Origin of the sequence: Budvicia aquatica DSM 5075 = ATCC 35567, assembly GCF_000427805.1 — a bacterium.
Classification (GTDB): Bacteria; Pseudomonadota; Gammaproteobacteria; order Enterobacterales; family Enterobacteriaceae; genus Budvicia; species Budvicia aquatica.
This window is the reverse complement of sequence record NZ_ATYS01000017.1, coordinates 57672-115342: the sequence shown is the minus strand read 5'-3', so window position 1 is coordinate 115342 and position 57671 is coordinate 57672. Positions and strand designations below refer to the sequence as shown.

The window sequence follows — 57671 nt, the reverse complement described above, 5'->3', positions numbered from 1 at the left end:
TTGCTTACTATATGTTAGAAATCGATGAAAATGAGCGAATGGACTGATTATTGACTTAATAACAGTTAGTTTTGTTTTTCTAAATGAGCTTCGCCAGAGTTCTTGGGCAGCCAAAAGCTGCTCTTTCAATAATTCTAAGATGTTTTCTTAACATCAATATCCCGGACTAACGTTTTAATCCTCGGGATTCACTTCTCTTTATAAGGCGGAGATTATAGCCGCCAGCCCTCGTATTTAAGGCGTTTCCTGTATAGATAATTGGTGGAACCGATAGATATGTCAGCCAGAGTAAAGGTTTGTCGTAGCTATTGATTCACTCACTTGCGTTGGTTAATTTATAAAAAATTCGCAACCTCCAATAACAATGAATATGAATAAGGGAATGTATATGAGCTTTGGTTATCCGGTAGCGTATGAAGTGGGTGATGTCGTTTTTACCAGTATCGGTAATTTACTATTTCGTCAGGTTTCGGCTGCATCTGCGTGTTGGAGTAATCATGTTGGAATAATTATTGGTCATGACGGTGAAGATTACATCGTGGCTGAAAGCAAAGTGCCACTATCTCAGACTACGACGTTAAAGAAATTTATTGAGCGTTCCGTTGATGGTCGTTATGGCATTCGTCGCCTCAGCGGCGGGCTAACTGACGAGCAAAAGCAGGCTATCGTTGAACAGGTGCCTGGGCGGTTAAAAGTGCTATACCACACCGGTTTTAAGTATGAATCGCCTCGTCAGTTCTGTTCTAAATTTGTGTTTGATATCTATCGTGACGCGTTATCAATACCTGTCGGTAAGGTTGAAACCTTTGACACCTTATTAAGCAACAATCCTCAAGCCCGATTACAGTTCTGGCATTTGTGGTTCCTGGGCTCGATTCCGTGGGAACGTAAAACGGTGACCCCGGCTAGCATGTGGTTTTATCCTGAGTTGATCTCGGTATTTAATAGTCATCCTGATGCTACGGAGACTAAGCCAGACTGGTATAACCATTAATATTGATGAGAAAACGATGGAAAGTTTAAGAAGTTATCATGAAGAGTCCGCTGCAAACATTTTGTCTTTTGTTCGGCAGCGGGTTGATGAATTCACGCGAGAGCACCAGAATGAAGTTTTTTCTGGTTTTGCCTTTGACTGCAATGTTTATGAAGGCGTTGAACTGAATTTATGTTTTACCACTAACGGGCACTTAACTGATATTTTGCATTATTATCAAACGGGTGAGTATCAGAAATATTACCTGTCTGAAGAAGGCATTTTAGGCTTAAAATATAATACCGGCGACTGGATGTATCAGTGTTTTAGCTGCATGAACTGCATTGAAGATCATACCTATTCTTATTTTCGTACCGATGAGCAAGGTAAGCATACTTACTGGATGGAGTTGCTATCTCAGGTTATGGTGGATTTTCTGGCGACGCCTGAATATGCAGCAATTAATAAATCAGATGATTTTAGCGTACTGGTTTATGATCATGATGAAGATGCTGAAGTCAGTGAGAAACGGTTGATGAAGATTAGCCCCAATCCGGTTTTTATTCTTAATTAAGCTCATCAGATAAGGGAATAACGAAAATCGCTTTGCACTGTGATTAACGCTATAGTTTGTTTAGTTATCACAATGAGAGCTCAGGGATGAAAATGATTAACCGAGTATTGAAGGTGTTGCTTAAGCCTTGGTGTGTAAGCCTCTTACTGATTGTATGGTTTATTCTATTTTCCTCTGATGTGACTCTGTCCGGCTATTTCAATGAGACTTTTTTCTATTACCTCTCTAAAACGATAAGATTATTAGTTCCGGTTATTTTTGTGGCGTATATGTTTTGTGACGTTTACAGAAATATCAAATATCGATGGGTTCTGTATCTCACGATTTTCACTTCATTAGCGGTGTCCTATTGGGTGGTTGATCTACAGCTGACTTATAACATCAATGGGGAATTTTGCCTCAATAAGCAAACCTCGCCCTGCCAGTGGGATAATTATAAACTGGCCCAGCAGGCCGGTTTGATATTTATGCTGGCGATAGTGATGCAGCTTGTGATGCTTAAGGTTATTCAGCTGTTGTGCTCGGTGTATACCAAAATAGTAAAATAGTATTTCTCTTCCCGTTCTGTGTTGTATTTACTTATAAATCAACGTGTTTATCAACGCGTTTCTATAGCTTCTCTATATGCCTCTTTCGATTTATTGTCGACGCCCGTCGGTTGGTGTACCATAGTACTTAATAACTGATTCTATTTTTCAGTAAAATCAATCAATTAAGTTTGTCTTCGGTGGGTTCACCATGTCAATTAGTGTGTTTAACCGCCGCTGGGCGGCCGTGTTATTAGAAACATTAACCCGCCACGGGGTTCAGCATATCTGTATTGCACCGGGTTCCCGGTCTACGTCTCTGACATTAGAAGCTGCGGCTAACGCTAAAATCACCTGTCATACTCATTTTGATGAGCGCGGCCTTGGCCATTTGGCTTTAGGCTTAGCTAAAGTTACCGGTCAACCGGTAGCGGTCATTGTGACTTCAGGTACCGCCGTTGCTAACCTCTATCCGGCACTTATCGAAGCCAGTCTGACGGGGGAACGTTTGGTATTACTGACCGCCGATCGGCCACCCGAGCTGATTGACTGCGGCGCTAATCAGGCTATTCGTCAGGACGGAATATTTTCCCACCACCCGACAGTGACGCTCTCCCTACCTCGCCCGACGCCTGATATCTCGGCGTCATGGCTGGCCTCAACGCTTGACCATGCTATGTCCCGCCTTGAGCAGGGCGCTCTACATGTGAATTGCCCGTTTGCTGAACCTCTGTATGGCGGCGATGCTGCCGCTTATGCCGCATGGTCTGATGAACTGGGGGACTGGTGGCAAGGGGGTAACCACTGGCTAAGCGCTGGCAGTGAAAAGCGCGCTTTGCCGCAGCGCGATTGGCCTCAATGGCAGCGTCGTCGTGGCGTGGTCATTGCCGCCAGAATGAGCGCTGAACAGGGTAAACAAGTTGCTCAGTGGGCTGAAACCCTAGGCTGGCCTTTATTAGGGGATGTACTGTCGAGTTCCGGTCAGCCTTTGCCCTGTGCCGATCTTTGGCTAAATAACCCTCAGGCTCAGCGGTTACTCGCACAGGCTGAAATTGTGATTCAATTTGGCGGGAGTTTGACCGGTAAGCGTATGCTTCAGTGGCAGGCTAAGTGTAAACCGCTGGAATACTGGCTGATTGACCATATTGAAGGCCGAGGGGATCCGGCTAATCATCGTGGCCGGCGTTTAGTCTCTGATATCAGCCACTGGTTAGCACTTCATCCGGCAGAAAAACGTCAACCATGGGCAGCCCAATTAACGGAATTATCCCGCAAGGCACAGCAGCACGCGATCGACGCCTTGAGCTCAATCTTCGGTGAAGCTCAATTAGCCAGCCGCCTGGCTCAGCTGTTACCGGAAAATGGCCTATTTTTTGCCGGCAATAGCCTGATTGTACGGTTGATTGATGCGCTGGGGCAGTTGCCGGCCGGCTATCCGGTGTATAGCAATCGCGGAGCCAGCGGTATTGATGGGTTGCTCTCTACCGCAGCCGGCGTTCAGCGCGGGGCTAAGCGACCCATGCTGGCAGTGGTGGGGGATATCTCTGCGCTGTACGATTTAAATGGGCTGACTTTGATCGGTCAATGTACTGCTCCAACGGTGCTTATCGTGGTTAATAATAATGGTGGATCGATCTTTTCGTTACTGCCCACGCCGGAAGCAGAGAGAGAACGTTTTTATCGTATGCCTCACCAGCTCAATTTTGAGCATGCCGCAGCGATGTTTGGTTTAGACTATGCCAGCCCGCACGACTGGGATAGCCTGCTGGATATTGTTCAGCAGCGCTGGCATCAACAGGGGGTTTTATTGCTGGAACTGAAGGTTGCTCCTCATGACGGTGCCGAAACCCTGCGTCGTTTAGTTAATGATGCGGCGGCATTCTGATGTTAGCGGCAAAATGTTATCCTGCGTCAGACGATAATCAACGGCACAAACCCTGGTTGGTCTTTATCCATGGCCTATTGGGCAGCGGGGACGATTGGGCTGGCATATTGCCTTATTTCAGCCAATGGTCTTGTATTACGTTAGATTTACCCGGGCACGGTGAGTCGCAGTCTATTGCCGGTAAAGATGCGTTTAATATTCTGAGCCAGCAGATTAGTGAAACGCTATTAGCCTATAATATTAGCCACTACATCTTAGTTGGCTACTCGCTGGGCGGGCGCAGTGCGATGTATCATGCCTGCTTAGGGGACAGTTCCGGTCTCAAGGGATTAGTGATTGAAGGGGGCAACCCGGGGCTTGTCTCTTCGCAAGCGCGTCAGGCTCGTTTAGAGCACGATCGCCACTGGGCCGATAAGTTTCGCAGCCAGCCGTTAGCTGAAGTATTGGAACAATGGTATCACCAGCCGGTTTTCGCCGGGCTTAGCGATAAGGCTCGTCAACGGCTGATTGAGCGCCGTTGCCAAAATAGCGGCAGTGCCATTGCCCATATGCTGGAAGCTACGTCTCTGGGCCATCAGCCTTGGCTGGTTGAACAAATTCAACAATTAGTGAAACGCAGAAATCTGCCTTTTTGTTATCTATGTGGTGAGCAGGATGCTAAATTTCAGCAAATTGCTCATGAGAATTTTTTACCGCTGCACACCATCAGTGCTGCGGGCCATAATGCACACTCAGAAAATCCGGCGGGATTCTCTGAACGGTTGCTTTCATTTTTAAAGGAATGTTAATCATGCTTTATCCAAGTGAACAAGAACTGTACGCTCCGATTGAATGGCTGGATTGCTCTGAAGGTTATCAGGATATTCGTTATCACAAGTCAGCTGACGGCATCGCTAAAATCACCATCAACCGTCCGGAAGTGCGTAACGCATTTCGTCCGGTAACGGTTAAAGAGATGATTCAGGCGCTGGCCGATGCTCGCTATGATGACAATATCGGTACTATTATTCTGACCGGTGAAGGTGAAAAAGCGTTCTGTTCAGGCGGCGACCAAAAAGTGCGCGGTGACTACGGCGGCTATCAGGATGACAGCGGCGTGCATCACCTTAACGTATTAGATTTCCAGCGCCAGATCCGTACCTGTCCTAAGCCTATTGTTGCGATGGTTGCCGGTTATTCTATTGGTGGCGGTCACGTATTACATATGATGTGTGACCTGACCGTGGCAGCAGAAAACGCTATTTTTGGCCAGACCGGACCTAAAGTCGGTTCGTTTGACGGCGGCTGGGGTGCTTCTTATATGGCTCGGATCGTTGGTCAAAAGAAAGCGCGCGAAATCTGGTTCCTGTGCCGTCAGTACAATGCTAAAGAGGCCTTAGATATGGGGCTGGTTAACACCGTGGTACCCGTTGCTGATTTAGAAAAAGAGACCGTGCGCTGGTGTCGTGAAATGCTGCAAAACAGCCCGATGGCGCTGCGTTGCCTCAAAGCTTCACTGAATGCTGATTGCGACGGTCAGGCCGGTCTGCAAGAGCTGGCGGGTAATGCCACCATGCTGTTCTATATGACTGACGAAGGTCAGGAAGGACGCAATGCATTTAATGAAAAACGTCAGCCGGACTTCAGCAAATTTAAGCGTAATCCATAATGCGTAAAGTCGAACTTTATCGCTTTAGCCTGCCGATGGAGGCAGGCGTTATTCTGCGTAACCAGCGACTGAAAACCCGTGACGGGCTATTGGTGTGTCTGACTCAGGATGGCAAACAGGGATGGGGTGAGATTTCACCTCTGCCGGAGTTTTCTCATGAAACTTTGGACGAGGCTGAAGAGGCGACGTTAGGCTGGTTGCACAGTTGGGTTACCGGGGATCAGGCTTTTGAAAGCGCGCTGCCTTCGGTCGCTTTTGGTACCAGTTGTGCTCTGGCTGAGCTGGACGGACGCTTGCCTGAAACAGCAGACTACCGCAAGGCACCGCTGTGTAATGGCGATCCTGATGAGCTGTTTGCCGTACTGGGTGCGATGCCGGGTGAGAAAGTTGCCAAGGTTAAAGTCGGCATGTATGAAGCGGTCAGGGACGGCATGATCGTTAATCTGCTGCTTGAAGCTATTCCTGACCTGAAGCTACGACTGGATGCTAATCGTAGCTGGACCAGAGCGAAAGCTGACGGATTTGCTAAATACGTGATGCCCGAGTTCCGCTCACGCATTGAGTTTCTGGAAGAGCCGTGTAAAACCCGTGATGAATCCCGTGAGTTTGCCCGTGAAACCGGTATTGCTATTGCGTGGGATGAAAGCGTGCGCGAAGCGGACTTTATTGTTCAGGCGGAGCCGGGCGTTTCAGCCATTGTGATTAAGCCGACGCTGGTGGGTAGCATTCAGCGCTGCCATTCACTGATCCAGCAGGCGCACAATGCAGGGTTGAAGGCTGTGATCAGTTCATCTATCGAGACCAGCTTAGGGTTGACGCAGTTGGCTAGAATGGCCGCGTGGCTAACGCCGGATGCTATTCCGGGACTGGATACCTTATCGCTAATGCAGTCTCAGTTAGTCCGTCAATGGCCAGACAGTGATTTACCGCTGACTGAGGTCGATTCACTGGACGTGGTATGGCGCCGTTAGGTTCTCAGGCCTTTAGTGACTGGCCGTGGCAATACTGGGCAACAGAGCGCCCGGATGCTACGGCTATTATCCGAGGGCAACAAGCGGTTAGCTGGCGTCAACTGATTGGTGAAGTTAATTCAGTCAGCGCCGGTTTTTATCGTAGCGGTGTGCGCTGCGGTGATGGTGTGGCGCTGCGCGGTAAGAATAGTCCGGAATTTTTAGTGGCTTACCTTGCGGTACTTCAGCTTGGCGCTCGGGTTTTACCGCTTAACCCTCAGTTACCTGTTTCGCTACAGGCTCAGCTTTTTCCTCTGCTAAATATTGATTTTGTCTGGTGTACTCAGAATACAGAATGGCCGGCGGATATTGTGTCGTTATCTTATCAGACGACTTTCAATGATGCAGTTATAGCCAATGCTATCGCATCATGGCCGTCTGAGCAGGGCGTAACCATGACGCTGACTTCCGGGTCAAGCGGATTGCCTAAAGCCGTTGTCCATCGCGTTGAGGCTCATTTGGCTAATGCCTGCGGGCTACTGCAGATGATGCAGTTTGATGCACAAGACCGCTGGCTACTCTCGCTGCCACTATTTCATGTCTCTGGTCAGGGGGTACTGTGGCGCTGGTTGCTCAAAGGTGCCACGCTGGTTCAGCGGGATATGCATCCGTTGGCCGACGCCCTGTCTGGCTGTACCCATGCGTCTTTAGTTCCTACTCAACTATGGCGATTGCTGGAACACTCTTCTGATGGTTTAGCGCTGAAGCAGGTGCTACTCGGCGGCGCAGCTATTCCGGTTGAGTTGACTGACCGGGCTGCCCGACAGGGTATTTCTTGTTGGTGCGGCTATGGTATGACAGAGATGGCTTCAACGGTATGTGCTAAACGGGCCAATCAAACCTCAGGCGTTGGTATTCCTCTGCCGGGCCGGGAAATGCGTATTGTCGATCAAGAGATCTGGTTGCGCGGCAGTGGCCAGGCATCCGGCTACTGGCGTAACGGAAAGATTCAGCCGTTTACCGATGTTGATAGCTGGTTCCATACTCGAGACCGCGGGGAGTGGCGAGACGGGGAACTGCATATATTCGGCCGAATGGATAACCTGTTTTTTAGCGGTGGCGAAGGCATTCAGCCGGAAGATATTGAGCGAGTGTTAGTTAATCATCCTCAGGTTGATCAGGTATTTGTTGTGCCGGTTGATGATATTGAATTCGGGCAACGCCCGGTGGCGGTGATTGATACCGGCGTTGAACTGGATCTGGCCCAGCTGTCCGGCTGGCTGCAGGGCCGAATTGCTAAGTTCCAAATTCCGGATGCTTTCTATCTGCTGCCGGCGGAGCTAAAAAATGGCGGTATTAAAATTTCGCGGCTGGCCGTAAGGGAATGGGTAAGGAAGAATCATCAATAGATTTAGGTGAATGGGGCAATAATATCGTCCTTGTCCTTGTCCTTGTCCTTGTCCTTGTCCTTGTCCTTGTCCTTGTCCTTGCCGTAGGGTCGTTATCCCGTTGAAAAACGGGATCCAGCAGTTGACCTTAAATCCCTGACCTGACCTTACGAGACCAAGGCTAAAGGCCAAATTCAAAGTCTGATTCTCGTTTTTCAACTACGCCTCAATCGCTTTACTTCTCCCCATCCCACTCCACATCTCGCCAGCCTCTGACGCTATTAATAAAGCCAATTTTCTCGGCTCTGCTTAGCATATCTCGTCTCAGTACAGCCTCTGCAATTTTTCCTGTGGCCAACAAGGCTTCACGTTCTGTTCCAGCCAGTAATCCGCAGGATAGGGCGGGCGTTAACCATTGACCGTCGATCAGTAATACTACGTTTCCATTGACGAATTCGGTGATTTCATCCCGCTGGTTATACATTAGGCATTCATGGTGTAAGGTGACTTTAGGATAGTGATCCCGTAGCGTTGTTTTATGATACAGCAAGCGGTTATGGCTATTGACCGGGGCTTCAGCCCATGAAGCGGTAAGGGATTGATCCAACGGCGTAATGATTTCACCGTTCAGGGTGATATCCCCGGTCTGACTTAGCAACAGGCGAACTTTCCATAATTGGTCAGGATGCGCTTTTGCAAATTCCTCCAGCCGTTTCATCACATGATTAAGCTGAAATGAAAAGTTAAAGTATCGGGCAGAAGCCGCAAGCCGATTGAGATGGAGTTCAGCCAGATGATAACTTCCTTCGCGTAACAACAGACTTTCCAGCAGCTGTGAAGGGAGGTCTATCTTGCGCAGAATCGCTGCTTTATCCAGCACTTCCTGATATTCATCTTCGGCAGTTGAGTCCCAGGTAATTCCACCACCGACGCCATAGCGGGCTCTATTTTTAACGCTATCAACCATCAAAGTACGAATGGGTACGTTAAACAGAGCCTCTTTGTCCGGTGTAAAATAGCCAATAGCGCCGCAGTATACCTCTCTGGCCTGAGGTTCTAATTCAGCAATTAGCTTCATTGTGCTGGCTTTTGGGGCCCCGGTAATCGAACCGCAGGGGAATAGTGCTCGGAAAATATCCGTTAGCCGGGTTTCTGGTCGGGTTTGCGCCGTAATGGTCGACGTGAGTTGCCAGACGGTGGGGTATTGCTCAGCGCTGAATAACTTTTCAACGTTTACCGTTCCGGCTTGTGCCACCTGACTGATGTCATTACGCAGCAGGTCAACGATCATCACGTTTTCTGCCCGATCTTTCTCTGACGCCAGTAGCCGGTCTCTGCGGACTAAATCATCCTGTGAACTGGTCCCTCTTTCGGCGGTTCCCTTCATTGGCTTAGCGGTAAGCGTCCCCTGATGCCAATGAAAGAACAGCTCGGGGGAGGCTGATAAAATTTTGAATCTGTCGGTATCCAGATAAGCCGCATAGTGAGCTTGCTGAACATTAAGCAGATAGCGATAGACATCATAGCAATGAGCCGATGAGCTCTGGTTGAAATCTGTTTCCAGCCGGATGGTGTAATTTGTCTGGTAGGTATTACCGGCCTCAATTTCAGCTTTAATTCGCTGAATTGCCTGCTGGTACTGGTCGATCGTTGTTTGAGGTTGCCATTCCTCCAGTGCAATAGGCTGAGGTGCCGGTTCGTTTGCCGCGTCAATCCGCTTAATAGAATGATAAATACCGAACCACAGCAGCGGCATCTCTCCCTGTGCAGGCGTTTGGTAGTAAGGTTGGAAAGCGCCGGCGGCTTCATAAGATAGATAACCGGCCGCGTAGAAACCTTGTTCTACGGCTTGTTCAACTTCAGCCAATTTAGCGATGACTTGTGTAAGCTGAGAGGTCTGAATAATCTTTACCGGATGTTCAAACAACCGAGTTTCATTATTGAAATCAAAACGCAAAGTCATATCAGATTGGCTCATCGGTATAGGTCACTAAGAATTGTTTTAGCATCTGTAATCCGCCTTCGGTAAGAATGGCTTCCGGATGGAACTGAACCCCTTCAATAGCCAATGTTTTATGGCGAATGGCCATGATGACGCCATCATCAGAAGTTGCAGAGATATCAAACATGGTCGGCAGCGTTTTAGCATCGATCATCAGGGAATGATAGCGGGTAACCCGTAGCGGCTGAGCTAAACCGTTGAACAGCGTTTTCCCATCGTGGTGTATAAACGCCGTTTTACCGTGAACCGGCGCCGGGCCTTTAATAATGTTAGCGCCAAAAGCCTGAGCAATCGATTGATGACCAAGACAGACGCCAAGTAAGGGGATCTTTCCGGCGAACTGCTTGATAACCTCTAAGGTTATACCTGCGTCGTCCGGTGTACCGGGCCCCGGTGATAACACCATGGCCGATGGCGCAATGTCACTAATCTGTTGAACGCTTAGCTCATCGTTTTTTATGATATTTACATCTGCCCCGGACTGTCGAAGATAGTCGAGCAAGATGTAGCTAAATGAGTCGTAATTATCAATCAATAGAATCATGGAAAAGGCTTTTACCGGCTTGCTTAAAGGCTAACAAATCTGAGGTCAGCATTTTAGCTGATTAATTCTGTTTTGGCGTCGCTTTCGTCCGTCACAGCGGTGTTGGCATTGTATAACTATATAGCAGTGATTGATGGCATTAGGTGAAAGTAAATAAAAATGCCCGCATCGGTTAAGAGTACAGGCATGGTATTGATACCCTTAATACTTCAAATTGCACCTAACTCACCTGCAATTTGAATTGCTTCGGATATTGACCGGTCAATTAAGCAGATTAGCCGTTTTGAACCTTTTCCAGCGCTTTAGCAACGCCGGTACCGTAGTCAGGGTGAACTTTAGTAAACAGGCCAATTTGGCGCTGCTGAATTTCAGCAGGAACCTGCGATAACTCACCGGCGATACGGTCGAACATACGCTGATGTTCTTCAGCACTCAGTAAGTTAAACAGTGCGCGAGGCTGGCTGTAGTAATCGTCGTCTTCACGATGATTCCAGTGGTCGGCTGCGCCTTCGATAGTTAGCGGTGGCTCACTGAAGTTAGGCTGCTCTTTAAATACACCAAAGCTGTTTGGCTCATAGGTAGCACCGTTGCCGCTGTTGCTGTCAACGCGCATTGCGCCATCACGATGGTAGTTATGGAACGGGCAGCGTGGAGCATTTACCGGAATTTGGTGGTGGTTCACACCTAAGCGATAGCGCTGAGCATCACCGTAGGAGAACAGACGACCTTGTAACATTTTATCCGGAGAGAAACTGACGCCGGGCACTACGTTAGCAGGGTTAAACGCCGCTTGTTCAACTTCAGAGAAGTAGTTATCAGGGTTACGGTTCAGTTCAAACTCACCGACTTCAATCAGCGGATAATCTTTATGTAACCAAACCTTAGTTAAGTCGAACGGGTGGTAAGGCAGTTTTGCGGCATCACTTTCCGGCATAACCTGAATGTACATTTTCCATTTAGGGAAATTGCCCTCTTTAATCGCATCAAAAAGATCGCGCTGTGAGCTTTCACGATCTTGGCCGATCAGGGTTTCTGCTTCGTCATCCATCAGGTTTTCAATACCCTGTTGAGTGCGGAAGTGGAATTTAACCCAGTAACGTTGGTTATTGGCGCTGATCAGGCTGAATGTATGGCTACCGAATCCGTGCATATGGCGATAGGATTTTGGCAGACCACGGTCACTGAAGTCGATGGTTAACTGGTGGAGTGATTCCGGCAGTTGGGAGAAAAAGTCCCATTTATAAATCGGATTGCGTAAGTTGGTATGTGGGTCGCGCTTAACAACGTGGTTCAGGTCAGGGAATTTCAATGGATCGCGCAGGTAAAATACAGGGGTATCGTTGCCGACTAAGTCCCAGTTACCTTCTTCGGTATAGAACTTCATGGCAAAACCGCGAATATCACGTTCGGCATCTGCGGCACCGCGTTCACCGGCTACGGTAGAGAAGCGGACAAACATTTCGGTTTTTTTGCCAATATCAGAAAATATTTTAGCGCGGGTATATTGAGTAATATCGTGAGTAACAGTGAATGTGCCGTAAGCACCGGAGCCCTTGGCGTGCATGCGACGCTCAGGAATAACTTCGCGGTCAAAGTGGGCTAACTTCTCTAAAAACCAGATATCTTGTAGTAGCATCGGTCCTCTAGGACCCGCCGTTATTACGTTATTATTATCGACGACCGGAGCACCAGCTACCGTCGTTAACTTCTTATCGCTCATCATCTTCTCCTGTTGAACATCAAATAAATGTAGGTTCATTGACCTATTTAGTGAAGCCGGAACGGTATCTTCCTTAAAAACTATCACTATTAGTAAGGTTATTGGCAGGGAATAGCTAATCGTTACAGCCTATTATCACCATCAGCGTTATCAATATATACCCGTCATACTTCAAGTTGCTTGGGTGTTGACTGCGCCCACTCGCACCAGTCACATAGTCAGCTATGCTCCTGGCGACTCCTAGGCTTGTCGCCTACAAGCAACTCGAATCATTTTGGGTATAATTTCATATTGAATCAATGCTCTGCACATCCTCATGAAATAGTTGAACTTGTCATAATCCCGCAGGGTACTTTTAAGCATACGCCAAACGGGTCTGACAAAATTGTCTCTTGGTCAAAAAAGGCGATACAACAGATTATTATTTTAAGTATGAATGACAAAAAATTCGGGCTGCTTATTTATTGTAGCTATTTATACGTGGGTATGGATTGCACAGTTAAGCCAACTGGATCACAAATTAGGTTTTTTTCGGCAATATAATGCGAAAAATTGCTTTTATGGTCTGATAAATAAAGAAAAACGGAGCAGTGAGCTGCTCCGTTTATATTCATACGCGGGGATAAGTTAGTGCTGCGGCAACAGGCCGAAAACGATACCCAGTTGGATAGCGATAATGCCTAACCCAAAGCAGAATGCAACGATCAAACCTAAAGCGCCACCGGGAACACGGTATCCTTCACTATGATGTTTACGGGTTTGCCTCACCAGCATTGCCGGGATTAAAAGGGCTAAAACAGATAAGGCAATGGCGGCATAGCCCAGAGCCATAATGAAGCCTTTTTGGTAGAACAGGGCAAACATCAACGGTGGCAGGAAAGTGATCAAACCGGTTTGCAGTCGGCCTGAAACGTTATTACTGCGCTTAAACAGGTCTGCAAGATAGTCAAACAGGCCGAGTGCCACGCCGAGGAAAGAAGTTGCCAGCGCCAGTGCAGAGAACAGGCGAACGGATACTTCAACCATTGGGGTATCAACCACTTCTTTAACGGCCTGTAACAGGCCATTGAGACCTGATTCAGAAGCAATAATACCGACAAAGGTGGTCGAGCTAATCGCCCCCAGTGTAGCTAACTGCCATAGAATATAGGCAACTAAAGGAATAGCACTACCGATGATGAATATTTTCTTTAGCTTAGCAACATCGCCGTTCATGTATTTAACAATGCTAGGAATACTGCCGTGAAAGCCGAAAGAAGTAAAAATTACCGGAATAGCAGAAAGTGCCAGCCCTTGCTCCAGAGGTAGCGTAAGTAAATTAGCGCTTTTAACATGTGGCATCATAACTGCCAGCATGATGACCAGAAAGATAATTTTTGCGGTAAACAGGCCTCGATTGATGATATCAACCGAGTGAGTCCCCACGCACACCACGCCGCCGCCAATAATAGCAAAGGCTAACGGACCACTAGCGGAAGGTAAGCTTATGTTCAGGGCTTCATTGATGCTGACCAGCAGAAGCTCACCGCCACCGCTAATATAAGCGGCAACTAATGCGTACATTAAAAATAACATTGCCAGGCCGGTAAGCAGATTACCTTTGGCTCCGAGATAGCGCTTAGCTAAAGTGCCTAGTCCGTCATCTGAATCACTATACTGATAGGCTTCTACCAGTAGCAGTGCGGTGTAGCACATCATCCCCCAAAGGACGACTAACATGGTAAAAGTAACGCCAAAACCTACACCGGCCGCAGCCAGTGGCATTGCTAACATACCTGCACCGATAGTAGTGCCGGCGACAATAAAGATACTGCCTAGAGTGCGATTCCTCACACGAACCTCGGATTATTTTAATGATGTTATTAAGCCAGAACGTTAATTAACCGGCAGTCTTTTTATCATTTTTAAACAACGGAATAGTGCGGTTGTTTAAAGCTGCGGCTAGGGTAAGTGAGTTAAATTGACCTGTCAAACTATAGGTCCGGAGTGTAATTTTTAGTTTACAATTAATGAGGTGTAAATTGAGATATTCGTATAATGGTAAGCGGGCGGTTAACTTTATATTGATTCTGATATGTATGCTTTTAACTTAGTGGTATATCTATCGGCAATTGCACCATAAGTTAGGCATGGAGGTCTATCCGACATGTATCGTGGGCTGTTATCTAAAAGAATCCAGAAAAAGAATAAAAGACGGGAGCGAGCAGATGTTAATGGTTGAAATGTTAAGTACGGGTGATGAAGTTCTGCATGGACAAATTATCGATACCAACGCGGCATGGCTTGCCGATTGTTTTTTTCAACAGGGAATACCATTAAGCAGCCGTTCAACGGTGGGCGACGATCTGGACAGCTTAGTTCAGAAATTACTGGAACGCAGCCATTGCGCTGACGTACTGATTGTTAACGGCGGCCTAGGACCAACCAGTGACGACCTGAGTGCTCTGGCAGCGGCAACGGCTGCGGGCGAACAACTGATTGAACATCCAGAGTGGATTGCCTATATGGAAAGCTATTTTGCTGCCCGTGGGCGACAAATGTCTGTGACCAATCGCAAGCAGGCAATGATTCCTGAAAGTGCTGAACTGATAGATAATCCGGTGGGCACTGCCTGTGGTTTCTCGGTGGTAATTAACGATTGCCTGATGTTTTTCACCCCCGGCGTTCCCTCTGAATTTAAAGTGATGGTTAACGATCAGATATTACCGCGCCTCCGCCAGCGCTATACGCTACCTGAATCACCACTTTGCTTACGCTTAACCAGTTTTGGTCGTACTGAAAGCAGTCTTGCACAACAGTTTGACGTGCTGGCACTGCCGGAAGGGTGTGTTATGGGCTACCGCTCATCGATGCCGATTATTGAGCTCAAGCTAACCGGCCCCGCGTCACAGCGTGAAGAAATGCTCAAGAACTGGCAAATCATTAAGCAAGGAGTGGGCGGAAATATGCTGTATGAAGGGACGGAAGGACTGCCAGCCATTGTGAGTCAGGCTTTAAATGAAAAGGGCTTAACGTTGTCTTTGAGTGAGCAATTCAGCGCAGGTTTACTAAGTTGGAATCTATTATCGGCGAACGCACCGGTGAGTGAATCGGTTGTTCGTTCGGATAATTCACTTCAGACACTGAATCAGTTAATTGCTGATATGCAACAGCGGGTAGCCGAGCAGGGTACATCGCTGGGTATTGCTATTGGTGATTATAATCAAAGTTGTTTATCGCTGGCATTAGTCACGCCCGAAGGTAGCTATGCCCATCGGGTTCGCTATATGCCCCGTCATCATGATACCAAGATTCAACAAGACGTTAGCGTGATGTTAGCTTTAGATATGCTATCGCGCTGGTTGAATCATCGGGATGTATTCGGTAGCTATGAATGGCTGGAGACCGTTGAAACTTCGGGGCCACAGTCATAGATTAGCAGGATAGACGATCTCTGAATGTCATTATCCCGCGAAGAGCAGGGTGATGACATTCAGGTGATAAGCATCGAATTTAGACTTTTCCAACCGGCAAAACCTCATTTTTTAGAATATTCCAAAAGTGCTCCGCCGTTTTATTTAACCGGGTGTCCATTCGATAGATATAGGCCTGAATGGGAATGGTAAGTTCCGGGGTATCAAGGCAAACCAGCTTTTTTTCTTTCAGTTCATCCACCACCGAATAGATTGGCAGCCAGGCAATACCGTGGCCATTAAGCGCCATATTTTTGAGTAACTCACTCATTGAAGACATAAATAGAGTGCGGGGGGCTATGGCGCCAACTTCGCCTAAACGGCGGTTAACTAAACGGCCCATATATGAGGTACCGGTGTAGTTGAGTAACGGAACTTCCGGCTGATAAATATCAAACAGCGGCTTTCCTTCTGAGTCGGTAGCGCATACCGGATATAGCTCAGATTCAAAAACCTTTAGGTAACTGAACGGCGTTTGAAGTAAATCTTCGTCATAAAATGACAGAATAAAATCACTTTTTCCTTCCCTGAGGGTATTGACCACCTGTACCACATCAATAGCTTCAACGTGATAGACAAAATCATTGGCGTAATCAGCAAAGGAATGTACCAGCTCTGGTAATAAAGTCAGGGAGAGTGAATGGGCTGCGGCAATTTTTATATTAGGAATGCTCAGTAAATTCTGACCGCTCAATTCGCTGAGGTTACATTCAAGCTGCTGGAGCAGGCTGCGTGTTTGGGAGTGGAACAGCTTACCTTCTTCCGTTAATTGCAATGGAGAGGTTGTTCGATCAAATAGCTCAACGCCCAATGCAGATTCTAATGCTTTAATTCTGCGACTGAATGCGGGTTGAGAAATATTACGCTGCTCAGCCGCATGAGAAAAATGACGGCAGGCCTCAAGAGTTAAAAAATCATATAACCATTTAGTTTCTATATTTTTCATCTGACGTCTCAATTTAGGTATCTGCTATTTGAATTTTGCATAGGTAGCCGGCAAACAACATTCAACAGGTTATTGAATAGCCTGTTAGCTGATTTGTGCTATTTCGAGCTATACCCTGATAACTAGGCCCTGTTGCCACAATATACTGACATCAATCCTGTTGTCATTCCAACCTTAATCGTCAATGTGTGAGTTTGGTTAATGCAGATTTTGCATCACTCCATACATACTTGCATTTCTCTTCTCAAATGACTCCTGATAAATATTGATCAAGGAATTAACGACAGAACAAACGTTAATAAATATCGAGAAAGTAAATAGAAACGTTAAATTTTATGAAATTGGTGTAATAAGAATGGCCATTTAAATATAGCCAAACACCTCGTTCATAATAAACGGAATAAGAGGATGTCATTGTGAAAGGTTTAATTGGTGTATTAGGTGGAATGGGTCCTGCCGCAACGGTTGATATATTTAATAAGTTTGTCAGCTTTACCGCGGCAGGCAGCGATCAGGAACATATTCCGTTAATTATATCGTCTATTCCTGATATTCCTGACCGGACACAGGCATTGTTACATAATGGCAATTCTCCACTGCCGGTAATGGAAGATTACCTTCACCGCTTAGAGGTTGCCGGGGCCGAATGCATTGTTATTCCTTGTAACACCGCTCATTATTGGTATCCGGAACTTAAAAAAGCCTGCCACGTTGAAATGCTCAGTATCATTGAAACCACCATGGGCGAGGCCAAGGCTTCAGGCAAGACCAATATCGGGCTTTTGGCAACCAATGCCACTCTGGCCATGGGGCTATATCAGAAGAATATAGAAGGGCTGGGCTTTAAATGTATTAATCCTGACCAGTCGGGTCAGGAAAAAGTAATGGAAAGTATTTATAGCTTAAAAGCGGGTAATATTGCACAGGCTGAATCATTAATGGCCGAGCAGGTGGCAACATTATTTCAACGCGGGGCTGAAGTCATTGTTTTAGGTTGTACCGAGGTGCCGGTTATTTTAGCTAAAGAGATAAAACAACATCCGGAAAAATTTATTGATTCTACAGCTTCATTAGTTCGGGCCGGCATTCGCTGGTATGAAAAACGGGTTGGAAAAACTGATTTATTATTTTAATAAAAAATAAAAAGAAGTAATGATATACGCGGCTCTTCATGACGCCGTGCAGGTTAATCATTTTTGATATTAACAATAAGTGACAAATTATTGTCTATTGGAGCCGTTATGGTTTGGTTAGAGATTATTGTTGTTTTGGGTGCAATATTTTTCGGTATACGGATGGGGGGGATCGGAATCGGCCTGTGTGGCGGGCTGGGTCTGGCTATTCTTACCCTTGGATTTGGCTTGCCGATCGGCTCTCCGCCGGTTGACGTTATTCTGATTATCATGACCGTAGTTGTTGCCGCCTCAGCCCTTCAGGCCGCAGGCGGTATGGACTATCTGGTTCGGGTCGCCGGGGCTTTTATGCGCCGGAATCCTAAATATATTAATATCATTGCGCCAATCATTACCTGGACGATGACGATTATGGCGGGAACCGGTTTTATTGTGTTCTCGACTTTGCCTGTTATTGCTGAAGTGGCTAAAGAGTCGGGTATTCGTCCATCCCGGACGCTAGCCGGTTCGGTTGTGGCATCACAAATTGCAATTTCAGGTTCTCCTATCAGTGCCGCCATGGCGGCGATGTTAAGCATCATGGAGAAAGAGAGCGTAACCTTCTTGCAGGTCATGGCCGTCTGTTTACCAGCCTCTTTTGTTGCTGCTATGGTCGCGGCTTTTATTGCTTCCCGTCAGGGCTGTGAGTTGGAAGACGATGAAGTTTATCTGGAGCGTCTGCAAAAGGGCTTAGTTCAAAAACATGTGGAGAAACTCACGCCTGATACACCACAGGCAAAACTCTCTGTTGTTCTGTTTTTATTGGCAACCGTCGGTATTGTTATTCTGGCTGCATTCCCGTCCCTTCGTCCCGGCTTTGACATCGGTAAGACCATGGGAACCCGGGATATTATTATTATCTGTATGATGAGCGCTGCCTGTTTAATGGTGGTTTTCTGCAAAACCTCTACCGATTCTATTGTGCTGGCACCGACTTTTCGGGCCGGTATGAGTTCGGTTGCGGTAATTTTAGGTATTGTAACCTTGGGCACCACCTTAGTTGATGCTCATATGCTTGAGATTAAAGAGATTGCCGGTAGCGTGCTGAAAAGCTATCCGATGTTATTAGCATTGGTACTGTTTGGCACCTGTGCATTACTTTACTCTCAAGGGGCGACGACGCCGCTGATTATTCCGCTGGCTATTGCCTTAGACGTGCCTCACTGGGCAATTCTGGCTTCTTACGTCGCCGTAACGGGGGTATTTGTTTTACCCACTTATCCGACGTCATTGGCGGCAATGGAGTTCGATACGACCGGAACGACACGGGTCGGGAAGTATGTACTTAACCATCCGTTTATGTTGCCGGGCTTAGGCGGGATTATTGCCGGTGTTGCCTTCGGATTTATGATTGCGCCAATGGTGATGGGATAGGCTTAAACCTGCTACGTTTTGGCGTTATGCTCTGAATAGAGGCATCACACTGATTTTGTGTGATGCCTTTTTTAATTGTGGAATGTTGGTTCCGGATAACATTTTGCTATGGCTAAAAAGGGCATATTGACCCCGATATAAAAATAAATACTCATGTATCACTGGAAATTTTTGTTTGGCTTAATTATGGTGTCGGAAATTTTATTTGCGGTTGAACAATTCACATGGAGAGGCTGATGGAAAAGCGCTGTATATATAGCCTGATTTTAGGCCCGTTACTGTTTTTAACGGCCTGTACAACCTCTGGGCCTAAATTACCGACCGTTTCAGAAGCCGACTCAGCAATAAAAACAACGCTGCTGAAAGATGCTCAGGCCCACGACAGCTCTTTTGCCATTGATATGGTCAAAATTGATATTGGCTGCATTAAAGTTAAACAGCTTGAGAATTGTCAGGTTCAGAGCGATCGCTCAGTAACCTGTGATGTCTATTCCGATTTTAGAATTCCTGAATCAGGCATCGTTGAAACCAATTTAGATAAGATTGGTTTTTCCCGGGTCGATGACCACTGGGTGGCGAATTTGTTTAAGTAATTCGAAGTTAGGTCATTAACTGCCAGCGTTATAAATCAAAAGAGCCTGCTAATAGTTAGCAGGCTCTTTTTGTATTAAAGAAATTTAGTGCTGATTTAGAGTTCGAAATCACTCAGGTCATCGGCATGCATTTCTGAGTCAATCTGACCGACCAGATAAGAGCTGACTTCAACTTCCTGCGGGGCCACCTGAACGTTATCAGAAACCAACCATGCATTAATCCATGGGATAGGGTTTGAACGGGTTTCAAACGGTAACGGTAACCCTACGGCCTGCATCCGAATGTTGGTGATGTAATCAACATACTGACACAGAATATCTTTATTCAGACCAATCATAGAACCGTCGCGGAACAGGTATTCTGCCCACTCTTTCTCTTGTTCAGCTGCCAGAACAAACAGATCGTAGCACTGTTGCTGACATTCAATGGCTATCTCTGCCATCTCAGGGTCATCGTGGCCGTTGCGCATTAAATTAATAATGTGCTGAGTTCCCGTCAGGTGCAGGGCTTCATCGCGGGCGATCATCTTGATGATTTTGGCGTTACCTTCCATCAGTTCACGTTCGGCGAAGGCAAAAGAGCAGGCAAAGCTAACGTAGAAGCGTATCGCTTCCAGTGCATTCACGCTCATCACGCACAGATAAAGCTGTTTCTTCAGTTCATGCAGGTTGACCGTAATGGTTTCACCATTGATCTGATGAGTTCCTTCACCAAACAGGTGGTAATAGTTACTCATTCTGATCAGATCGTCGTAGTAACCTGAAATATCTTTAGCGCGCTTCAGAATCTCTTCATTGGTCACGATATCATCAAACACGATTGACGGATCGTTGACGATATTACGGATAATATGGGTATAAGAGCGCGAATGGATGGTTTCTGAGAATGACCATGTCTCCACCCAGGTTTCTAATTCAGGGATAGAGATCAGCGGCAGAAAGGCCACGTTAGGGCTTCTGCCCTGAATTGAATCCAGCAGCGTTTGGTATTTCAGGTTACTGATAAAAATATGTTTCTCATGATCGGGTAACGCTTGATAGTCAATCCGATCGCGGGAAACGTCAACTTCTTCAGGACGCCAGAAGAAGGACAGCTGTTTTTCAATCAGTTTTTCAAACAGCTCATGCTTCTGCTGGTCATAGCGGGCTACGTTAACCGGCTGACCAAAAAACATGGGTTCTTTTAACTGATCGTTTTTGTTTTGGGAAAATGTAGTGTAGGTATGAGCCATGATAAGTCCCTGAAAATTGGGGGCAGAGTCGCCCCCCAAAATAGATTAAATCTTACATGCGCCGCTTTCGCAGTCATCGTCTTGTTTTGCAGGTAATAGGTCACCTTGTACATCATCAGCACCGTCGCGGGTGTTTTGATAGTACAGCGTTTTAACACCATATTTATACGCAGTGAGCAGGTCTTTAAGTAACTGCTTCATCGGCACTTTCCCGCCAGGGAAACGATTTGGATCGTAGTTGGTGTTGGCTGAAATCGACTGGTCGATAAACTTCTGCATCAGGCCGACTAAGTGCAGATAGCCATCGTTACTAGGCAGATCCCAAAGTAACTCATAGGCATCGGTCAGATTCTCATAGTCAGGAACCACCTGACGTAAAATACCGTCTTTAGAGGCTTTAACGCTGATATGTCCGCGAGGCGGTTCAATACCGTTGGTGGCATTAGATATTTGTGATGATGTCTCTGACGGCATTAATGCTGACAGGGTTGAGTTACGCAGACCATGGGTTTTAATGTCCTGACGCAAAGCTTCCCAGTCATAATGAAGGGGTTCATTGCATAGGCTATCCAGATCTTTCTTATAGTTATCAATCGGCAGAATGCCTTGAGAATAACGGGTTTCGTTAAACCACGGGCAAGGGCCTTGTTCACGTGCCAGCTCATTAGACGCTTTCAACAGATAATATTGAATCGCCTCAAAGGCTCTGTGGGTCAGGCCGTTGGCGCTGCCATCAGAATAACGGACGCCGTTTTTAGCCAGATAATAGGCATAGTTAATCACACCAATACCTAATGTACGGCGACCCATAGAACCACGCTTAGCAGCTAGAATAGGGTAATCCTGATAGTCCAACAGGGCATCAAGGGAACGTACCGCCAACGTGGCTAACTCTTCCAGCTCATCTAAGCTATCTATGGCACCCAGATTGAAAGCGGAAAGGGTACAGAGTGCAATTTCACCGCTCTCATCATTGATATCGTTCAATGGCTTAGTCGGCAGGGCGATTTCCAGACACAGGTTAGACTGGCGAACCGGAGCCACGACCGGATCGAACGGGCTATGGGTATTACAATGGTCAACGTTTTGAATATAGATACGACCGGTAGAAGCACGTTCTTGCATCATTAAAGAGAACAGTTCGACCGCTTTAACCTGACGCTGGCGAATAGAAGAATCGGCTTCATATTTAACATATAAACGCTCAAACTCTTCCTGATCGGCGAAGAAGGCGTCATATAGCCCCGGAACGTCTGACGGGCTGAATAGGGTAATATTCTCGTTTTTAACCAGGCGCTGATACATCAGTTTATTTAACTGAACGCCATAGTCCATATGACGAACCCGGTTCTCTTCAACACCCCGGTTATTTTTCAGCACCAGCAGGTTTTCAACTTCCAGATGCCAAATCGGATAGAACACCGTTGCAGCTCCGCCACGAACGCCACCCTGAGAGCATGATTTTACCGCGGTCTGGAAGTGCTTGTAGAACGGAATACAGCCGGTATGGAAGGCCTCACCGTTACGGATTGGGCTGCCCTGAGCACGGATTCTACCGGCGTTAATACCGATACCGGCGCGTTGGGAAACGTATTTAACAATGGCACTAGAGGTTGCATTGATTGAATCAAGGCTATCACCGCACTCGATCAGTACGCATGAACTGAACTGGCGGGTTGGTGTGCGAACGCCGGCCATAATCGGCGTTGGCAGTGAAATCTTAAAGGTTGAAATAGCATCGTAGAAACGCTTTACATAGCTAAGGCGAGTTTCGCGCGGGTAGCGTGAGAACAGGCAAGCAGCGACTAAGATATACAGGAACTGGGCGCTCTCATACACTTCACCGGTGACGCGGTTCTGAACCAGATACTTACCTTCCAACTGCTTAACGGCAGCATAAGAAAAGTTCATATCACGCCAGTGCTCAATGTAGGTTCCCATCTCCTCGAACTCTTCGACCGAGTAGTCTTCTAACAGATGGCTATCGTATTTACCCATCTCGACCATGTTTTTTACATGGGCATATAAAGCCGGTGGCTCAAACTGACCGTAGGCTTTTTTACGCAGATGGAAGATCGCAAGACGTGCAGCCAAGTACTGATAGTCAGGCGTATCACGTGAAATTAAGTCTGCGGCAGCGCGGATAATGGTTTCATGAATATCAGAGGTTCTGATGCCATCATAAAACTGAATATGTGAGCGAAGCTCAACCTGAGAAACTGAAACATTATTCAGGCCTTCTGCTGCCCAATCGATGACCCGATGAATTTTATCAAGGTTGATGCGTTCTTTGGTGCCATCGCGTTTAGTGACTAATAGACTTTGATTCATAGCGTAATACGTACCTTTCCGTGAGATTTGTGCTTTACACATTAAGATGCCATGTGGCGCTTAGTGTGGCTACATGATCAAAACACAATATATAGGGGTCTTGAAGCTCATGGGGTACAAGATAGTGTTCTATGACGCGTTTTGCAAGTGAACAAAATGGCCTATTCTTGTGGATAACTTTTGGGATAACGGCGCTAAGTTCCCGTGTTCATTAGAGGTTATAGCTTACATATCTGAAATAAATATTTAACCATTTTAAACAAAATATTTTTAACTGCTGAATTATTCGACGGTTAATGGTTTAAATATTAGCAAACCTTTAAAAGGAGTTTGTGGTTGTCTAAAAATGTTGCACTTAATAAAAATTAATAACGGCAGCTTATTATCTGGCCTCTGATTTGCTGGCTCGATGAAAACATTTTTCGCCGCTTCCTGTGCCGTTGAATTTGCATCACTTTAGGCTGCGGCGCTAACACATGTAGACCAGCGTTCTGTCAATCTTTAGTGCAATGGACCATATAATTGACGTCTACGTTGTCTGCCAACTTAAACGTTTTTAGTAACGGATTGTAGTGAAGGCCGGTCATATGGCGATCGCGCAGCGCGGTTTGATCTACCCAGCTAATCAGTTCAGAAGGGCGGATGAATTTTTTCGCATCATGCGTCCCTTTAGGCACCATGTTCAGCACATACTCCGCCCCGACAACCAGCATCAACCAGGCTTTAGTATTGCGATTAATGGTGGAGAAGAATACGTGGCCTCCGGGCTTAACCAACTGAGCGCAGGCGCGAACAACCGAGGAGGGATCCGGAACGTGTTCCAGCATTTCCATGCAGGTAACAATATCGTACAGGCCCGCATTTTCTTTGGCATGAGCCTCAACGGTTTGTTGAACATATTCGACCGGGACGCCGCTTTCTACCGCATGCAGGCGGGCAACCAACAAGGGCTCACTTCCCATATCCAGCCCGGTGACTTTAGCCCCCTCATGAGCCATACTTTCAGACAAAATTCCGCCACCGCAGCCAACGTCTAAAATTTTCTTACCGAACACACCGTTTGCCCGCAGTTGGATATAGCCAAGGCGCAGCGGATTAATCTGATGCAATGGCTTAAATTCGCCTTCTAAATCCCACCAGCGGGAAGCTACGGCTTCAAATTTAGCAATTTCGTTGTGATCGACATTTTCTGGTGAATTCATAAAAGTTACCTAACTGCCTGATGTGATGGTCGGAATTATACATCAATTCATCACAAAGTGGTGGTATCCAACAGGGACAAGAAANTTTTCCTGCCAAATAAAGATGTTAGCTTTAATGCTCAGAGTGAGGCTGGCAATGATAGCTGGTCTGACTTTAATGGAAAATTGGTAAGATGACTTGGTGAATATTAGAAACAATCGGTTAGATGTGATATAATTTTGCACCTTTTCCGGGCTGATAATAATAGAGGGATAGCGGCTCCATGAGCGATCTTGCCAGAGAAATTACACCGGTCAATATCGAGGATGAGCTTAAAAACTCTTATCTTGATTATGCCATGTCCGTTATTGTCGGACGAGCTCTTCCAGATGTTCGAGACGGACTGAAGCCTGTGCACCGTCGCGTATTATTCGCGATGAACGTACTAGGTAATGATTGGAATAAAGCATATAAAAAATCGGCGCGCGTAGTCGGTGACGTTATCGGTAAGTACCACCCACACGGTGATACTGCGGTTTATGACACCATTGTACGTATGGCTCAGCCTTTCTCCCTGCGTTACATGCTAGTAGATGGTCAGGGTAACTTCGGTTCTGTCGACGGTGACTCAGCCGCAGCAATGCGTTATACCGAAATTAGAATGTCAAAGATTGCTCACGATTTGTTGATGGATCTTGATAAAGAGACCGTTGACTTCGCGCCAAACTATGACGGAACAGAACAAATTCCAACGGTGCTGCCGACTCGAATCCCTAACCTTTTGGTGAATGGTTCTTCCGGTATTGCCGTTGGTATGGCAACCAATATTCCTCCGCATAACCTTGCTGAAGTGATTAACGGTTGTCTTGCCTTTATTGAAGATGAAGATATTAGCCTTGAAGGGCTGATGGAACACATCCCGGGGCCTGACTTCCCGACCGCCGCCATCATTAATGGTCGTCGCGGTATTGAAGAGGCTTACCGGACCGGTCGCGGTAAAATTTATATCCGTGCTCGTGCCGAGGTTGAAGCCGACGAGAAAACCGGCCGTGAAACAATTATTGTTCATGAGATCCCTTATCAGGTGAACAAGGCCCGGCTGATTGAAAAAATCGCCGAGCTGGTAAAAGATAAAAAGCTTGAAGGTATCAGTGCACTGCGCGATGAGTCGGATAAAGACGGCATGCGTATCGTGGTTGAAATCAAACGTGATTCTGTTGGTGAAGTAGTACTGAATAATCTGTACTCACAGACCCAAATGCAGGTGACTTTTGGTATCAACATGGTTGCTCTTCATCAGGGGCAGCCGAAGCTGCTGGGCCTGAAAGCAATGTTGGAGGCGTTTGTTCGCCACCGTCGTGAAGTGGTTACTCGCCGTACTATTTTTGAACTGCGTAAAGCCCGCGATCGTGCTCATATCCTTGAAGGTTTGGCGATTGCCTTGGCAAATATCGATCCGATTATTGAGCTGATTCGTGCGGCATCTACGCCGGCAGAAGCTAAGATTGGTTTGATTGCACAGTCATGGGAGCTGGGTAACGTTTCTGCGATGCTTGAGCGTGCCGGTGATGATGCTGCACGACCTGAATGGCTGGAGCCAGAGTATGGCATCCGTGACGGGCGCTACTACTTAACTGAGCAACAGGCTCAGGCAATTCTGGAACTTCGCTTACATCGCCTGACCGGCCTTGAGCATGAAAAACTGCTTGATGAATATAAAGAGCTGCTGACGCAAATTGCTGCGCTGCTCTATATTCTTGAAAGTCCGGAACGTTTGATGGAAGTGATCCGCGAAGAGCTTGAGGCGGTTCGCGATCAGTATAATGACAAGCGTCGTACTGAAATCACTGAAAATACTGCCGATATCAATATCGAAGATTTGATAACCCAGGAAGACGTGGTTGTCACATTGTCTCATCAGGGGTATGTGAAATATCAGCCGCTGTCTGACTATGAAGCTCAACGTCGCGGTGGTAAAGGTAAGTCAGCGGCCAGAATTAAAGAAGAAGACTTTATCGAACGTCTGTTGGTTGCCAATACCCACGACACGATTCTTTGCTTCTCAAGCCGCGGTCGTCTGTACTGGATGAAGGTTTATCAATTACCAGAAGCCAGCCGCGGAGCCCGTGGTCGTCCAATCATCAATTTACTGCCTCTGGAACAGAACGAGCGTATCACCGCTATTCTGCCGGTGCGTGAATATGAAGAAGGGCGCAATATCTTTATGGCAACCGCTAACGGTACCGTGAAGAAAACGCGTCTGACTGACTTTAGCCGTCCGCGCAGTGCCGGTATTATTGCCGTTAATCTGAACGAGGGTGATGAACTGATTGGCGTTGACCTGACTGACGGAACCAACGAAATTATGTTGTTCTCGGCTGAAGGTAAAGTGGTTCGCTTCCTGGAAGAAGAAAAGCTGGAAGACGGCTCTATTCGTGGTGTTCGTCCAATGGGTCGTACCGCAGCAGGCGTTCGTGGTATCAAACTAAGCGAAGCCGATCGCGTGGTTTCCCTGATTGTTCCTCGCGGTGACGGTGAAATTCTGACCGTGACGCAGAATGGTTATGGTAAGCGTACGGCACTGGCTGATTATCCGACTAAGTCCCGCGCAACTCAGGGCGTGATCTCAATTAAAGTGAGTGAGCGTAATGGTCGCGTTGTGGGTGCGGTTCAGGTTGACCAGTGTGACCAGATTATGATGATTACTGATGCCGGTACCTTAGTGCGTACTCGCGTATCTGAAGTCAGCGTTGTTGGTCGTAACACTCACGGTGTTACTCTGATTCGTACTGCTGAAGACGAAAACGTAGTTGGGCTCCAGCGCGTTGTTGAGCCGGAAGAAGACGATGAAGTGACTAGCATTGATCCCGCGTTAGTTGCCGCAAGCCTCGAAGAAGATCTCGACGTTATCGATTCTGAAGAGCTCGATGAAGATGATTCAGAAGAGCCGGAAGAAGAGTAATCTCTCTTGGTGATTAAGAAAAAAGCCAGCATTATGCTGGCTTTTTTGTCTGTAGATAACGGCGGGATAAACATCTATAAACCGACACGGTATCAATTATGAAAATCAATAATATGCTCCTTAGCCGAACGCCTGTAATTATTATTCGGTATGTCCTTTCTTTCTTCTTGTTACTGAATTCAGGGGTAGCAAACGCAGAGCCTGACGAACAGCTAAGTGCCATTATCAACCCGCTAAAAATTGAGGCTGATAAAGGCGACGTTGATGCATTAAATCGGCTTTCTGAGCTCTACTTTTCTATTTTTTGTTGTACTGCCGGTGAGGAGTATCAAGGGGATGGAAAGTATGCAAAAGAAGCGTTGGATTACCTTTTAGCCATGCATAAAGAGGGGAATGCCGATCTTGAGTTTGTTATTGGAAAGTTTTACAACTTTGGCCTTGGCGCACCAACGAGTGATGCGACTGCCTTTGAATGGTGGTTGAAATCGGCTAAAAATGGCAATGCTGACGCGCAAAATAACGTTGGCTACATGTACCAAAAAGGTAGGGAGATAGATCAGAATTTTGATAAAGCCTTAGCGTGGTACAAAAAAGCGGCCGATCAGGGCGATAAAAATGCGCTTAAAAATATTGGTGACATGTACTACGAAGGGCTTGGCGTAAAAACAGACTGTGGTGAAGCTTTAAAGTGGTTTGAACAAGCTGAGGAGTATAACGATAGTCGTGCTAGTGAACGTATTGATGAGATGAGAAAGGATCCTAAATGTGCGGCTACTTTAGCGTTAGATACTCTGCCGTCATCATTAGCAACACATGGTTCCAGTAAAGCATCAGATGATAGCGAAACTGCTGATGATGCTTTTGAACAGTATCAATTAGCTGCATCCCATGATGATGGTGGAAACAAGCGGATTGATTATGTCAAAGCGAAATATTGGTATGAGAAGTCAGCCGCTCAGGGGAATTTGGATGCAATGCGGGCTCTTGGCTTTATGTATGAAAAAGGCAAGGGAATGGAGATTGACTATAAAAAGGCCATTGAAATTTATACCGAGGCGGCTAACAGAGGCGATATCGGCTCCCATAGTAATCTATGGTGGATGTACTCGCAGGGCATTGGCGTGGAAAAAAATGAGAAAATTGCCGCAGAATGGAGTCAAAAATCCGAAAAATTACAGCAGGCGAGAGAGGCTAAATAAAATTAATCGCGCTTTGATAAATTTAAATAAAGCCAGCATCAAGCTGGCTTTATTTGTGTCTGTCATAGGGCAGGTAATTTTTGTTGGTAGATTTTTTCATTAATCTACATCGAACCAGTCATCGGCACTTTCCCAAGTTTGTTGCAATATTTCGGTCACCAACTCTTTATCACTTTTTAATCCACCCAATACGGTAATATCGTTACCGCTACCACGCCTGACTCTTACACGTACATCAGCAAAATGGCAGTGTAAGCGCTTTTCCAGTTCTTCTTTTAATGCGGCTTCAGCACCGTTCGGCAGCTTATCGTCTTTACGAATTGAAATTTCAACTTGCATGGTGAACCTCATAATGTTCATTTGTACTGTATATATATATAGTATATTGAAGTGAATTTGCAATAGCAATATCGGATTGCATGATATGCATCGCGACTCTCAGTGATGGCTGACAGAAAGAATAGTGACGTAAGGGAGAGAGGGATTAGTGCGGGCTTATTTAATCTTACTGCTAGAATCAATAAAAAAAGCCGTACCATCTGAATCGTGGCACGGCCTTGAGTAAGTTCAGTACAAATCAGCTTGTGTGATTAGAAACTAAAGCGATAGCCACCGTTAACCTGGCGTTGATCGAATTTATTTCCGGTTGAACTGTCAATATCCAGATATAGCGTATGTTGTTGATTAATCTGGGCACTCACACCTATACCGTTATTCCACCAGTTTCCTTTAAAGCTATGCTGTTCCGGAGAGCCGTTTAGTTGGTAACCGACGTCACCTTCAAACTCACGTACTAAGCCGGTCTTCAGGTAAACATTCACTTTATTGTTGCCCTGATTGAGTTCATATCCAAACAGTGCGCTGGCCCGGCCGAGCATCGATTCATAGCTGCCTAAGCTGACTTTTAACCCGTTAGATGCGTTGATATCCGTGGCATTTTGGTGGCTATAGTTAAACTGAGCCTGAGGCTCAATATAGAAGCCGCTGTCAGCCTGGCTTAGTTTGAACTTCTGGCCGGCTTCCAGAGAAACGCTCACTCCACCGGAGTTACCGTTGCCCCGAACCTGGTTATTTTGGGTATCACGAACGTTAAAGTTATTTTTAATATGGGAGTATTTGGCAATAGCATCCAGATAGAAGCCACCGTCAGCCATATAGGTAGTGTACAGACCAATATTACTTGATTTAGCCGTACCGTCTCCGGAGGCATAATCAGGGTCGCCTTTAGTTGTACCGATATAACCACCAATAAATAGCGGCATCTCGGCAGAGATACGCTTATCTGCACCGATCTGCATACCTTCATAATTCATATCAAAACGGCTTAATTTACCGCCGGAGAATGAATTGAATTTACCGGCGAAGCCTCTGAACCACATATTTCCATGTTGGTTATCCTGGCGCAGATCGCCCATGCGTTGCATCAGGGTCTGGGTATCTGCATAGTTCATGAGATAACCAATATTCAGGAAATTAGCACCGGCATCAGCCGTGGTAGTAATGTTTCCGCCACCACCATTTTCACCCGGATCGGGATTAGGACCTGGGCCTTCAGGATTATCCGTTAGTGCATATAATTCCCATTCATTGCCATTTTTTCTCAGGCCGTATTGGTAACCACCCTGTTCGACAGTATTAGCCAACGTAAATTGCCCGGCATCAGTGGCTCCGTTTTCTACGTTAACCATAGACAAGACATCGGTATCTTTCGCTTTAGCGGCACCGTTATTGGCGATAAATAATTTATTCTCGCTTGACCCAGCCAACTGATTGACCTGCAAATAGTCACCGATTCCGGCACCGATATCGGCATGCATAGCAAAAGTGCCGTTACCACTAAGATTATCGACATTCAGCGTCACAGGATTAAAGCTATTAATTTCTTGAGTCGAACCGGCAATAACATCACTAAACTGTGTGATGCCATTGTTAATAAGATGACCAACAGTAACTTGATTATTCGTGGTATCAGCGGTATAGAGAATTAACCGACTGTCGCTATCATTTAAAGTTACATTTTCGGCAATCAGTGCATTATCGGCCGATGCTTCCAGCATAACGCTGCCTGAACCGGATATATTCATAACGCCAGTTGCTTTACCGCCTTTTGCAATAATAGAAAATCCGGTTTCAACCGTTGTATTATTGGTGATAGCGCCGTTATAAACATATTGTAATGGTGTGCCGCCACCCGTCGCGTTTAGTTTTAGCGAGGTATTCTCTGCCAAGTAATAGACATTTTGCCGAGAATTATCATATAGCTCAGTATTAATCGCGGTTCCGGTACTTTTACCCGGCGTGACCGGTGGTGGTGGAACAATCTCTATATCGCCACCCGAGCTGACGCTTGATCGCGTTGTTTCTGTTGGCCAGTTATAGCCGACATCTTGTACTGATTCACCATAGAGTTTTGTGCCGGTAGCCGTCCCTTTATTACTGATAATCTCACGGGATTGATCGTGTAATACCGTGTTAAAGCTCTTAGGACTATCCTGTGGGAACATACCGGTAAATTTAGGCCCCTGGCCCACTAACATCAGGCTTTTACCCGTCATGGTGGTGTTGGTTGCTGTTGTTCTACTATTAAGGAAAATTACGCCGTTATTGACTTTAGTGTCTTCGATACGTCCGATGCCCAGCGTTGTATTTCCTGCTTCAGTTTCTGTTACGTATATCGCTCCGCCATCAACAACCGTATGTTTTAGCGTTCCTTGACCGACGCTGAGCGTATTGATATCAGTTCCCCAGGCATCAGGGTTTAAATTGCCATTACCATAAACAGTAAAGTGGTCGTCCTCGGTACCTTTGGTTTCACCTTCTTGTAAATAAGTATCAGTACTTACGTCTTTATTTACGATGTCATAGCCACCGACAACGCAAGTCTCAGTGGGATAATTCCCGGAACAGGCGCTTGTTCCTGCATGAACTGACTGTATTGAAGAGAGTGCAAGTATCGAGGCAATAGATAGAGTAAGGCGTGGTATTTTAGTCTTCATGAATATCCTCATCCTGATTATTCATTCCTTTGGAATACAGAATTACTTAACAGCCCTGAAAACAGGGTGTTATATGAGTTAGTAATTCAGTTCATAAGATTTGATAAATTAGCTTTTAAGCTAATATGTAGGCCATTATTCCACTATTTAACAGTGATGCAAACTATTGGATCGAGTTTATGTGTTTATTTGATATTTAAATCTTAATTATAAGTAAAATCAACATTATCGATTGTTTATGTTTGAAATTTATATCATTGAAGTTGTAAGAGTTGCTTTTTAATGGTTATATAATTTTAAATGAGTTTTAATTGTATTTTTATTTATGGTGATTAGGGTTATCTATATTTAAAAGAGCAAGTGATAAATTATGTAAACTATAACCATGCGTAATTTATTATTTTTGTTTATTGATGATTCTTGTTAAAAACTGCGGATGCAGGGGGGTTATTGATATAGTTACAATGTGAAATTAAATTTTTAGGTAAACGGTTGATATCGAGGTACATACCTCGAATTTTATATTTTATGTCGAAAGAAAAGTGAACGATGGGCTAAACATCATTTCCGGCAATGCATTTTTGAGGGCGATAAGATAAGTAAACTGAGTTTATTCCATATCTATTTTTAAAGAGTTAAGGCTCATTAAGCCAGTACTCCATCATGTTATTTTCTTCAACCCAGCGAATATACTCCTTATGGCTACGATAAGGGCGAGTTTCATATTCCTCTATGGCTTTAACCAGTTCCGGTTCACTTTGGGCAAAATAGCGCTTAGTCTCATCTTTATTCTTGCCAAAAATCGGCTCAATATCCGCTTCAATACGCACATCAAAATTAGTATTAAATTTAGCAAGATAAAAGAGATGACTATCCTCTATTTCCGCCATCGTATAGAGCATGAAGCAAAGTGCTTTAAGAAGGGATGAACCTCCATCGTAATCACGACAGCAGATAATTTCCTGTTCAATTAAAAAACGCAGTAATGGCTTATGGTTAGGAGCGATTAGCGGAAAGAGTATCTGTGCCAGTCGTTGACGGTTTTCCCAGTTGTCATCAAAACGTTGACCATAGCCGGTTTTACCGTTATCCAGAACGGTGAAGGCTGATAAATCGGCGTTAGGGTATTGCTCAAGTATCTTGTGGTACATGCTGAGTCCTTAGCATATAAAATAGGAGAATAGCAGTTATATCTCATAGGGTAATATATATTTTAGCGATTGCGAAATAAGGTTCAATACGCGGCTACAGCGTTTAGCGTCGATCGCGGATGTGCTGATAATGTATAAGTTGGAATGCTTATAAGGTTATTAAAAAGCAGCGCGGAGGTTTCATTAAAACGCCCAATAGTTTTATCATCGCAATCATCTGAAAAAATTAGCCATAAAGGCTGGCTCTTCAGGGTTATTTGGTCGGCACGAGATGATTTGAACCTACGATCCCATGACGTTTAGAGAAAATACTTAAGTTTAAATTTCAATTAGATAGTTCATGGTATATACAAAAAATATATATATGGTTACTGATTTGATTACTGTTTCAAGGTCCTGACGAAAAATATCTATGTTTCTTGAGAGACCGAAGGTGAGGGCATGAAATTAGTAACGTATTCAACGGATGTTTTTTGGCTGAAATGACTCAGAACTTTTAACACTTGCGGGTTGCCACTCTTTTATCTCTCATTGTACCCTGAACTGTTCACCTCGGGGGACAAACGGTAAACTCCGCCCCTCAGGTAGTAGCCAGGCATGCTCCATCGGGATATTCACCTGATTCTCACAAAAGCCATCAGTAATAATCAGTACCGGCCCGACAAGCGGGAACTCCCCTCGCTTTGAGAGTCCGGCAAGCAGGTCGATGCCGGGCTGTAATATTGTGCCACCCCGGCCTTGAAGCGTGAAGCGATAGAGCAATTGTTCCGGTTCAACCCAGCCGCGATCGTAAGCCTGAGCATCGCAACACACTAAGCGCACCATCGAAACATCGTGTGCCAACGCATAGCTGGCGATTGCCCCTAACGCTTTTCCCAGTAACTGAGGATCCATCGATCCGGAAGTATCTAACACCACACCAAAGACACGGGACATACGCAGATCTTCAGAAGGTTTAGTCAGAGAAGGGCGCGGAATTTTTGGCGTAGCAGACTGACGCCGGGAAGGGTGTGCGTAGCTGCGATGACGTTCCGGCGGTGGGAAGTGTTCATTAAACCACTCTGCAAGACGAACATCCCATGGAATAGGCGGCTGAGAAAGGCTGCGAATCTCTTCAATTAATCCGGCAGGCATGGTGCCGCGCAATGAGCCATATAAACAGCGCTCTAATCCTTGATTCAGCGCTCGACGGCACCAGGTTTCCGCATTGGTGAAAATCGACCCTTCACCATCTCCCAGAATATCGCCTTCGCCAACGTTTCCGCGCAGGGTTATCAACTTTCTGGCACGGCGTACGTCCTGAGCTAGGCTGTCATAAATTTCCTCGCTGGAGGCGTTGGCAAACTGTGGGTCGTGCAAAAGTCCTAGTGAAGGAGGGGTACCAACCTGCATTTCAATGAGCCAACCGTTAATAGAAAAATCACAGGCAACGTTCCATAAAAACGGATCGCGACCGCGCCTGCGGGAGGCGTGGTTCAAACCGGCATGGAGCAATTCATGAGCGAATACAAACAGGCACTCGGCCTGATTAAGTCCGGCTGCGGGGTTCATCCAGATCTTTTGCGCACCAACGTCAATGGCGGCTACGCGAATATCGTACTGGCTACACAGTGAGATATTTTCTTCAATATCAAAGCTGGCCGCCAACGCACCAAGTAGCGGGAAATAGTCCATCAGCTGACGACGGGCTTTTTGCGCAATAGTGAGAACTTTAGGGCGTGCATTTGTGGCCACATGACCACCGGCAATTTCCAATGCCAACTGGACGCTTTGCGTAATTCCTTCAACAAATAGGGCCTTCCAGTCTGTAGGCTGTCCCCAGCCTCGATGCGGCTGGTTTAGCTGATAAAACCATGAATCTGAGCCACCACACCAAATACGATGCCACCGATTGAGCTCTTCCGGGCAGCCGTCTGCTACCCATTCACGAAATACCACTTCGGCATCGTTGCTGAGCTGCTCTGGAAACGGCCAGTTCTGCAACTCATCCGGTAAAGGGCCGATTTTGAGTTCATCGCAAAATTGATTAACCACACTGAGTGCGGCGAGTTCCCACAGCATTTGTGGTGAACGCTGTTGTATCAAACCGAACCCTAATGTAACCAGCGCTTGGGCTATCATTCTGGCCCATTGTGGTGCGGTGGCACGGCGCCGGGGATTAATCCAAAGATCGCCATTTGGCGAAATTATCAACCAGGCCTTAGAAGAGACATATCGTCCGTCATGGTCAAAGCGATCGCTCACTCTTCCCCATATTGGGCTGAATAGCCGATGGTTTTTAATGTATTCGATGCCTTCCTGACAGGCTTCCAGTGCCGGATTCTTATGCGACTTTGCTTTACTCATTAGCGAACCGCCAGCCTTGGAAGATCGCGGGCAACCTCTAGCAAAAACCAAGCGGGGAGTTTACGGCCTTGGTCATCTTCTCCCATCACAGACTGTGCAATCTCTACGCTAATACGCGCCAGTGATTTCAACCGGTCTTTAGCCTGAATGGCAAGCTGCCGGTGTTCTGCTTTCAGGCTATTTTCTTCTGCGGGTAGCTCTTTATAGAGATGAGCCCGGAAAGAGTGGGCAAGAAAATAGAGAATGTCACGATCGCTCGGTTCTTCCGGCCAATTCAAATCACCTTTAATAATTGAAACGACGGTAAACTTCTGGCGAATTTGCTTGATAAAGCCTTTAAACCCTCCTGCGTGAGCGGGAGAAAGAAGCCCATAAATCAGTGCCTCAAGCATTTCGTCACCGATATTCTCACCAACGGAGTACAGTGCGTCAGACAGCATATGCCAGCTACGCGGAGTAGAGAAAGGCTCTTCATGCTTAGGGGGTTCATTCCAGAGTTGGTCGGGACGTAACTGAATATATTCAACCACCCATGGATGAATGCCGGATTCATTAATTGCCCAGTCCAGCCACTGCCGATGATCTGCCCGCAGATGAATATGTACCATACGGTTAATCAGCGCTGAAGGCATTGGTTTAACAATCGCAGCGTCTTTAGCCCTGTTTCCGGCACCAATAACAATAGTCCCTTTGGGTAAGTGATATTCACCAACGCGCTGTTCAAGAATGAGGGAGTAGAATGCTTTTTGGATTTCATGAGATGAAGCGTTAAGTTCATCAAGGAACAAAACAAAGGGTTCACTGCGAACAATATTGGCCGGAGGAAAGAACCGCGAGCACTGGCCATCGATTTGTGGGATACCCATCAAATCTTCAGGAGCAAGCTGGCTACCAAGTAGTGATACACACTCCATACCCACTTCACTGGAAAAACGCCGAATCAACGCACTTTTACCGATCCCCGGCGCCCCCCATAAGAATACTGGTCTGGTTGTGGCGACATTGAGTAGAAAATCAAATGCCTGTGCGGGTGAGAGCTGGATTGCTGAAAGCATGTGGTTCCATCCTTGAAGAATAGCTGATCTTTGTGCTGCCCCATAATAGAACACTAATCTGGTGTGATTTCTATGCAAATGTGATTTTTAGAAAACTGATCAGGACGTCAAACAACAACTCCAGCGGCTGTGCGAAAGAGCCGCTCAAATCAAAGTAGTGATGGAACAGATCCAGCAAGTGTACTCAAGAGGTCAATCAGTTACAGTCGTGATTAATGGTCGGATCATACAATATGAACCCAATTTACCAGGTTCTGGAATGACAATGTTTGATAAAGCTAGCGATGAGTTGAAAGTGTTCTACGGCAGGAATTAGGCCATTTGTGCGGGGATGGACGCTAACAAAACCATGTCACTTCACCATTGGGGTATTTACCTAAAGAAAAAACCAACCGTAACAGGTTGGTTTATCTAGAGTTATTTGGTCGGCACGAGAGGATTTGAACCTCCGACCCCCGACACCCCATGACGGTGCGCTACCAGGCTGCGCTACGTGCCGAAACGCAGGATTTATACTACCTTGTCTTATGATAATTTCAAGTAGCTAACTGGCGATCGCTTTAATTTTAATCAGTTAGCGATAAATCGTTTAACATCAGTCAACACCTGCAGCAGTAATGCAAGGCTAGGTTTTTCATTTTCCTGACGCTGGAAATTAACATCGTAAGTTTTATAGCGGCCGTCTGTACCGATTAAAATAGTCTGCTCAGGCGTAATGACGACTAGCTGACGAGCATCACCGGCAGTAACCCACTGATAGCGGCGTTGCTCAGCAAATAAGTCTTCACCGCGAGAGTAACTGCTAGTCGGGTTTTTCACATGTAAGAGACGCTGCATCAGCGTTCTCATAACGTCTTCATGACCGGTTAGCTTGTCAATTCTTTGAGGCGGTGTACCCGGCCAATGAACGACTAACGGAACCTGTAGCTGGAAACGACTATAGTTCTGGCCACTTCCCCAATCTCCGCGTTTAGCATCGTTAAATTCAACGCCATGAGAAGCGGTGACGATCACCACGGTGTTGTCTAATAAATTACGCTGCTTGAGGGTTTCCATCACGTCAGCGATTTGTTGGTCAATATCTTTGGCTGATGTCTGATAGCGATTAATAAAATCAGCCGGGGCTTTGCTACCGTTAATCTTTTTAATATCGCTGTTACTGTACTGGATGTATGAGAACCAAGGTGCTTTCTCTGTCCGGGTTTCCAACCAGTTCTGCCACTGCTCGGTGGTTGCACTGTTACTCTGAGCTATTGGCTGTGGCAGCGAGAAGTCTGAAAGTAACGCCTGACGATAGAGCGGGGTGTTGAATCCCGATGCTGAAAACAGGCCAAACTGATAGTTTTGTTGGCTTAGTGCGGTAATTAATGCCGATGACTTTTTACCGGCTAAAATGCCGTCAATATAGGTAGGTGAAATACCATAAAACAGCCCGAATAAACCAGTGTCATGTTGATTGCCCGTACTGTAGTGATTGATGAACTCAACGTTATCAGCACCCATTTTGGCTAGGTTTGGCATATCGTCATGCATGCTTTGATCACGTATACCATCGACAACAATCAGCAGCAGATTATAACCGGTCTTATCATCCTGATAGGTGAGCTTAGCCAACGGATATTCAACTTCGACAGCTTCAGGGCTACCCTGTTGGATCACCTTATCTTGATAAGCTTGGGCATCCAATAGACCATGTTTCTCCAGAAAACGACGAGCGGTCATCGGGTAAGATAGCGGTAAATTAGCCCGTTGCATGGTAATCGGGCGATAGAAGTTGGCGTCAGCCCAAATATAGGTAAAGTGGGTGGCAATAAACGCGGTAATAAATAAACCCGCTAACGGTTTACCAAATTTTTGCCGGTTAAGGCTACGCAGCTTTTGCCAGCTCCATGTGGCAAACAGCATCTCAATTAAGAAGATAACCGGGATACTGATAAACAATAACTGCCAGTCGCGAGCAAGTTCACTTTCTTCAGGATTAATCAGCAGCCCCCAGACTGTGGGATTTAGATGCAGTCTGAAGCGGAAGAATACTTCGGTATCAATAACCAGTAAGGTTAGGCCAGCCGTGGCTAAAATGGCCGAAATCACCCTCATTAGTCGCTGGGACATAATGATAAAGGTGAGAGGGAACAAGATGAGCAAATAGACGGCAAAAGTGAGAAAGCTAAAGTGACCAATCCAACTGACTAAAGCATAGATACGGCCCGCCAGCGTTGAAGGCCAGTCGGCTATAAATAAATAGCGACTGCTCAGTACCAGGCTGAATATGATATTAAAGAGAGCAAACCAATGCCCCCAGCTAATCATCTGGGAGACTTTCTCTTTATACAGCTGACGGTTGGTTACCATATATGCTTTCAGATAAACAAAATTAATGGGCTTTATCATCTTTTATCGAGGCCTGCAGAGCTTCGATAAAAGAGCGAACAATGACGGGCCGTTTGGCAGGCGCAATGCTGGTATTGATTAAATTTGTTATCATATTTCCTAATAGCATCAGCGATAGGTCTGTTGGCGTCTTGTTTTTTTCCAAAACATTGACCAGCTCAGTCAATAATTTTTCTACTTGTTCATCACTGTAACGGGAAGCTTGTGGCATAGGTATGTGCTTATTGTGCGTATTAGTCAATTTAAGGGTATCTATCTTACCGTAACAATCGGTTATTTTCTGTAGTTTATACATAAAATCTTCCAGTTGTGCGCATACCGTAGCATACCGTGGCTTGAAGGGCTGTTAAGCAGTCAATAAAATGGGGCACTAGAGAATATATAGCTCATCAGCTTATCGGATGCGAAACTGGAAGGTCAATTGGCTAATATTTTAATAGAGCTAACGGGTCTGACATACTATGATGCAATCCGTTAAAAGTCAGATGGTTCAATGCGGCGTAGATTTAGTGCGCGAAGAGGAGTTTCTATGAGTCTGGATCTTGACCAGATCGTTTTACACCAGTTAATTAAGCGCGGTGAGCAGACGCTTGATGTGATATTGCGTGATTCGCCATTAAGTAATAATCAGGCTACCGAAGATATGGTGGCTGAATTACATCGTGTTTACAGCGGAAAAAGTAAAGCTTACGGTTTATTTAACGCAGAGAGCCCGTTGGCTGAAGCGCTAAAAAACTGCCGTAAAGGCGAACAAAGCTTTTTGGATTTTACCCGTGACAGCACCGGTCGCTTGAGGGACGAATTAGCTAAATATCCTTTTGCCGAAGGCGGTATCGTTGTTTTTTGTCAATATCGTTATTTAGCCGTTGAATACCTGCTGATTGCCGTTTTAAACAGCTGCAATAGCATGTTGGTTAACGATCAATTAGATATCACTTCAACCCATTATCTGGATATCGACCGGGCTGATATTGTCGCGCGGATTGATTTAACTGAATGGGAAACTAATCCTGAATCTTCCCGTTACTTAACATTTCTTCGTGGGCGGGTTGGCAGAAAGGTCTCTGATTTCTTTATGGATTTCTTGGCCGCCAGCGAAGGTCTGGATACCAAAGCTCAAAACCGTGGCCTGCTTCAGGCCGTTGACGATTATTGCGCAGAAGGGCAGTTAAATAAAAATGAGCGCCAGTCTTATCGTCAGCAGGTGTATACCTACTGTAACGGCCAGTTGCAGTCTGGTGAAGAGATTGCGATTGAAGATTTAGCCCGTGAATTACCGCCGGTGGGGGAGAAAGATTTCCAGCAGTTTACCAATGATAACGGCTATGAGCTGGAAGACCATTTTCCTGCGGATCGCGGAACCTTACGCCAGTTGACCAAATTTTCAGGCAGCGGTGGCGGCATTACGCTGAGCTTTGATGCTCTGTTGTTCGGCGAACGGGTATTTTGGGATCCGTCAACCGACTCATTGACCATAAAAGGTCTACCGCCAAATTTACGCGACCAGCTACAGCGCCGCCTGAGCGGTGGTGATAAGTAAGCACTGGATCAGAGCAATAAAAAAACGCCGTATAAACGGCGTTTTTTTCGTTCACTGCTGAGATAAATCAGCAGAACTCACTCATCGTGCAATTAAGCGCGAATGAAGTCTAAATGAGTTAATTTTGGTTTGAACGGGTGACGCTGTGCAGCCTTAGCTTTCACTTTGACTTCTTTGCCTTCAATAACAAGAGTCAGAACTTCTTCGTAAAAACCAGGTTTAGCTTGCAGATTCATAATAGAATCTTGATCCAGAGCGATAGCTACTGGCTTCTCAGTTCCGCCATAAACGATAGCCGGGAACTTATTAGCATGACGCAGGCGGCGGCTCGCACTCTTTCCCTGCTCGGTACGTACTTCAGCATTAATAGTAAACATTTTCTTTTCTCTTAAAGAATGTTAAATCCCGCAACAGGCGACCCAGCTGCGAGTTGAGTAAATCTGCTTTACTTGCGGATTAACAAAAGTCAAAGCGGGCGGGATTCTAACGGAATTAGCGACCCACGGCAAATAAAACCGTCATCCGCGCAGTTCATTAGCCCGACGATAGCGGCCCTGATAGTCGAACATCTTTTCACGGACGCGCCAAAACTCACCGCGCAGGTAGGCGATAACGAAATCCGGATGGCGTAATAGCGCTTGCTGACGTATCACGTCTGAGGCGGTGTTCCAGTTAAACGCTACGCCCGGCGCAGTTAGGTGGGGGCGAATAAATAACTGCAAAAATGCAGTACGCTGAGCGGGGGTTTTTAACCGGAATCTTTCGCTAACATCGGCGCCGTCTTCGTCATAGTATGTGATGCTGAGCCATTCCCCTTTGTCATCCTGACCTTTTTTAAGCTGCATACCGCTACAGCGTAAGACTCTGGCGTTCTTGAGCTTTAACGCATCTTTTAGCATATCATCAGGATCGACTAAAACCTCATGACACTGGTGGCAGCGTCGGGCTGCAATATCATTTTCAGCGCCGCAGTGCGGGCAAATCTTAAAGCGAAAACGGTAGTCACACTGCTCGCGGTTTCCTTCATCGTCATCCAAAATGCCTTGGCAGCGGCGGCCAAAATGTTCAATCACCTGTCCTGACTCATTGGTTTTTCCCCAGAACATATTCGCAAAGCCGCAGGCCGGGCAAAAGACCTGAACCGGCTGATTATCACCTTTAGGCTTGGTTGAACCGATTTCCGGCGTAAACAGATCGTGGGGGTTACCCGCATAGTCAAGAATCAGGCAGTCTTCTTTACCCGGCGATAGGCGTAATCCGCGACCGACAATTTGTTGATACAGGCTAACGGACTCGGTAGGGCGGAGTATGGCAATCAAATCCACGTGAGGTGCATCAAAACCGGTAGTTAATACCGCGACGTTAACCAAGTACTGCAACTGCTGTTGTTTGAATTCTTCAATTAGCCTGTCTCGTTCATCCCCCGGTGTTTCAGCGCTGATAAATGCGGCTTTACCTTCAGGAAGCAGGCCATAGACTTCTTTGGCGTGTTCCACCGTGGCCGCAAAGATCATGACTCCTTTACGGCTTTGGGCATATTCAATAATCTGGCTGACAATGTGTGGTGTAATTCGCTGCTGCTGTTTAATTTCACGATTAAGATCTACTTCCCTGAATAGCCCGTTACTACCGGCTTCAATACGACTGAAATCATATTGAACGATAGGCATATCCAGCCGTTCAGGAGGGACCAGAAAATGGTGTTTTATCATATACCGCAGCGGTAGTTCATAAATACAATCGCGGAACAGGCAGTCGCTATCACCGCGAATCATGCCGTGATAGTGATATTGGTATATCCAGCCTTTGCCTAAGCGATAGGGCGTTGCTGTCAGACCGAGCAGGCAAAGTTTAGGGTTTTGATTACGCAGGTGCTGAATAATCTGTTGGTACTGGCTTTCGCTGTCATCGCTGATACGATGGCATTCATCGATGATCAGCAGCGAAAATTTATCATTGAAGGCATCAAGATTACGGGCAACCGACTGAATGCTGCCGAACACCACTTTAGCGGAGCTCTGTTTTTTCTGGAGGCCGGCAGAAAAAATATCGGCTGCTAAATCATAGGCGCGATATTTAGCATGGTTTTGCGCCACCAGCTCTTTAACGTGGGCTAATACTAAGACTTTGCCACGCGCTACTCTGGCCAACTCGGCAATTACCAGACTTTTTCCCGCACCGGTAGGCAACACAATCACTGCCGGTTCCTGATGGTGACGGAAATAGTTTAGCGTGGCCTCAACGGCTTCTTGCTGATAGGGGCGAAGCGTAAATGCCATTAATGCTGGCAGATTTTACTGGTGCTGGTAGTAAAGCCGTCGTCCGTTGGAATAAATTTTCCTTTAGCAGCGAGGAAATCAACCAGCGCGGCGGCGGTTAAATCCTGGGCGGAACAGGTGTGGAAGCGGGCATCTGGACCAAAACGCTGGGTGATAGCGTCAATCAGACTGGCCGTTGAGTAAGGCTGGTCTGAGGTAATCATCATTTCTAAAACTTGGTGACCGTGGATTGATGACATTTTGAGAACCTCGGTGAATAGGTGCGAATGACAGACGCTTATTATGCCTTTACTGACGAATCAGAGCGAGTCTTTATAGGCTGGCAATCCCGCATAGGGTATACTGCGCCATCAATTTTTGTTCATTAGATTATTTAATTTTCGGGTAATAGCGTAATGCGTTTGGATAAGTTTTTATCACAGCAGTTGGGAATTAGCCGGGCGCTGATTCTTCGTGAGTTAAGGGCAAACAGAGTGACCATCGGTGGCGAGGTGGTGAAAAGTGGATCTTATAAGCTTCAGCCTGATGATGAAGTTGCCTATGAAGGTAATCCGCTCAAACAGATTTTTGGCCCTCGCTATTACATGTTAAATAAGCCGGAAGGCTATGTTTGTTCTACTGATGATCCGATTAACCCGACCATCCTCTATTTTATGGATGAGCCGATGGCTGAAAAACTTCACGCCGCCGGTCGTTTAGATATGGACACTACCGGGCTGGTATTACTGACTGATGACGGGCAATGGTCTCATCGTGTGACTTCTCCGCGCCATCATTGTGAGAAAACGTATTTAGTCACTCTGGATCAGCCTTTAGCCGATGATACGGCAGCACAGTTCACCGCCGGCGTTCAACTGCATGGTGAAAAAGAGCTGACTAAGCCGGCGGTATTGGAAAAAATTGAAGAGTCTTTAGTCCGATTAACCATAACGGAAGGTCGTTATCACCAGGTTAAACGCATGTTTGCCGCCGTTGGAAATCACGTTGTTGCTCTGCACCGTGAGCGTATTGGCAAAATTGAATTAGACTTAGATCTGGAACCGGGTGAATACCGGGCACTAACTCAGCAAGAGATTGATAGCATAGGTTTAACAAAGTAAACGCCTAATATCCGCCATGCTTTAAGCTGTATCTTTGTTGGCTGTCGAATCTGTTACCTCAGTAAGCCAAACAGAGTATCTGACAATAAATTATTGCCACCTAATAATCGATGCCTTCGGGTGTCAGGAGATCTTTTTTGATATCGAAACCAGTTGAGAGCATAACCAGTATGCCTCCGGGTGTGTCCCGCAAATGGCTAGTCTTTATTTTAGGCTTGCTGTCTATGCTGATGCCGTTATCTATCGATATGTATTTACCGGCCATGCCGGCCATCGCACTTGATTTTAATGTCAGTGATGGAATGGTTCAGCTAACGCTCAGCGCTTATATTATTGGTTTTGCTATTGGCCAGCTCTTTTATGGCCCCATGGCTGACAGCATTGGCCGTAAGCCAGTTATTGTCGGCGGCGTATTGCTTTTTGCCATAGCGGCGGCCGGTTGCGCTTTAGTTAAAGATATCGATCAGCTTATTTTATTGCGCTTTCTGCACGGCCTGGCGGCAGCATCAGCCAGCGTGGTGATCAGTGCACTTATGCGGGATATGTTTAGCAAAGAAGAGTTCTCCCGTATGATGTCCTTCGTCACGTTAGTGATGACGATTGCACCGCTAATGGCCCCGATTATCGGCGGCATTTTACTTAAGTGGTTTAGCTGGCACTCTATTTTCTGGGTATTAAGCGCCACGGCATTGTTGGCAGTGATTTTAGTGAAGTTTTGTATTCCGGAAACTTTGCACAAAGAGAATCGTCAAAAATTCAATTTAATGACCACCCTGCACAACTTTGTGTCACTGTTCCGTCATCGCCGGGTTATCAGCTATATGCTGTCCAGCGCATTTTCATTTGCCGGAATGTTCTCCTTTTTAAGTGCCGGTCCGTTTGTCTATATCGGCCTTAATGGCGTATCACCACAGGATTTTGGTTATTATTTTGCACTGAATATTGTTTGCCTATTTGTGATGACGACCATCAATAGTCGTTATGTTCGCCGCAAAGGGGCGGTTAAAATGCTGCGATTAGGCTTAACGGTTCAGTTTCTGATGGGAATATGGTTGGTTGTTTCTCAGGTGATGGGGCTGGGCTTTTGGTCTTTGGTTGTGGGTGTTGCAGGCTATATGGGCTGCATCTCGATGATCTCGTCTAATGCTATGGCGGTTATTCTGGAAGACTTTCCTCATATGGCCGGTACCGCTGCCTCATTGGCTGGAACGCTGCGTTTCGGCGTCGGGGCAATCGTTGGTGGTTTATTAGCTTTAGTGACATCTCAGACGGCATGGCCAATGATTTCATCAATGGCTTTTTGTGTTATCGCCGCGGTTTATTTCTATTGGTGCTCAACCAAAAAAAGTACACATTAATTTAACTAAATCTTAAAAAATGCCCTATTTAAGCCCTGACAGAGCGGTGACTCTGTGGGGTTTTATTACTTTAATCTGTTTTATCATCTCCAATCACCAAATTTTCTATCACGGCAAAAACTATTAATAACTTAAAAGCTATAGATAAGTTATATCATTAAGTTATCTCCCATTTTAATCCATCGGTTATTCCTTCTTATTGACCTAAAAATTGAGCGTATTTTGTTATTTAAGCCACAATTATGGCTCTTTTACATTAAAAATAGGTAATAAGTCCTGATATGCTTTACGATGTGATTAATTTGTGAAAAAATTGTTTTCATATCCTTTATTATATTGAGTGATTAACTATGAAGTTGTCGGTTCTCCAGCGATTGCCTCAGTTTTACCATTGGTATGCCGGTTCGACAGGCACCAAGGTCGAGCCGGCAGCCCTGCCAGAAATTATTAATGAAGAAAGTGAGAGAGATAATCTCATTGGCTTAAAGCTATTGGGCTATTCCGGGCCACATTCGCGCCAGGTTATGCATAAAATTAGCCAATATTTAAAGGGGTTCGATATTGAAAACAGCGTAATTGACGTTGACGGAGAGCCTTGTCTGTTTGTTAACTCTCAAAATGAAGCGATTGCGATATGTTGCCTAAAGAATTTGGGCATCGCTATTGCTGAGTATATACCGGCTAAACCTTCCTCTCAGGCCTGACGTACTTCTGTATCATTTCTTCCGTTTTTCCGTATGTTTTAATCCAGCCATCCACTGGCAACATGCAATAAGTTGAACTGCTTTAATGAGAGTTTGCCAATAGGTTTTGTGTATAAGTGTGTTGAGGGGCGTTGAAGACGGTTTCACAGTCTCCTTGCTCAACAATTTCACCGTTACGCATGACCACTATTTTATGGCACAGAGAACGGATAACCTGAAGGTCATGGCTGATAAACAGATAGGTTAACTGGTGCTGTTGCTGTAGTTTTTTAAGCAATGCCAGAATTTGCGCCTGTACTGTGCGATCCAGTGATGATGTTGGCTCATCCAGTATCAATAATTCAGGATGTAGAATTAGTGCTCTGGCGATGGAAATTCGTTGTCGCTGGCCTCCGGAAAATTCTGTCGGGTAGCGATGTCGGGTATCCGGGTCTAGTCCGACCTCAATCATGGTATTAATAACCTGCGTTTCCCGTTGTTCCTTGGTCAAGGACTGATGAACCTCCAGACCTTCGGCAATAATTTGGCTCACGGTCAGCCTCGGATTCAAGGCGGAGAAGGGATCCTGAAAGACGATCTGTATCCGGCTACGATAAGGCAGCATTTGCCGCATATTCAGGGTTTGCAGCGGTTGTCCGTCAAACACTATTTCTCCCTGAGATTTAAGTAAACGCAACAAGGCTAATCCGGTCGTGCTTTTTCCCGAGCCTGATTCACCGACCAGTCCCAGGCTTTCGCCCTTACGGATGCTAAAGCTAATCTTATTAACGGCCTGCCGTACGGATTTAGGTTTAAGAAACCCACCAGATATCGGAAAACCAATGCTCAGATTTTTAATCTCCAGCAAATTCCCACTGCTTTCAGCTAATGGAATTGCCCGTCCGGAGGGTTCTGAGTCGAGTAGTTTTTGTGTGTACGGATGCTGAGGCTGGTTAAAGAGTCTGTCGCGTTGATTTTGTTCAACGCATTTTCCTTGGCACATTACCGCAACGTTATCCGCCAATTTGCGAACAATATTCAGATTATGAGTAATAAACAGCAGACTCATATTCATCTCTTGCTTGAGTTCTTTTAGTAAGGTGAGGATCTGGGCCTGTACTGATACGTCCAGGGCCGTTGTTGGCTCATCGGCAATCAACAGGCTAGGTTTAGTCAGAATAGCCATAGCAATCATTACACGCTGGCGTTCGCCGCCAGAGAGTTGATGCGGATAAGCATTGAGTCGCTTTTGGGCATCCCGTAAGCCGACGCGATCTAATACGTCGAGGATTTCACCTCTGGCGGCCTCTTTTCGCATTCCCCGATGAATAATTAAAACTTCTGACAGCTGTTTTTCAATTTGATGCAGAGGATTAAGAGAAACCATCGGTTCCTGAAATATCATCGAAATACTGTTTCCCCGATGCTGGCGCAGGATCTTCTCGTCAGCGTTAAGCAGTGACTCACCGTTAAACAAAATATCACCGGAGGTATAGACGACCGGAGGAGAAGGTAGTAATCGTAAAACAGACAATGCAGTCACGCTTTTACCTGAGCCGGATTCCCCGACCAGCGCCAGCGTTTCACCTTTAGCGATGCTTAATGACAAATTTTCGACCACTACGCGCTGTTGCCCGTTTTGTTGAAAGGCAATGGTTAAATTTTGAATATCCAATATGGGCATGGTGGTCATATCAATAAGCCTTAGAAGGATCAAACGCGTCACGGACAGCTTCACCGATAAAAATCAGCAATGACAGCAGAAACGCAACGATGAAGAATCCACTGATACCAAGCCATGGAGCCTGAAGATTATTCTTTCCTTGCAGTAACAGGCCACCTAACGAAGGGGAACCTAAAGGCAGGCCAAAGCCAAGAAAGTCCAGCGAGGTAAGCAGGGTGATGGAACCACATAGAATAAACGGCAAATTGGTAAGGGTCGCAACCATGGCATTAGGCAGGATATGGCGCAGCATAATTTTGCTGTCTCTTACGCCCATGACTCTGGCGGCCCTGACGTAATCAAAGTTACGCGTGCGTAAAAATTCTGCCCGCACCAAGCCGACCAGCGCCATCCAACCAAATAGGGCAGTAATGCCCAGCAGCCACCAGAAATTAGGCTGAATAACGCTTGATAGTAAAATAATTAAGAACAGCGTAGGCATACCGGACCAGACTTCTAACAGACGCTGGCCAATCAGGTCAACTTTACCACCGTAGTAGCCTTGAGTTGCCCCGACGGCAATACCAATAACGCTGGAAATTGTGGTTAGCATCAGGCCAAACAAAATAGAGATACGAAACCCGTAGAGAATATTTGCTACCACGTCCTGGCCGCGATCGTCTGTACCTAATAAATTCGATGCTGATGGCGGCGCCGGGAACGGAGAAGGGCTATTGTAATTGATGGTGTTATAGCTGAAACGGATAGGAGCCCATAATGCCCAGCCGTTCTTATCAATCAGATTAATAACGTAAGGGTCTTGATAATCAGCTTCAGATTTAAATTCACCGCCAAAAGTTGTTTCACTGTAATTAACCAGAAAAGGGGTGTAGAGCTCCCCCTTATAGCTGACCAATAGCGGTTTATTGTTGGCGATCAGCTCTGCGCACATACTGATAACAAACAGCATGGCAAAGATCCATAGTGACCAGTAACCGCGGCGGTTATGCTTGAATTTAAGCCATCTGGCCTGATTTATCGGGCTCAATTTGCTCATCCGCGGGCCTCAAAATCAATTCTTGGATCAACTAACGTATAGACAATATCGCCCAGAATGTTTAGCACCAAACCGACCAGCGTAAACATATATAACGTCCCAAACATTACCGGGTAATCGCGTTGTAATGTCGCATCGTAACCCAGTAAGCCGAGTCCATTGAGGGAAAATATCACCTCTATTAATAATGCACCGGTAAAAAATGAGCCTATAAAGGCGGCAGGAAAACCGGCAATGACTAGCAGCATGGCATTACGGAACACATGCCCATAGAGAATGCGCTTTTCCGTCAGGCCCTTTGCCCGAGCGGTAATAACATACTGTTTGTGGATTTCATCCAGAAAAGAGTTTTTGGTCAGCATGGTTAAACCGGCAAATCCGCCGATAACCATCGCGACCACCGGCAGAGTAATATGCCACAGATAGTCACCAATTTTGCCGTACCAGGTCAGGTCTTCAAAGTTATTGGATATTAGCCCCCGTAACGGGAACCAGTCCAGATAACCGCCACCGGCAAAAATTACGATCAATAATACCGCAAATAGGAAAGGGGGAATGGCATAGCCAATAATGATTACGCTGCTGCTCCAGATATCAAATGGTGAGCCATTACGCACCGCTTTTTTAATACCCAGCGGGATAGATATTAAATAGGTAATTAGCATGCTCCAAAGCCCGAGGCTAATTGAGACCGGGAGCGATTGTTTAATCAACGTCATGACCGAGGCACCACGAAACAAACTATCGCCAAAATCAAAGCGGATATAGCTCCATAGCATATCGAAATAGCGTTGGTGTAGTGGTTTATCAAAACCGAAGCGCTTTTTAATCGCTTCAATCACCTCAGGGTCTAAGCCCCGTCCGCCCTGATACTTTTGTTCGCTCTTTGCGGTCAGCGTTAGGTTTCCGCCGGTCATATCAGCAGTACCGCTGCCAAATCCGCTTTTTTCCCCTAGCTCAATAGTGGCGATAGCCTGTTCTACCGGGCCACCGGGAGCAATTTGAACAATAAAAAAGTTCAGGGTAATAATGGCCCATAAGGTCGGGATTAACAGTAAAAAACGCCGGGCGATATAAGAAGTCATGCAGGATCCTTAACGACGCTGTTCGGGGAGCTGTTCGGCTTTATTGACGTCATACCACCAGGTATCAAAGCCCAGCGAGCTATTTGGCCGAACTTCCGGCATAGAGAACTTATTCCAGTAAGCGAACCTGTCGTGGTTGGAATACCACATCGGTATCATTAAGTAGTGGGAGGTTAATACCCTATCCAGCGCCTTACCCAAGGACAATAAAGGCTTTGTCTGGCCTTGATGCGCGCTAATTTTTTGAGTTAATTCATCTACTGCAGGATCCTGAATACCCGGGCCGTTATAGCTGGAGTCAATATAAGCGGAGTTCCAATAAAACATCAGGTCAGAAGACGGATATTCCATCGCAGGATAAGGGCGAGGCAGCATATCAAAATCACGGCTGCGCAGGCGGCTGATAAACTGAGAGCTGTCGACCTCACGCACGTTCAGCTTTATCCCTAAACGCGCCAGGCTTTGTTGGAATGGCAAAACATACAGTGAGTTACCGCCGCTAAGCAGTAACAGCTCAAACTCCATTGGCTTACCGGTTTCATTATTAACCAGTACCTTATCTTTAATCTCCCAACCGGCATCTTTGAGCAGTTGAGTTGCTAGCAGAAGGTTTTTACGATTGTTACCCGTACCGTCGGTTGTAGGCGGTTGGTATTCCTGAGTAAAGACTTCGCCGGGTATCTTATCTTTTAATGGCGTTAACCAGGCCAGCTCATCTTCACTTGGCAAGCCGGTGGCTTCATAAATAGTATTTTGGAAGAAACTGCGCGGTTGCTGATTCGCGCCGTAAAACAGGGCTTTGTTCATCCACTCAAAGTCGAAAGCCAGGCCAATGGCCTTTCTGACTCTAGGGTCGGAGAAGACCGGGCGATGTATGTTAAACACCAGCCAACTGCTCTGCTGGGCAGCTTTATTCTCTTCATCTTTTTTAACGATAAAACCTTTATCAAAGTAGTTACCTTGATACTGAGTTGCCCAGCTTTTTGGCGATGACTCAATGCGCAGGTCGTAGGCCCCAGCTTTAAAGGCCTCCAGTGATATTTTATCGTCCAGGTAATAGTCGTAGCGGATAGTGTCGAAGTTATAGCGACCACGGTTAACCGGTAAATCAGCCGCCCAGTAATCCTTAACTCGCTGATATACGATGTATTGACCTAATTTATAATCACTGATTTTGTAGGGGCCGCTGCCTAAAGGTGGAATATTCAGCGGTTCACCGAGGTTGTGGTGTTGCCAAAAATGTTTAGGGAATATAACCAGCCCGCCGATAATTCCCATCATTTTATCCCGGTCGGGCTCAGGTAGTTCAATTCTGACGGTCAGCTCTGAAATCGCCCGTACTTTTACCCCTTTGTAGAAACTACGGAACTGGGGAACACCCTCGGTCATAAACTTCTCAAAGCTAAAGGCTACGTCTTCAGCAGTAATTGGCGTCCCGTCTTGAAAGCGTGCCCGTGGATTAATATTAACTTCCATCCACTGAAAGCTATCGGTATAGCGGGCAGATTCAGCAATCAGCGGGTAAATACTACTGACTTCATCTTCAGAGGCGGTAAAAAGAGTGTCGTTCATCCGTTCGCTTCCGGCCAGAGGATTACCTCGGAGAGCATAGCGGTTGAAGTTATCGTAGGTTCCTATTGCTGCAATGGTCGCTTTACCCCCTTTTGGTGCCGAGGGATTGACGTAGTCATAGTGGGTAAAGTTAACCGCATACTTAGGCTCGCCAAGCAGTGATAGCGAATAGCTTTCTTTGATCGTTTCTGGCGGCGTTGTTTCTGAATGGCTATAAGAACTGAATGCCGAAAATATGAATGCAGTAAACAGAAGGGGAAACAGTCTCGGATTCTTCTGTCGACTTAAACGTAACATATTCATAAGTGATTCTGACTCAGTAATGTGATTATGGTTAACGCTATTGAGCATCACGACCAGTCATTAGTGCTAAGCCGTGGCGTATGCGATACAAAATATCTCTATATTATATCTCATGTTATGAAGGTTACCTAGTTTGAGGGCGCGGGTTAGCGCAGGGGGATAGTTATGTACCGGCAGGGGGGATTGTCTGAAGATGGTATCAGATTGAACGCAAACAAAAACGCCTGAATTTATTCAGGCGTTTTTCAATGCTAATCAGCTTTTATTTAAGACTCTGCGAGCCTGATGGTAGCGTGAGTTCCAGTATTTATCGTTAAGGCTGGAAATTATGACTCCACTGCTGGTAGACGCATGAACAAAATTATCATTACCGATATAAATGCCAACGTGGCGACCGGTTGAACCCGCGCGGAACAGGACTAAATCTCCCGGGCGAAGTTTTTCTCGCTTAATCTGCTTACCCGTAGCCTGTTGTCTTGAGGTATCACGAGGAAGGACTAAGCCAAATTGTTCACGGAATGTCAGCTGTACAAAGCCGGAGCAATCGACGCCTTTCTTAGTCGAGCCGCCCATCCGATAGCGAACGCCTTTCCAGCCAGCATACTGGTTAAGAATTTTGGATTTGATATCAACGTTTTTAACCATTGATTCAAATTCATCTTGAGACGATTGTAGTGAAAGCCCTTGTCTGTCTTTTACTGCACTGGTCTCTGTATGTTTGGAGTTTGAAGCTTCTGCAGATGATAATGTGCCACAGCCTGATAGCATTACGATTGCGGCTACGGCCGGCGCTAATCGTAGAACATATCTCAGAATCGGTTGAGATTTGACCATTTTAATGGAATTCCTTTCTAGTCCTTAACGACAAAAGTCGCTACACACGGTGTTAATCTGGGTTCGCTCAAGGCGCCTAAAATCAAGGGGCATTGGGCAATTATTCCTGGCAAAACGAGACAATACCTGTCTTCCTGTTATGCTCCATTCGCGGTAAGTACACACAAACGCTAGGAAGACTACTGTATTGAAAGTCTGATTGCGAGACTTTTCTGGCTTTGAAATGTTACAAAACGAGTTTTTTATCTTTTTTTGTGACATATAACCGGTAGTGATTATGACTACCGGTCATATACACAAGGCTAGCGTGATGGGGGTTTATATCCCGGAATTAATCTATTGATACCATTAATGACGAAGTCGCTTGCCGGGGTTAATAACCACCAGCTTAGCCCAACGCAGGCCATTGAAAGAGCACCGACATAGATATCAGTGAACCAGTGTGCACCGACCATAATACGCGGTAGTGAAAAGATAATAACGTAGCCGACCGCAATGACAAATGACCACCGAGTGAAGTAACGCAGCATAAATCCTGCGAATATCATCAGCATCAGGCCGTGATCTCCGGGGAAACTGTCTTTAGATGAGTCTTTAGTCGGAATTCCTGACAGCTCGGTAACGCGATTGATATCACTAAAGCTCAGGGTCGGGCTTGGACGTTGAACGGGTAATAGCCTGCCTGACTGATTAATCAGGACGGCGGTCAGTAACATGACAACGCCAATAATAATCATCCGACGTTTGCCGGCAGCATCCTGCTTCAAGAAGAAATAAAGAAACAGTAAGCCCATCGCCATTAATGAAACGCCGTCAAAGGCTCGATTATTGGTGATAGCAACCAGCTTTAGAAAAGCAGCATTAGTGGCTAAATGGGCATTAAAATAGTGAAAAATTGATGAATCAATCTGGAACCAGAAACCATGATTTTCAGGTAAATACCAAGAAAGGAATAACCCAATTCCAAATAGGTTCAAAAGTAAGATTTTAGGTAAGTTACTGCAGCCCATCAAAACACCTTTATATAAATTTAATAACATTAAAACTTAAGTCTGACACCATAATCATAGATTGCTTTTGCATGACAACAAGTTATGACTTTGGGGTTCGGGCTTTTAATAATTCGCTCTGTAGTACGTTCCACGGTGCTTCGCTGGTGTGAATCAGCTCAACTCGACTATCAACAGGTTCAACGGGCTGAGTCTCAATGCTTAAATCTAGCCCTTGGCGGTTAAATATTATGGTGCCTTCAGCAATGCGCATAACGCCCTTGACACGCTCCACCGGTGCCAAACGAACCCAATCAAGTAATGCAGCCGTTGAAAAACAGGTGGCCGAGTCAAATATCCAGCCACAGCTAAAATATCCTTGCCCCTGATTTAATGCCCTGCGCCAGCCCCGATCGCCCGCTAAACTAAGCGCAGCCAGGCCATTTTTCTTCGGATGATGATGGTGTGCTGAATCGGGTAATTCTTGCAGATTAAGGCGTGGCTTGTCGAGTAATTCAACGGGAGCATTGCCTTGTTCGATAAAGAAAGATGGGCGTTTTAAATCGTCATTTTGTTGCCATTGGCTAAATACGGCTTTGTCATTTTCTGAATATGTGTCGGCTTTACTGGCCAAGATAATATCAGCTGAGGCGAGCTGATCGCGAAAATTTTCATTTTCGTAATAACGTGGTTCTGATAGCTGCCTGGCATCAACCAGACAAAGCGTCGCACGTAAATCGAGCAGGGGTTGATAAACGTCTGAGGTTAATAGCGAAAGAATCTGCTTCGGATGCCCTAAGCCTGTCGGTTCAATTAACAGGCGATCTGGCTTAGCCTGCTTGAGCAGCATGTTTAAACCAACCTGCATAGGTAAACCGTTAACGCAGCACATACAGCCGCCGGGAATTTCTTTTAAGGTTGCACCTTGATTCGCTAGCAATGCGCCATCTATGCCCACCTCACCAAACTCATTGACTAAAATAGCCCAGTTTTCATCGGCAGGTTTTTGGCGTAGCAGATGTTGGATTGTGGTTGTTTTACCACTGCCCAGAAAGCCGGTAATTAAATTTGTTTTTGTCACAGAAGGATCACCTTATCAATCCGAACTATATTATAGAAATATGGGTTGGATATTCGAAGTCTATGCCATCGGGTATCGGATTCATATTGAAATATTGGATCAATATATTAAATTTCGGGGCGTTAGTACCAAGGGAGTGAATAGTTTATTGCTGGAAATTTGACTTTAATAAGTATATAGCCAGAGGTCTTATATGAAAGATATAGTAAAAACTTCGGTTAAAGGGCTTTTCTTACTTATTACAGGGATTGTTTCACTCTCAGTGCTAAATGTTTGGGCTTCAAGCTCCGCGCAGATTACATTTGTTGGCCGTGTGGTCGAGGAACCGTGTGATTTTTCGAGTAACAATCGCGTTGTGACGCTGACATGTTCGCATAACAATCGTCAGCCGCTGGTTACTCAGGTCCCGATTAATCAAGCGACTGAACAGCCACAACAGTTGGGTAATGGAAATATGGTGAGTTTTAATTGGGTGGATAAGTCGAGAAAGCTTGGTATAGCAACCATCACCTATAACTGATTCTAACATTGAATGAAATACAGCTAGGTTTAAGCGAATAATTTTTTATTACTTGGAAAACTAACGCCATATCAGTAAGTCACTCTATGGCGTTAGTTTAAATCTTTAATCTGCGCGGCTCATATAGCGACGCTCTGGTACATGAATACGGATTTTTTCACCCGGATTTAAATATTCAGGAACCTGAATAACCAGACCGGTACTCATCGTTGCCGGTTTATTACGGGCACTGGCTGATGCGCCTTTTATGCCGGGAGCGGTTTCAACAATTTCCATATCGACAGTTTGTGGCAATTCTAACGCCAGAACCTGATCTTCAACGGTTAAGACCTGCATACCCGGAATACCGCCTTCAGGGATAAACAGCAGTTCTTCTTCAATTTGTTCTTTTTTGAAGATGTACGGAGTGTAGTTTTCATCGTCCATAAAAATGTATTCGTCACCATCAATATAAGAGAAGGTGACCTGACGACGATTTAGACTGATAGCCTCGAGAATATCATCACCTTTAAAACGTTCTTCTACTTTCAGACCGGTACGGACATCAGAGAATCGCATTTTATATAACGTGCTGGCACCGCGCGCGCTTGGGCTTTGAACCTCAATATCACGGACTAATAACATTTTGCCGTTGTAATTGATCGCCATACCGCGTTTTATTTCATTTGCTCTTGGCATAAAAAGACCTGTTTTGACTGTTTAAAATATCTGGCGACAAGTTACTCGCGCGTATGAAAACAGGCAAGAAGAATCCATCTATGAATAGATAAAAATTCTTATGATAGGCGTTAGATCATAAATCTCAGGAGAGATGCGTGGTATCAGGCAAATATTGAACTCACCTGATACCAATATGGGCAACTTAGTATGGGCAACTTAGTGGGCTATTGATACACCGGCAATAAGTTTAACGTTGAAAGAACGTGGGCGACGATATTAATCAAACCAAAGAGAATAACAAAGTAAATCATCAGCCTGCCGCCGGGGGCGCGATAGCTTGCCTGAGGGAACTGTACCCGACTGGCCCGGGCCAGCATGGCCGGTACAATAACGGCCCAAATAGTTGCTGCTAAGCCTGCAAATCCAATGGCGTACAAGAAACCGTTAGGAAATATCAGCGCGCAGATTGTTGGCGGTACGAACGTGACCAGCGCTGATTTAGTTCGCCCTGCGGCTGAGTCTTCGAACTTAAAGAAGTCCGCAATGTAATCCAGTAACCCAAGAGATACACCAAGGAATGAGCTGGCCAGCGCCATATAAGAGAAAGCATTAAGTAACTGTTTAACGGTTGATGTGACGGTACCGTTATCTAACTGAGCCAGTAAGTTACCAATGTTTCCGCCTTCTTCAATAACCTGTTTGAATGCCGGGCGGGGAACATTGCCCTGTATAACAAACTGCCATAACAGATAAATGACCAGCGCGATTAAGGTTCCGTAGAGCAGGCTCTGCACTACGGATTTAGCATCTTTGCCATAGTATTTGACTAAGCCGGGAATATTTCCGTGATAGCCAAATGAAGCCAATAAATAGGGCAGTGCTGCTAAAGCATAAGGTAAATATTGCGCATCGCTTTCTGCCGTATTGAACAGCACTACCGTACTGACCTGGGTAAACATATCACTGACGGAAAAGACAAAGGTGATCACCATACCGCCGATCAAAATGGTATTAATACGATCGACCGCTTTGGTTGATAACCAAACAATAAATGCCACCAGAACAGCAAAACACAACCCGGCCATGGTCTGATTAATAGCAAACACCGAGGAAAGGGTATGGCTAATAATTGAGCCACCGGCGGAGATATAGGCATAGGTCAGGATATAAAGAACGAAGGCAACAGACAGCCCGTTGATGCTATTCCATACGCTGCCTAACAGGCCTTTAACCATGGTATGAAAGCTGGATCCCGCCGGATAGTTTAGGTTAGCTTCCAGTAACATTAAGCCTGAAAATAACATGCAGAACCAGGTATAGATAAGCATCAGGGTTGAGCCACTGAACCACACGCCGGATGTCACAATTGGGATGGAAAACATTCCTGCACCAACCGCGGTGCCAGAGATAATCATCGCGCCGCCAAATACGGAAGGGCGTTTATGCAAAGGCATATCTTGTGACATTATAGACTTTCCTGATAAGGTTATATTTCTGTACTAGTCTAATGATACGTGGATGCTGTTATTTGTAAACCCCTTTTTATTAATCAATTAATATGGTTAGTCCGGAGAAGTGATAGCCGTTCGGTAAATAGCTGGTTATTATTCTGGCGTGCTGATATGGTCTGGCAACTTTAATGTCCTGCTGCGGATGTATTGCATGGAATGTCGACCGGGTTGTGGTGCATGTTGTATCGGATTATCCATTTCCAGCTTTATTCCCGGTATGCCCGACGGCAAAGCGGCGGATGTTCGCTGTATTCATCTTGATGATGCTTTTCGGTGTAAGATTTTTGAACATCCTGACAGGCCTAAGGTCTGCGGACAGTTAAAACCCCGCGCGGATATGTGCCTGAACAACCGGGATGAAGCGCTCATATACCTGCGTCAGTTAGAATTTCTGACCGCCCCCTGAAGATCTCTATTACTGACTCTTATTGATTGCAGAGTATAGGCTTTAAGTACATTTATTGATGGTGCCCTCATTCAGCGCCGTCGGCACCTTTTTATCTGATTTCCGATAATAAATAGATTCATATCAAGTGATGAAAGCTAAAAGATTGGCTCGGCTAGAGCAATTGAACAAAAATAAGGCTAAAATCACCTGAAACGATCCACCAAAGGTAAACAGGGGAACGCAAAGGCGTTTCTTTGGCTATTGAGTGACAGTTTTGACTGTCGGTATAAGTTTAAAAGAAGATATTGATGAATAGACGCGTTGCAACAATAACCTTGAATCCGGCTTATGACTTAGTTGGCTACTGCCCTCAGATTGAGCGCGGGGAAGTCAATTTGGTCAGAACGGCAGGATTACATGCGGCCGGTAAAGGGATCAATGTCGCCAAGGTATTA

General features: G+C 45.8%; 49 protein-coding genes and 1 tRNA gene (2 of these 50 cut by a window edge). 22 read left to right on the top strand and 28 right to left on the bottom strand.

Features of this window, described 5'->3' with window-relative positions:
• From YWE_RS0108650 to menE, 9 genes are all read left to right on the top strand, one after another.
• Positions 1-47, top strand: the 3' end of a protein-coding gene (locus tag YWE_RS0108650; protein WP_029094162.1) for a Na/Pi cotransporter family protein. The gene continues 1576 nt to the left of window position 1, outside the view; only the last 47 of its 1623 coding nucleotides appear in the window; its start codon lies off the left edge, out of view; the stop codon is at positions 45-47.
• Positions 48-388: 341 nt separating this feature from the next.
• Positions 389-994 (top strand): YebB family permuted papain-like enzyme, encoded by a 606-nt coding sequence (locus YWE_RS26950; RefSeq protein WP_051323258.1) that lies wholly within the window; start codon positions 389-391, stop codon positions 992-994.
• A 16-nt stretch (positions 995-1010) separates the two neighbouring features.
• Complete coding sequence (locus YWE_RS26945; RefSeq protein ID WP_051323257.1) at positions 1011-1547, top strand: DUF4303 domain-containing protein; 537 nt, start codon at positions 1011-1013, stop codon at positions 1545-1547.
• A gap of 86 nt (positions 1548-1633) precedes the next feature.
• Positions 1634-2095, top strand: coding sequence for a hypothetical protein (locus YWE_RS0108635; protein ID WP_029094161.1), 462 nt, complete (start codon positions 1634-1636; stop codon positions 2093-2095).
• A 190-nt stretch (positions 2096-2285) separates the two neighbouring features.
• Positions 2286-3959: a 2-succinyl-5-enolpyruvyl-6-hydroxy-3-cyclohexene-1-carboxylic-acid synthase gene (gene menD, locus YWE_RS0108630; RefSeq protein WP_029094160.1), complete on the top strand. Its 1674-nt coding sequence runs from the start codon at positions 2286-2288 to the stop codon at positions 3957-3959.
• Positions 3959-4747, top strand: a complete 789-nt coding sequence (gene menH, locus YWE_RS0108625) for a 2-succinyl-6-hydroxy-2,4-cyclohexadiene-1-carboxylate synthase (RefSeq protein ID WP_029094159.1) — start codon at positions 3959-3961, stop codon at positions 4745-4747. Before menD ends, menH begins: the two co-directional genes overlap by 1 nt.
• Positions 4748-4749: 2 nt before the next feature.
• Positions 4750-5607, top strand: a complete 858-nt coding sequence (gene menB, locus YWE_RS0108620) for a 1,4-dihydroxy-2-naphthoyl-CoA synthase (protein ID WP_029094158.1) — start codon at positions 4750-4752, stop codon at positions 5605-5607.
• Positions 5607-6578 carry an o-succinylbenzoate synthase gene (gene menC / locus YWE_RS0108615; protein WP_029094157.1) on the top strand — a complete coding sequence of 324 codons (972 nt, stop codon included), beginning with the start codon at positions 5607-5609 and terminating at the stop codon, positions 6576-6578. The genes menB and menC overlap by 1 nt, the downstream gene beginning before the upstream one ends.
• Positions 6566-7966 carry an o-succinylbenzoate--CoA ligase gene (gene menE, locus YWE_RS0108610; protein ID WP_029094156.1) on the top strand — a complete coding sequence of 467 codons (1401 nt, stop codon included), beginning with the start codon at positions 6566-6568 and terminating at the stop codon, positions 7964-7966. Before menC ends, menE begins: the two co-directional genes overlap by 13 nt.
• Before the next feature lie 214 nt (positions 7967-8180).
• On the opposite strand, the gene pabB is transcribed toward menE, so the two are convergent.
• The 4 genes from pabB to tyrP form a co-directional block, all read right to left on the bottom strand.
• Positions 8181-9908, bottom strand: coding sequence for an aminodeoxychorismate synthase component I (pabB, locus tag YWE_RS0108605; RefSeq protein ID WP_051323256.1), 1728 nt, complete (start codon positions 9906-9908; stop codon positions 8181-8183).
• Between the two features lies 1 nt (position 9909).
• Entirely contained in the window at positions 9910-10491 is a 582-nt protein-coding gene (locus YWE_RS0108600) for an anthranilate synthase component II (protein ID WP_029094154.1), read from the bottom strand.
• Positions 10492-10765: 274 nt separating this feature from the next.
• On the bottom strand, positions 10766-12211 hold the full coding sequence (locus YWE_RS0108595) for a catalase (protein WP_029094153.1): 1446 nt from the start codon (positions 12209-12211) through the stop codon (positions 10766-10768).
• Between the two features lie 627 nt (positions 12212-12838).
• Complete coding sequence (gene tyrP / locus YWE_RS0108585; RefSeq protein ID WP_321572727.1) at positions 12839-13984, bottom strand: tyrosine transporter TyrP; 1146 nt, start codon at positions 13982-13984, stop codon at positions 12839-12841.
• A gap of 434 nt (positions 13985-14418) precedes the next feature.
• Between tyrP and YWE_RS0108580 the strand changes: the two genes are divergently transcribed.
• A complete protein-coding gene (locus YWE_RS0108580) occupies positions 14419-15624 on the top strand; it encodes a nicotinamide mononucleotide deamidase-related protein YfaY (RefSeq protein ID WP_029094150.1) in 1206 nt (401 codons plus the stop codon).
• A gap of 79 nt (positions 15625-15703) precedes the next feature.
• On the opposite strand, the gene hypT is transcribed toward YWE_RS0108580, so the two are convergent.
• On the bottom strand, positions 15704-16609 hold the full coding sequence (gene hypT, locus YWE_RS0108575) for a hypochlorite stress DNA-binding transcriptional regulator HypT (RefSeq protein WP_029094149.1): 906 nt from the start codon (positions 16607-16609) through the stop codon (positions 15704-15706).
• 416 nt (positions 16610-17025) lie between these two features.
• Between hypT and cuyB the strand changes: the two genes are divergently transcribed.
• The 3 genes from cuyB (at position 17026) to YWE_RS0108560 (ending at position 19748) form a co-directional block, all read left to right on the top strand.
• Positions 17026-17742, top strand: coding sequence for a cysteate racemase (gene cuyB / locus YWE_RS0108570; RefSeq protein ID WP_029094148.1), 717 nt, complete (start codon positions 17026-17028; stop codon positions 17740-17742).
• 108 nt (positions 17743-17850) lie between these two features.
• Complete coding sequence (locus tag YWE_RS0108565) at positions 17851-19155, top strand: anaerobic C4-dicarboxylate transporter (RefSeq protein WP_029094147.1); 1305 nt, start codon at positions 17851-17853, stop codon at positions 19153-19155.
• A gap of 236 nt (positions 19156-19391) precedes the next feature.
• On the top strand, positions 19392-19748 hold the full coding sequence (locus YWE_RS0108560; RefSeq protein ID WP_029094146.1) for a hypothetical protein: 357 nt from the start codon (positions 19392-19394) through the stop codon (positions 19746-19748).
• A gap of 95 nt (positions 19749-19843) precedes the next feature.
• On the opposite strand, the gene nrdB is transcribed toward YWE_RS0108560, so the two are convergent.
• The 3 genes from nrdB to ubiG all read right to left on the bottom strand — a co-directional run bounded on the left by nrdB (position 19844) and on the right by ubiG (position 24513).
• Positions 19844-20980: a class Ia ribonucleoside-diphosphate reductase subunit beta gene (gene nrdB / locus YWE_RS0108555; RefSeq protein ID WP_029094145.1), complete on the bottom strand. Its 1137-nt coding sequence runs from the start codon at positions 20978-20980 to the stop codon at positions 19844-19846.
• Positions 20981-21025: 45 nt separating this feature from the next.
• Positions 21026-23311, bottom strand: coding sequence for a class 1a ribonucleoside-diphosphate reductase subunit alpha (nrdA, locus tag YWE_RS0108550; protein WP_029094144.1), 2286 nt, complete (start codon positions 23309-23311; stop codon positions 21026-21028).
• Positions 23312-23805: 494 nt separating this feature from the next.
• Positions 23806-24513 (bottom strand): bifunctional 2-polyprenyl-6-hydroxyphenol methylase/3-demethylubiquinol 3-O-methyltransferase UbiG, encoded by a 708-nt coding sequence (gene ubiG, locus YWE_RS0108545; protein ID WP_029094143.1) that lies wholly within the window; start codon positions 24511-24513, stop codon positions 23806-23808.
• Between the two features lie 263 nt (positions 24514-24776).
• Between ubiG and gyrA the strand changes: the two genes are divergently transcribed.
• On the top strand, positions 24777-27455 hold the full coding sequence (gene gyrA / locus YWE_RS0108540; RefSeq protein ID WP_029094142.1) for a DNA topoisomerase (ATP-hydrolyzing) subunit A: 2679 nt from the start codon (positions 24777-24779) through the stop codon (positions 27453-27455).
• 98 nt (positions 27456-27553) lie between these two features.
• A complete protein-coding gene (locus tag YWE_RS0108535) occupies positions 27554-28654 on the top strand; it encodes a tetratricopeptide repeat protein (RefSeq protein WP_029094141.1) in 1101 nt (366 codons plus the stop codon).
• Between the two features lie 99 nt (positions 28655-28753).
• Here the strand turns inward: YWE_RS0108535 and YWE_RS0108530 are convergent, their stop codons facing one another.
• From YWE_RS0108530 to YWE_RS0108495, 8 genes are all read right to left on the bottom strand, one after another.
• On the bottom strand, positions 28754-28993 hold the full coding sequence (locus tag YWE_RS0108530) for a DinI-like family protein (protein WP_029094140.1): 240 nt from the start codon (positions 28991-28993) through the stop codon (positions 28754-28756).
• Positions 28994-29244: 251 nt separating this feature from the next.
• Entirely contained in the window at positions 29245-31650 is a 2406-nt protein-coding gene (locus YWE_RS26940) for an autotransporter outer membrane beta-barrel domain-containing protein (RefSeq protein WP_051323255.1), read from the bottom strand.
• Positions 31651-32285: 635 nt separating this feature from the next.
• Positions 32286-32801 (bottom strand): hypothetical protein, encoded by a 516-nt coding sequence (locus YWE_RS0108520; protein ID WP_029094139.1) that lies wholly within the window; start codon positions 32799-32801, stop codon positions 32286-32288.
• 528 nt (positions 32802-33329) lie between these two features.
• Positions 33330-35147, bottom strand: a complete 1818-nt coding sequence (locus tag YWE_RS0108515; protein ID WP_029094138.1) for a vWA domain-containing protein — start codon at positions 35145-35147, stop codon at positions 33330-33332.
• Positions 35147-36202 (bottom strand): AAA family ATPase, encoded by a 1056-nt coding sequence (locus YWE_RS0108510; protein WP_029094137.1) that lies wholly within the window; start codon positions 36200-36202, stop codon positions 35147-35149. Before YWE_RS0108510 ends, YWE_RS0108515 begins: the two co-directional genes overlap by 1 nt.
• A 422-nt stretch (positions 36203-36624) precedes the next feature.
• Positions 36625-36701 (bottom strand) — tRNA-Pro (locus tag YWE_RS0108505).
• 71 nt (positions 36702-36772) lie between these two features.
• Complete coding sequence (yejM, locus tag YWE_RS0108500; protein ID WP_029094136.1) at positions 36773-38554, bottom strand: LPS biosynthesis-modulating metalloenzyme YejM; 1782 nt, start codon at positions 38552-38554, stop codon at positions 36773-36775.
• Between the two features lie 22 nt (positions 38555-38576).
• Entirely contained in the window at positions 38577-38804 is a 228-nt protein-coding gene (locus tag YWE_RS0108495; protein WP_029094135.1) for a YejL family protein, read from the bottom strand.
• Between the two features lie 318 nt (positions 38805-39122).
• On the opposite strand from YWE_RS0108495, the gene yejK reads away from it, so the two are divergent.
• Positions 39123-40133 (top strand): nucleoid-associated protein YejK, encoded by a 1011-nt coding sequence (yejK, locus tag YWE_RS0108490; RefSeq protein WP_029094134.1) that lies wholly within the window; start codon positions 39123-39125, stop codon positions 40131-40133.
• 92 nt (positions 40134-40225) lie between these two features.
• On the opposite strand, the gene rplY is transcribed toward yejK, so the two are convergent.
• The 3 genes from rplY to YWE_RS0108475 all read right to left on the bottom strand — a co-directional run bounded on the left by rplY (position 40226) and on the right by YWE_RS0108475 (position 42651).
• Complete coding sequence (gene rplY, locus YWE_RS0108485) at positions 40226-40510, bottom strand: 50S ribosomal protein L25 (protein ID WP_029094133.1); 285 nt, start codon at positions 40508-40510, stop codon at positions 40226-40228.
• 141 nt (positions 40511-40651) lie between these two features.
• The gene (gene radD, locus YWE_RS0108480; RefSeq protein ID WP_029094132.1) at positions 40652-42412 is read right to left on the bottom strand and encodes a DNA repair helicase RadD; all 1761 of its coding nucleotides are present in this window, start codon (positions 42410-42412) and stop codon (positions 40652-40654) included.
• Entirely contained in the window at positions 42412-42651 is a 240-nt protein-coding gene (locus YWE_RS0108475; RefSeq protein WP_029094131.1) for a YecH family metal-binding protein, read from the bottom strand. Before YWE_RS0108475 ends, radD begins: the two co-directional genes overlap by 1 nt.
• A gap of 156 nt (positions 42652-42807) precedes the next feature.
• Between YWE_RS0108475 and rsuA the strand changes: the two genes are divergently transcribed.
• From rsuA to YWE_RS0108460, 3 genes are all read left to right on the top strand, one after another.
• The gene (gene rsuA / locus YWE_RS0108470; RefSeq protein WP_029094130.1) at positions 42808-43512 is read left to right on the top strand and encodes a 16S rRNA pseudouridine(516) synthase RsuA; all 705 of its coding nucleotides are present in this window, start codon (positions 42808-42810) and stop codon (positions 43510-43512) included.
• Positions 43513-43682: 170 nt separating this feature from the next.
• On the top strand, positions 43683-44870 hold the full coding sequence (locus YWE_RS0108465; RefSeq protein WP_029094129.1) for a Bcr/CflA family multidrug efflux MFS transporter: 1188 nt from the start codon (positions 43683-43685) through the stop codon (positions 44868-44870).
• Between the two features lie 350 nt (positions 44871-45220).
• A complete protein-coding gene (locus YWE_RS0108460; RefSeq protein WP_029094128.1) occupies positions 45221-45574 on the top strand; it encodes a YejG family protein in 354 nt (117 codons plus the stop codon).
• An 82-nt stretch (positions 45575-45656) separates the two neighbouring features.
• Here the strand turns inward: YWE_RS0108460 and yejF are convergent, their stop codons facing one another.
• The 7 genes from yejF to YWE_RS0108425 form a co-directional block, all read right to left on the bottom strand.
• Entirely contained in the window at positions 45657-47246 is a 1590-nt protein-coding gene (yejF, locus tag YWE_RS0108455; protein WP_029094127.1) for a microcin C ABC transporter ATP-binding protein YejF, read from the bottom strand.
• Position 47247: 1 nt separating this feature from the next.
• Entirely contained in the window at positions 47248-48273 is a 1026-nt protein-coding gene (locus YWE_RS0108450; RefSeq protein WP_029094126.1) for an ABC transporter permease, read from the bottom strand.
• Positions 48270-49358 (bottom strand): microcin C ABC transporter permease YejB, encoded by a 1089-nt coding sequence (locus tag YWE_RS0108445; RefSeq protein ID WP_029094125.1) that lies wholly within the window; start codon positions 49356-49358, stop codon positions 48270-48272. The genes YWE_RS0108450 and YWE_RS0108445 overlap by 4 nt, the downstream gene beginning before the upstream one ends.
• A gap of 9 nt (positions 49359-49367) precedes the next feature.
• Positions 49368-51194 carry an extracellular solute-binding protein gene (locus YWE_RS26935; protein WP_407641206.1) on the bottom strand — a complete coding sequence of 609 codons (1827 nt, stop codon included), beginning with the start codon at positions 51192-51194 and terminating at the stop codon, positions 49368-49370.
• 294 nt (positions 51195-51488) lie between these two features.
• On the bottom strand, positions 51489-52067 hold the full coding sequence (mepS, locus tag YWE_RS0108435) for a bifunctional murein DD-endopeptidase/murein LD-carboxypeptidase (RefSeq protein ID WP_029094124.1): 579 nt from the start codon (positions 52065-52067) through the stop codon (positions 51489-51491).
• Between the two features lie 302 nt (positions 52068-52369).
• On the bottom strand, positions 52370-53077 hold the full coding sequence (locus YWE_RS0108430; protein ID WP_029094123.1) for a phosphatase PAP2 family protein: 708 nt from the start codon (positions 53075-53077) through the stop codon (positions 52370-52372).
• Between the two features lie 82 nt (positions 53078-53159).
• Entirely contained in the window at positions 53160-54137 is a 978-nt protein-coding gene (locus YWE_RS0108425) for a CobW family GTP-binding protein (RefSeq protein WP_029094122.1), read from the bottom strand.
• Between the two features lie 193 nt (positions 54138-54330).
• Here YWE_RS0108425 and YWE_RS0108415 point away from each other — a divergent pair, with 193 nt between their 5' ends.
• A complete protein-coding gene (locus YWE_RS0108415) occupies positions 54331-54657 on the top strand; it encodes a hypothetical protein (protein WP_029094121.1) in 327 nt (108 codons plus the stop codon).
• A gap of 105 nt (positions 54658-54762) precedes the next feature.
• Here the strand turns inward: YWE_RS0108415 and yeiP are convergent, their stop codons facing one another.
• On the bottom strand, positions 54763-55335 hold the full coding sequence (yeiP, locus tag YWE_RS0108410) for an elongation factor P-like protein YeiP (protein ID WP_029094120.1): 573 nt from the start codon (positions 55333-55335) through the stop codon (positions 54763-54765).
• A 206-nt stretch (positions 55336-55541) separates the two neighbouring features.
• Positions 55542-56783 (bottom strand): tryptophan permease, encoded by a 1242-nt coding sequence (gene mtr, locus YWE_RS0108405; protein WP_029094119.1) that lies wholly within the window; start codon positions 56781-56783, stop codon positions 55542-55544.
• A gap of 196 nt (positions 56784-56979) precedes the next feature.
• Here mtr and YWE_RS0108400 point away from each other — a divergent pair, with 196 nt between their 5' ends.
• Entirely contained in the window at positions 56980-57234 is a 255-nt protein-coding gene (locus tag YWE_RS0108400) for a YkgJ family cysteine cluster protein (RefSeq protein WP_029094118.1), read from the top strand.
• 290 nt (positions 57235-57524) lie between these two features.
• A protein-coding gene (gene fruK, locus YWE_RS0108395; protein WP_029094117.1) for a 1-phosphofructokinase crosses the window boundary here: on the top strand, positions 57525-57671 show its 5' end (the start). The gene runs 792 nt beyond the window's last position; the window shows 147 of its 939 coding nt (coding positions 1-147); the start codon lies at positions 57525-57527; its stop codon lies off the right edge, out of view.

Excerpts from the sequence above, each read along its gene's own strand:
- nrdA (WP_029094144.1), bottom strand. The coding sequence starts at position 23,311 with ATGAATCAAAGTCTATTAGTCACTAAACGCGATGGCACCAAAGAACGC.
- menB (WP_029094158.1), top strand. The coding sequence starts at position 4,750 with ATGCTTTATCCAAGTGAACAAGAACTGTACGCTCCGATTGAATGGCTG.
- YWE_RS0108450 (WP_029094126.1), bottom strand. The coding sequence starts at position 48,273 with ATGAGCAAATTGAGCCCGATAAATCAGGCCAGATGGCTTAAATTCAAG.
- YWE_RS0108595 (WP_029094153.1), bottom strand. The coding sequence starts at position 12,211 with ATGAGCGATAAGAAGTTAACGACGGTAGCTGGTGCTCCGGTCGTCGAT.
- YWE_RS0108560 (WP_029094146.1), top strand. The coding sequence starts at position 19,392 with ATGGAAAAGCGCTGTATATATAGCCTGATTTTAGGCCCGTTACTGTTT.
- yejM (WP_029094136.1), bottom strand. The coding sequence starts at position 38,554 with ATGGTAACCAACCGTCAGCTGTATAAAGAGAAAGTCTCCCAGATGATT.
- mtr (WP_029094119.1), bottom strand. The coding sequence starts at position 56,783 with ATGTCACAAGATATGCCTTTGCATAAACGCCCTTCCGTATTTGGCGGC.
- YWE_RS0108475 (WP_029094131.1), bottom strand. The coding sequence starts at position 42,651 with ATGTCATCAATCCACGGTCACCAAGTTTTAGAAATGATGATTACCTCA.
- ubiG (WP_029094143.1), bottom strand. The coding sequence starts at position 24,513 with ATGAATTCACCAGAAAATGTCGATCACAACGAAATTGCTAAATTTGAA.
- yeiP (WP_029094120.1), bottom strand. The coding sequence starts at position 55,335 with ATGCCAAGAGCAAATGAAATAAAACGCGGTATGGCGATCAATTACAAC.
- YWE_RS0108430 (WP_029094123.1), bottom strand. The coding sequence starts at position 53,077 with ATGGGCTGCAGTAACTTACCTAAAATCTTACTTTTGAACCTATTTGGA.
- menD (WP_029094160.1), top strand. The coding sequence starts at position 2,286 with ATGTCAATTAGTGTGTTTAACCGCCGCTGGGCGGCCGTGTTATTAGAA.
- YWE_RS26940 (WP_051323255.1), bottom strand. The coding sequence starts at position 31,650 with ATGAAGACTAAAATACCACGCCTTACTCTATCTATTGCCTCGATACTT.
- tyrP (WP_321572727.1), bottom strand. The coding sequence starts at position 13,984 with ATGTTAGCAATGCCACTGGCTGCGGCCGGTGTAGGTTTTGGCGTTACT.
- yejK (WP_029094134.1), top strand. The coding sequence starts at position 39,123 with ATGAGTCTGGATCTTGACCAGATCGTTTTACACCAGTTAATTAAGCGC.
- YWE_RS0108445 (WP_029094125.1), bottom strand. The coding sequence starts at position 49,358 with ATGACTTCTTATATCGCCCGGCGTTTTTTACTGTTAATCCCGACCTTA.
- mepS (WP_029094124.1), bottom strand. The coding sequence starts at position 52,067 with ATGGTCAAATCTCAACCGATTCTGAGATATGTTCTACGATTAGCGCCG.
- YWE_RS0108530 (WP_029094140.1), bottom strand. The coding sequence starts at position 28,993 with ATGCAAGTTGAAATTTCAATTCGTAAAGACGATAAGCTGCCGAACGGT.
- YWE_RS0108415 (WP_029094121.1), top strand. The coding sequence starts at position 54,331 with ATGAAAGATATAGTAAAAACTTCGGTTAAAGGGCTTTTCTTACTTATT.
- YWE_RS0108535 (WP_029094141.1), top strand. The coding sequence starts at position 27,554 with ATGAAAATCAATAATATGCTCCTTAGCCGAACGCCTGTAATTATTATT.
- YWE_RS0108495 (WP_029094135.1), bottom strand. The coding sequence starts at position 38,804 with ATGCCACAAGCTTCCCGTTACAGTGATGAACAAGTAGAAAAATTATTG.
- YWE_RS0108400 (WP_029094118.1), top strand. The coding sequence starts at position 56,980 with ATGGAATGTCGACCGGGTTGTGGTGCATGTTGTATCGGATTATCCATT.
- YWE_RS0108515 (WP_029094138.1), bottom strand. The coding sequence starts at position 35,147 with ATGAGTAAAGCAAAGTCGCATAAGAATCCGGCACTGGAAGCCTGTCAG.
- menC (WP_029094157.1), top strand. The coding sequence starts at position 5,607 with ATGCGTAAAGTCGAACTTTATCGCTTTAGCCTGCCGATGGAGGCAGGC.
- rsuA (WP_029094130.1), top strand. The coding sequence starts at position 42,808 with ATGCGTTTGGATAAGTTTTTATCACAGCAGTTGGGAATTAGCCGGGCG.
- YWE_RS0108580 (WP_029094150.1), top strand. The coding sequence starts at position 14,419 with ATGTTAATGGTTGAAATGTTAAGTACGGGTGATGAAGTTCTGCATGGA.
- YWE_RS0108635 (WP_029094161.1), top strand. The coding sequence starts at position 1,634 with ATGAAAATGATTAACCGAGTATTGAAGGTGTTGCTTAAGCCTTGGTGT.
- gyrA (WP_029094142.1), top strand. The coding sequence starts at position 24,777 with ATGAGCGATCTTGCCAGAGAAATTACACCGGTCAATATCGAGGATGAG.
- hypT (WP_029094149.1), bottom strand. The coding sequence starts at position 16,609 with ATGAAAAATATAGAAACTAAATGGTTATATGATTTTTTAACTCTTGAG.
- yejF (WP_029094127.1), bottom strand. The coding sequence starts at position 47,246 with ATGACCACCATGCCCATATTGGATATTCAAAATTTAACCATTGCCTTT.
- menE (WP_029094156.1), top strand. The coding sequence starts at position 6,566 with ATGGCGCCGTTAGGTTCTCAGGCCTTTAGTGACTGGCCGTGGCAATAC.
- YWE_RS0108465 (WP_029094129.1), top strand. The coding sequence starts at position 43,683 with ATGCCTCCGGGTGTGTCCCGCAAATGGCTAGTCTTTATTTTAGGCTTG.
- YWE_RS26945 (WP_051323257.1), top strand. The coding sequence starts at position 1,011 with ATGGAAAGTTTAAGAAGTTATCATGAAGAGTCCGCTGCAAACATTTTG.
- YWE_RS0108520 (WP_029094139.1), bottom strand. The coding sequence starts at position 32,801 with ATGTACCACAAGATACTTGAGCAATACCCTAACGCCGATTTATCAGCC.
- YWE_RS0108565 (WP_029094147.1), top strand. The coding sequence starts at position 17,851 with ATGGTTTGGTTAGAGATTATTGTTGTTTTGGGTGCAATATTTTTCGGT.
- rplY (WP_029094133.1), bottom strand. The coding sequence starts at position 40,510 with ATGTTTACTATTAATGCTGAAGTACGTACCGAGCAGGGAAAGAGTGCG.
- menH (WP_029094159.1), top strand. The coding sequence starts at position 3,959 with ATGTTAGCGGCAAAATGTTATCCTGCGTCAGACGATAATCAACGGCAC.
- YWE_RS0108460 (WP_029094128.1), top strand. The coding sequence starts at position 45,221 with ATGAAGTTGTCGGTTCTCCAGCGATTGCCTCAGTTTTACCATTGGTAT.
- YWE_RS0108510 (WP_029094137.1), bottom strand. The coding sequence starts at position 36,202 with ATGCTTTCAGCAATCCAGCTCTCACCCGCACAGGCATTTGATTTTCTA.
- nrdB (WP_029094145.1), bottom strand. The coding sequence starts at position 20,980 with ATGGCTCATACCTACACTACATTTTCCCAAAACAAAAACGATCAGTTA.
- pabB (WP_051323256.1), bottom strand. The coding sequence starts at position 9,908 with ATGACTTTGCGTTTTGATTTCAATAATGAAACTCGGTTGTTTGAACAT.
- YWE_RS26950 (WP_051323258.1), top strand. The coding sequence starts at position 389 with ATGAGCTTTGGTTATCCGGTAGCGTATGAAGTGGGTGATGTCGTTTTT.
- radD (WP_029094132.1), bottom strand. The coding sequence starts at position 42,412 with ATGGCATTTACGCTTCGCCCCTATCAGCAAGAAGCCGTTGAGGCCACG.
- YWE_RS0108600 (WP_029094154.1), bottom strand. The coding sequence starts at position 10,491 with ATGATTCTATTGATTGATAATTACGACTCATTTAGCTACATCTTGCTC.